The 56,318-nt window shown below is 73.4% G+C and carries 51 protein-coding genes and 2 pseudogenes (2 of these 53 cut by a window edge); 35 read left to right on the top strand and 18 right to left on the bottom strand.

Annotated elements, in window-relative coordinates; translation table 11 throughout:
• From IE258_RS16885 to IE258_RS16875, 3 genes are all read left to right on the top strand, one after another.
• Window positions 1-358, top strand: partial view of an acyltransferase gene (locus IE258_RS16885; protein WP_189744271.1) — the 3' end only. Its footprint begins 449 nt before the window's first position; only the last 358 of its 807 coding nucleotides appear in the window; its start codon lies beyond the left edge, outside the window; it ends in the stop codon at window positions 356-358.
• A gap of 183 nt (window positions 359-541) precedes the next feature.
• Window positions 542-1,114 (top strand): helix-turn-helix domain-containing protein, encoded by a 573-nt coding sequence (locus IE258_RS16880; protein WP_189744269.1) that lies wholly within the window; start codon window positions 542-544, stop codon window positions 1,112-1,114.
• 43 nt (window positions 1,115-1,157) lie between these two features.
• Complete coding sequence (locus IE258_RS16875) at window positions 1,158-1,715, top strand: YbaK/EbsC family protein (protein WP_189744267.1); 558 nt, start codon at window positions 1,158-1,160, stop codon at window positions 1,713-1,715.
• Between the two features lie 4 nt (window positions 1,716-1,719).
• Here the strand turns inward: IE258_RS16875 and IE258_RS16870 are convergent.
• Window positions 1,720-2,776, bottom strand: a pseudogene (locus IE258_RS16870) (cation diffusion facilitator family transporter).
• Window positions 2,777-2,962: 186 nt separating this feature from the next.
• Here IE258_RS16870 and IE258_RS16865 point away from each other — a divergent pair.
• A complete protein-coding gene (locus tag IE258_RS16865) occupies window positions 2,963-3,322 on the top strand; it encodes an ArsR/SmtB family transcription factor (RefSeq protein ID WP_159324775.1) in 360 nt (119 codons plus the stop codon).
• Window positions 3,323-3,375: 53 nt separating this feature from the next.
• Here IE258_RS16865 and IE258_RS16860 read toward each other — a convergent pair whose 3' ends face one another.
• Window positions 3,376-4,599, bottom strand: coding sequence for a 4-hydroxybenzoate 3-monooxygenase (locus IE258_RS16860; RefSeq protein WP_189744265.1), 1,224 nt, complete (start codon window positions 4,597-4,599; stop codon window positions 3,376-3,378).
• A gap of 161 nt (window positions 4,600-4,760) precedes the next feature.
• On the opposite strand from IE258_RS16860, the gene IE258_RS16855 reads away from it, so the two are divergent.
• The 3 genes from IE258_RS16855 to IE258_RS16845 all read left to right on the top strand — a co-directional run bounded on the left by IE258_RS16855 (window position 4,761) and on the right by IE258_RS16845 (window position 8,839).
• Window positions 4,761-6,167 (top strand): hypothetical protein, encoded by a 1,407-nt coding sequence (locus IE258_RS16855; protein ID WP_189744264.1) that lies wholly within the window; start codon window positions 4,761-4,763, stop codon window positions 6,165-6,167.
• 81 nt (window positions 6,168-6,248) lie between these two features.
• The gene (locus IE258_RS16850) at window positions 6,249-7,493 is read left to right on the top strand and encodes an AAA family ATPase (protein WP_189744262.1); all 1,245 of its coding nucleotides are present in this window, start codon (window positions 6,249-6,251) and stop codon (window positions 7,491-7,493) included.
• Window positions 7,490-8,839, top strand: a complete 1,350-nt coding sequence (locus tag IE258_RS16845; protein WP_229892146.1) for a vWA domain-containing protein — start codon at window positions 7,490-7,492, stop codon at window positions 8,837-8,839. The genes IE258_RS16850 and IE258_RS16845 overlap by 4 nt, the downstream gene beginning before the upstream one ends.
• A gap of 12 nt (window positions 8,840-8,851) precedes the next feature.
• Here the strand turns inward: IE258_RS16845 and IE258_RS16840 are convergent, their stop codons facing one another.
• A complete protein-coding gene (locus IE258_RS16840; protein WP_127894112.1) occupies window positions 8,852-9,259 on the bottom strand; it encodes a CoA-binding protein in 408 nt (135 codons plus the stop codon).
• Between the two features lie 150 nt (window positions 9,260-9,409).
• On the opposite strand from IE258_RS16840, the gene IE258_RS16835 reads away from it, so the two are divergent.
• From IE258_RS16835 to IE258_RS16820, 4 genes are all read left to right on the top strand, one after another.
• Window positions 9,410-10,204, top strand: a complete 795-nt coding sequence (locus tag IE258_RS16835) for a hypothetical protein (RefSeq protein ID WP_189744260.1) — start codon at window positions 9,410-9,412, stop codon at window positions 10,202-10,204.
• 71 nt (window positions 10,205-10,275) lie between these two features.
• The gene (locus IE258_RS16830) at window positions 10,276-10,902 is read left to right on the top strand and encodes a YigZ family protein (protein WP_189744258.1); all 627 of its coding nucleotides are present in this window, start codon (window positions 10,276-10,278) and stop codon (window positions 10,900-10,902) included.
• Between the two features lie 105 nt (window positions 10,903-11,007).
• The gene (locus IE258_RS16825) at window positions 11,008-12,171 is read left to right on the top strand and encodes an exonuclease SbcCD subunit D (protein WP_189744256.1); all 1,164 of its coding nucleotides are present in this window, start codon (window positions 11,008-11,010) and stop codon (window positions 12,169-12,171) included.
• On the top strand, window positions 12,168-15,164 hold the full coding sequence (locus IE258_RS16820; protein ID WP_189744254.1) for an AAA family ATPase: 2,997 nt from the start codon (window positions 12,168-12,170) through the stop codon (window positions 15,162-15,164). Before IE258_RS16825 ends, IE258_RS16820 begins: the two co-directional genes overlap by 4 nt.
• Window positions 15,165-15,181: 17 nt before the next feature.
• On the opposite strand, the gene IE258_RS16815 is transcribed toward IE258_RS16820, so the two are convergent.
• The gene (locus IE258_RS16815) at window positions 15,182-15,628 is read right to left on the bottom strand and encodes an Lrp/AsnC family transcriptional regulator (protein ID WP_087810552.1); all 447 of its coding nucleotides are present in this window, start codon (window positions 15,626-15,628) and stop codon (window positions 15,182-15,184) included.
• Window positions 15,629-15,797: 169 nt separating this feature from the next.
• Between IE258_RS16815 and IE258_RS16810 the strand changes: the two genes are divergently transcribed.
• From IE258_RS16810 to IE258_RS16800, 3 genes and pseudogenes are all read left to right on the top strand, one after another.
• Complete coding sequence (locus IE258_RS16810) at window positions 15,798-16,289, top strand: rhodanese-like domain-containing protein (RefSeq protein WP_189744252.1); 492 nt, start codon at window positions 15,798-15,800, stop codon at window positions 16,287-16,289.
• A gap of 21 nt (window positions 16,290-16,310) precedes the next feature.
• Window positions 16,311-16,406 (top strand): annotated as a pseudogene (locus IE258_RS42035) (Imm21 family immunity protein); the annotation flags it as partial.
• A 41-nt stretch (window positions 16,407-16,447) separates the two neighbouring features.
• Entirely contained in the window at window positions 16,448-17,098 is a 651-nt protein-coding gene (locus tag IE258_RS16800) for an SDR family oxidoreductase (protein WP_189744437.1), read from the top strand.
• Window positions 17,099-17,120: 22 nt separating this feature from the next.
• Here the strand turns inward: IE258_RS16800 and IE258_RS16795 are convergent, their stop codons facing one another.
• Together IE258_RS16795 and IE258_RS16790 are read right to left on the bottom strand one after the other, a co-directional pair.
• Window positions 17,121-18,809 carry a DUF885 domain-containing protein gene (locus IE258_RS16795; RefSeq protein ID WP_189744250.1) on the bottom strand — a complete coding sequence of 563 codons (1,689 nt, stop codon included), beginning with the start codon at window positions 18,807-18,809 and terminating at the stop codon, window positions 17,121-17,123.
• 78 nt (window positions 18,810-18,887) lie between these two features.
• A complete protein-coding gene (locus IE258_RS16790; RefSeq protein WP_159324763.1) occupies window positions 18,888-19,406 on the bottom strand; it encodes an Lrp/AsnC family transcriptional regulator in 519 nt (172 codons plus the stop codon).
• A gap of 60 nt (window positions 19,407-19,466) precedes the next feature.
• Between IE258_RS16790 and IE258_RS16785 the strand changes: the two genes are divergently transcribed.
• The gene (locus IE258_RS16785; protein WP_189744249.1) at window positions 19,467-20,690 is read left to right on the top strand and encodes a trans-sulfuration enzyme family protein; all 1,224 of its coding nucleotides are present in this window, start codon (window positions 19,467-19,469) and stop codon (window positions 20,688-20,690) included.
• 31 nt (window positions 20,691-20,721) lie between these two features.
• Here IE258_RS16785 and IE258_RS16780 read toward each other — a convergent pair whose 3' ends face one another.
• From IE258_RS16780 to pdxR, 5 genes are all read right to left on the bottom strand, one after another.
• Window positions 20,722-22,080 carry a GNAT family N-acetyltransferase gene (locus tag IE258_RS16780; RefSeq protein ID WP_189744435.1) on the bottom strand — a complete coding sequence of 453 codons (1,359 nt, stop codon included), beginning with the start codon at window positions 22,078-22,080 and terminating at the stop codon, window positions 20,722-20,724.
• A gap of 116 nt (window positions 22,081-22,196) precedes the next feature.
• Complete coding sequence (locus IE258_RS16775) at window positions 22,197-24,938, bottom strand: DUF7824 domain-containing protein (RefSeq protein WP_189744247.1); 2,742 nt, start codon at window positions 24,936-24,938, stop codon at window positions 22,197-22,199.
• Window positions 24,935-26,338: an SWIM zinc finger family protein gene (locus IE258_RS16770; RefSeq protein WP_189744245.1), complete on the bottom strand. Its 1,404-nt coding sequence runs from the start codon at window positions 26,336-26,338 to the stop codon at window positions 24,935-24,937. Before IE258_RS16770 ends, IE258_RS16775 begins: the two co-directional genes overlap by 4 nt.
• 165 nt (window positions 26,339-26,503) lie before the next feature.
• On the bottom strand, window positions 26,504-28,090 hold the full coding sequence (locus IE258_RS16765) for an alkaline phosphatase D family protein (RefSeq protein WP_189744243.1): 1,587 nt from the start codon (window positions 28,088-28,090) through the stop codon (window positions 26,504-26,506).
• 215 nt (window positions 28,091-28,305) lie between these two features.
• The gene (gene pdxR / locus IE258_RS16760) at window positions 28,306-29,811 is read right to left on the bottom strand and encodes a MocR-like pyridoxine biosynthesis transcription factor PdxR (RefSeq protein ID WP_189744241.1); all 1,506 of its coding nucleotides are present in this window, start codon (window positions 29,809-29,811) and stop codon (window positions 28,306-28,308) included.
• 161 nt (window positions 29,812-29,972) lie between these two features.
• Here pdxR and IE258_RS16755 point away from each other — a divergent pair, with 161 nt between their 5' ends.
• From IE258_RS16755 to IE258_RS16715, 9 genes are all read left to right on the top strand, one after another.
• Window positions 29,973-30,479 carry a hypothetical protein gene (locus IE258_RS16755; protein WP_189744240.1) on the top strand — a complete coding sequence of 169 codons (507 nt, stop codon included), beginning with the start codon at window positions 29,973-29,975 and terminating at the stop codon, window positions 30,477-30,479.
• Window positions 30,463-31,425, top strand: coding sequence for a bifunctional lysylphosphatidylglycerol flippase/synthetase MprF (locus IE258_RS16750; RefSeq protein ID WP_189744238.1), 963 nt, complete (start codon window positions 30,463-30,465; stop codon window positions 31,423-31,425). Before IE258_RS16755 ends, IE258_RS16750 begins: the two co-directional genes overlap by 17 nt.
• Before the next feature lie 72 nt (window positions 31,426-31,497).
• On the top strand, window positions 31,498-32,631 hold the full coding sequence (locus tag IE258_RS16745) for an acyl-CoA dehydrogenase family protein (protein WP_189744235.1): 1,134 nt from the start codon (window positions 31,498-31,500) through the stop codon (window positions 32,629-32,631).
• A gap of 56 nt (window positions 32,632-32,687) precedes the next feature.
• Entirely contained in the window at window positions 32,688-33,809 is a 1,122-nt protein-coding gene (locus IE258_RS16740) for an SDR family oxidoreductase (protein ID WP_189744233.1), read from the top strand.
• A complete protein-coding gene (locus IE258_RS16735; protein WP_189744231.1) occupies window positions 33,806-35,152 on the top strand; it encodes an aspartate aminotransferase family protein in 1,347 nt (448 codons plus the stop codon). Before IE258_RS16740 ends, IE258_RS16735 begins: the two co-directional genes overlap by 4 nt.
• A 94-nt stretch (window positions 35,153-35,246) precedes the next feature.
• Window positions 35,247-35,714, top strand: coding sequence for an aromatase/cyclase (locus IE258_RS16730; RefSeq protein ID WP_189744229.1), 468 nt, complete (start codon window positions 35,247-35,249; stop codon window positions 35,712-35,714).
• Window positions 35,686-36,285: a flavin reductase family protein gene (locus IE258_RS16725; RefSeq protein WP_174855018.1), complete on the top strand. Its 600-nt coding sequence runs from the start codon at window positions 35,686-35,688 to the stop codon at window positions 36,283-36,285. The genes IE258_RS16730 and IE258_RS16725 overlap by 29 nt, the downstream gene beginning before the upstream one ends.
• Window positions 36,282-37,604 carry an NAD(P)/FAD-dependent oxidoreductase gene (locus IE258_RS16720; RefSeq protein WP_189744227.1) on the top strand — a complete coding sequence of 441 codons (1,323 nt, stop codon included), beginning with the start codon at window positions 36,282-36,284 and terminating at the stop codon, window positions 37,602-37,604. Before IE258_RS16725 ends, IE258_RS16720 begins: the two co-directional genes overlap by 4 nt.
• Before the next feature lie 95 nt (window positions 37,605-37,699).
• Window positions 37,700-38,941, top strand: a complete 1,242-nt coding sequence (locus tag IE258_RS16715) for a wax ester/triacylglycerol synthase domain-containing protein (protein ID WP_189744225.1) — start codon at window positions 37,700-37,702, stop codon at window positions 38,939-38,941.
• A gap of 58 nt (window positions 38,942-38,999) precedes the next feature.
• Here the strand turns inward: IE258_RS16715 and IE258_RS16710 are convergent, their stop codons facing one another.
• From IE258_RS16710 to IE258_RS16685, 6 genes are all read right to left on the bottom strand, one after another.
• Window positions 39,000-39,878 carry an SAM-dependent methyltransferase gene (locus tag IE258_RS16710; protein ID WP_189744223.1) on the bottom strand — a complete coding sequence of 293 codons (879 nt, stop codon included), beginning with the start codon at window positions 39,876-39,878 and terminating at the stop codon, window positions 39,000-39,002.
• 42 nt (window positions 39,879-39,920) lie between these two features.
• Window positions 39,921-41,498: an ABC1 kinase family protein gene (locus IE258_RS16705; protein WP_189744221.1), complete on the bottom strand. Its 1,578-nt coding sequence runs from the start codon at window positions 41,496-41,498 to the stop codon at window positions 39,921-39,923.
• Between the two features lie 92 nt (window positions 41,499-41,590).
• Window positions 41,591-42,289, bottom strand: coding sequence for a hypothetical protein (locus IE258_RS16700; RefSeq protein WP_189744219.1), 699 nt, complete (start codon window positions 42,287-42,289; stop codon window positions 41,591-41,593).
• Between the two features lie 53 nt (window positions 42,290-42,342).
• The gene (locus IE258_RS16695; protein ID WP_189744217.1) at window positions 42,343-42,927 is read right to left on the bottom strand and encodes an RNA polymerase sigma factor; all 585 of its coding nucleotides are present in this window, start codon (window positions 42,925-42,927) and stop codon (window positions 42,343-42,345) included.
• 90 nt (window positions 42,928-43,017) lie between these two features.
• Window positions 43,018-44,775, bottom strand: coding sequence for an NAD(P)/FAD-dependent oxidoreductase (locus IE258_RS16690; RefSeq protein WP_189744214.1), 1,758 nt, complete (start codon window positions 44,773-44,775; stop codon window positions 43,018-43,020).
• A 49-nt stretch (window positions 44,776-44,824) separates the two neighbouring features.
• Window positions 44,825-45,406 carry an HD domain-containing protein gene (locus IE258_RS16685; protein WP_229892157.1) on the bottom strand — a complete coding sequence of 194 codons (582 nt, stop codon included), beginning with the start codon at window positions 45,404-45,406 and terminating at the stop codon, window positions 44,825-44,827.
• Between the two features lie 446 nt (window positions 45,407-45,852).
• Here IE258_RS16685 and IE258_RS16680 point away from each other — a divergent pair, with 446 nt between their 5' ends.
• The 9 genes from IE258_RS16680 (at window position 45,853) to IE258_RS16640 (ending at window position 53,910) form a co-directional block, all read left to right on the top strand.
• Window positions 45,853-46,971, top strand: a complete 1,119-nt coding sequence (locus IE258_RS16680) for an SDR family oxidoreductase (protein WP_189744210.1) — start codon at window positions 45,853-45,855, stop codon at window positions 46,969-46,971.
• A 70-nt stretch (window positions 46,972-47,041) separates the two neighbouring features.
• Entirely contained in the window at window positions 47,042-47,314 is a 273-nt protein-coding gene (locus IE258_RS16675) for an acyl carrier protein (protein WP_127893855.1), read from the top strand.
• Entirely contained in the window at window positions 47,314-48,276 is a 963-nt protein-coding gene (locus IE258_RS16670) for a ketoacyl-ACP synthase III (RefSeq protein WP_189744208.1), read from the top strand. Before IE258_RS16675 ends, IE258_RS16670 begins: the two co-directional genes overlap by 1 nt.
• Window positions 48,277-48,286: 10 nt before the next feature.
• Window positions 48,287-49,258, top strand: coding sequence for a thiamine pyrophosphate-dependent dehydrogenase E1 component subunit alpha (locus tag IE258_RS16665; protein WP_189744207.1), 972 nt, complete (start codon window positions 48,287-48,289; stop codon window positions 49,256-49,258).
• Window positions 49,255-50,268: an alpha-ketoacid dehydrogenase subunit beta gene (locus IE258_RS16660; RefSeq protein ID WP_189744205.1), complete on the top strand. Its 1,014-nt coding sequence runs from the start codon at window positions 49,255-49,257 to the stop codon at window positions 50,266-50,268. The genes IE258_RS16665 and IE258_RS16660 overlap by 4 nt, the downstream gene beginning before the upstream one ends.
• Complete coding sequence (locus tag IE258_RS16655; protein ID WP_189744203.1) at window positions 50,265-51,383, top strand: 2-oxo acid dehydrogenase subunit E2; 1,119 nt, start codon at window positions 50,265-50,267, stop codon at window positions 51,381-51,383. The genes IE258_RS16660 and IE258_RS16655 overlap by 4 nt, the downstream gene beginning before the upstream one ends.
• 117 nt (window positions 51,384-51,500) lie before the next feature.
• Window positions 51,501-51,758, top strand: coding sequence for an acyl carrier protein (locus IE258_RS16650; protein WP_159324739.1), 258 nt, complete (start codon window positions 51,501-51,503; stop codon window positions 51,756-51,758).
• Window positions 51,755-53,044 (top strand): beta-ketoacyl-[acyl-carrier-protein] synthase family protein, encoded by a 1,290-nt coding sequence (locus IE258_RS16645; RefSeq protein ID WP_189744201.1) that lies wholly within the window; start codon window positions 51,755-51,757, stop codon window positions 53,042-53,044. The genes IE258_RS16650 and IE258_RS16645 overlap by 4 nt, the downstream gene beginning before the upstream one ends.
• Window positions 53,041-53,910 (top strand): esterase/lipase family protein, encoded by an 870-nt coding sequence (locus tag IE258_RS16640; RefSeq protein ID WP_189744199.1) that lies wholly within the window; start codon window positions 53,041-53,043, stop codon window positions 53,908-53,910. The genes IE258_RS16645 and IE258_RS16640 overlap by 4 nt, the downstream gene beginning before the upstream one ends.
• On the opposite strand, the gene IE258_RS16635 is transcribed toward IE258_RS16640, so the two are convergent.
• A complete protein-coding gene (locus IE258_RS16635; RefSeq protein ID WP_189744197.1) occupies window positions 53,862-54,740 on the bottom strand; it encodes an alpha/beta fold hydrolase in 879 nt (292 codons plus the stop codon). The two genes, IE258_RS16640 and IE258_RS16635, sit on opposite strands and share 49 nt — an antisense overlap.
• Before the next feature lie 153 nt (window positions 54,741-54,893).
• On the opposite strand from IE258_RS16635, the gene IE258_RS16630 reads away from it, so the two are divergent.
• Window positions 54,894-55,781, top strand: a complete 888-nt coding sequence (locus tag IE258_RS16630; protein ID WP_189744195.1) for an RNA polymerase sigma-70 factor — start codon at window positions 54,894-54,896, stop codon at window positions 55,779-55,781.
• Between the two features lie 183 nt (window positions 55,782-55,964).
• Window positions 55,965-56,318, top strand: the start of a protein-coding gene (locus IE258_RS16625; RefSeq protein ID WP_189744193.1) for a GntR family transcriptional regulator. Its footprint extends 408 nt past the window's final position; 354 of the gene's 762 nt are visible here — the first part of the coding sequence; the start codon lies at window positions 55,965-55,967; its stop codon lies off the right edge, out of view.

The raw sequence follows: 56,318 nt of genomic DNA, 5'->3' as shown, positions 1-56,318 counted from the left end.
GGACCCGGTGGAGATCGGCCCCGGCTGCTGGATCGGCACCGGCGCGGTGATCCTGCCCGGCGCGAGGATCGGGCGCAACGTGGTCGTGGCCGCCGGTGCCGTGGTCCGGGGCACGGTCCCCGACCACGCCGTGGTGGCGGGCGCCCCGGCCCGCGTCGTACGCCGCTGGACACCCGCCGAGGGCTGGCAGCCGCCGCTGCGGACCCCGGCCCCGGTGCCGATCCCCGACGGGATCACACCGGGACAGCTGCGGGAGCTGTCGAAGCTGGACGCCGAGGCGGTGGCCCGCCTCGCCGAGCTGGACGAGGACCCGGAGCGCGCGCCGGGCAGACTCGCGGAACCGGCCGCGGAGGGCTGACGGAACGACCTGGGGGGCGACCACCGGGAGCGCTGCCGTGCTCCGGTCGCCCCGCAGTACAGTTCGGTGGACCTTCGGGTGCAGCAGACCGTAGTCGAGTCTGCCGCACCACGTCATTCACACCCATGTACTAGCTGTTCACACCCATGTACCAGCTGTACGAGTACCAGTCCTGGACGGAACGTGGCGGACCTCGACCTCCTGACCCAGTCCCTGGCGCGCAACGTCAAGCGCTGGCGCACCGAGCGCGGCTTCACCCTGGAGGCGCTCGCGGCGCGCGCCGGGGTCAGCCGCGGCATGCTCATCCAGATCGAGCAGGCGCGCACCAACCCCAGCCTCGGGACCGTCGTGAAGATCGGCGACGCCCTCGGTATCAGCATCACCACCCTGCTCGACTGGGAACAGGGCCCCACGGTCCGCGTCGTCCCCGCCGACCGGGCCGTCCGTCTCTGGCACACCGACGCCGGCAGCTTCAGCCGGCTCCTCGCCGGAGTGGAGGCGCCCGGCCCGCTGGAGATGTGGGAGTGGCGGCTGATGCCGGGCGAGCACAGCCTCTCCGACCCGCACCCCGGTGGCACGGTCGAGCTGGTGCACGTCACCTCGGGCGAACTCGCCCTCACCGTCGACGGGGTGACCCACCGCGTGCCGACCGGCGCGAGCGCCTCCTTCGAGTCCGACACCCCGCACACGTACGGCAACGAGGGCGACGTCCCGATGGAGATGATCATGGCGGTCTCGGTGCCGCCCGTTCGCTGAGACGCCCGTTCTCGGGGGCCCCGGCGGTTGTTAGCGTGCCGCCATGCACGCACCCATCGGGAACTTCGACAGCGCCACGCCTGCCCCGGACTGCCTCGACCGACTGACCCGCCCGGTCGCCGACGCCGTACGCCACTGGAGCGGCACCGTACCCGCCGACCAGATCCTCTACGTCGACACCGAGCCGGACTGGGCCGACACGGCCACCTTCGTCGAGCACTACGGCCGTGAGCTGCTGGAACAGTCCGCCAACTGCGTGGTGGTCTCCGGCAAGCGCGGCGGTGGCACGACGCTCGCCGCCTGCGTGGTCCTCTCCACCACCCGCGTCGACGTCAACGGCGTCGTACGCCGTCATCTCGGTGCGCGCAAGGCGTCCTTCGCCCCGATGGACACGGCCACGGGGGAGACCGGCATGGAGTACGGCGGCATCACCCCGGTCGGTCTGCCCGGTGACTGGCCGGTGCTGGTGGACTCGGCCGTCGTCGACCTGCCGTACGTCCTCGTCGGCAGCGGACGCCGGCGCGGCAAACTGCTCGTGCCGGGCAAGGCATTCACGGAGCTGCCCGGGGCCGAGGTCCTGGAGGGGCTGGGCGTCGCCTGACCCGTCACGCGGCGGCGTGGTGGGCGAGCGCCAGATGCGGATCCGCCTCGCCCGGGGAGGGCGCCGGATCCGCGTGGACCAGGGCGGCGGTGAGCCGCGGCACCGCGTGCAGCAGGGCGTGCTCGGCCGCCACGGCGATGCGGTGGGCCTCCCGGACCGTCGCCTCGCCGTCCACCACCAGCGCGACCTCGGCGCGCAGCCGGTGCCCGATCCAGCGCAGCCGCAGTTCGCCCACCCCGCGCACGCCGGGGACCTCGTCCAGGACCCGCTCGGCCCGGTCCACCAGGGCCGGGTCGACCGCGTCCATCAGCCGCCGGAACACCTCGCGCGCCGCGTCCCGCAGGACCAGGACGATCGCGGCCGTGATCGCCAGCCCCACGATCGGGTCGGCGAGCCGCCACCCCAGCGCCGCGCCCCCGGCGCCCAGCAGCACGGCCAGCGAGGTGTAGCCGTCGGTGCGGGCGTGCAGTCCGTCGGGCGACCAGCGCGGCGGACCCGATCTCGCGGCCCACGCGGATCCGGTGGCGGGCCACCCACTCGTTGCCGGCGAAGCCGACCAGGGCCGCGACGGCGACCGCCGGGACGTGCGCGACGGGGCGGGGGTCGAGCAGCCGGTCCACCGCCGTCCACGCCGCGAGCACGGCGGATGCGGTGATCGTCAGGACGACCACGACACCGGCCAGGTCCTCCGCCCGCCCGTAGCCGTAGGTGAAGCGCCGGGTGGCCGCGCGCCGACCCAGGACGAAGGCGATGCCCAGCGGTACGGCGGTCAGCGCGTCCGCCGTGTTGTGCACCGTGTCGCCGAGCAGCGCCACCGACCCGGAGACGACCACCACGGCCGCCTGGACCAGCGCCGTCGCGCCCAGCACCGCCAGTGACACCCACAGCGCGCGCAGGCCGCGGGCCGAGGACTCCAGGGCCGGGTCCAGCTTGTCGGCGCTCTCGTGGGAATGCGGGGTGAGCCGGTGCGCGAGGCGGTGCGCCCACCTGCGCCGCCGGGTGGCGGGGGAGCGGTCGGGGTGCGGGACTTCGTGGTGGTGGTGCCGGTGCGGGTCGCTCATGGGTGCCCCTTCCGGTGCGTGCCGCGGTGCTCCGGTCGTCTGTGCCGGGTGTGGTGTGCTCCGGTCGTCCGTGCCCGGGTGTGCTGTGCTCCGGTCGTCCGTGCGCGGGTGCGGTGCGGTGCGGTGCGTGGGCGTGGGCCGGGGCGGTGGGTGGACGTGTGCCGTCCACGACGCCATTATGTGCGTATGAGCGCACGCACGCACCTGTCGACTGCGGACGATGCGCACCCGCGCACACCGGGCGAGGAGCAGTTCGCGCTCGCCGCCGAGGTCCTCGCCCTGCTCGGCGACCGGACCCGTCTGACCCTGCTGCACGCCCTGACCGGGGGCGAGGCCGACGTCACGACCCTCACCGAGGCATGCGGGGCGGCCCGTCCGGCGGTCAGCCAGCATCTGGCCCGGCTGCGCCTGGCTGGGCTGGTCGACACCCGCAAGGAGGGCCGCCGGGTCGTGTACTCACTGCGCGACGGGCATCTGCGCCGCCTGGTCGACGAGGCACTGAACGTGGCCGACCACCGGCTCGGCGGCCGGCCGCTGCACGACTGAACCACTGCCGTCCCCGACCGCAGCGCACGGTGGGGGCGGCGCGCCGGGGCGCCTCAGCCGGTGGTCCGCACGCCGAGGTACCGCTCGGCGAACTCCGTCGCCGCGACCGGCGAGTCGAACAGGCGGCGCAGCCGGGCCAGCGCGGCACCCGCACGGTACGGATCGCCCGACGCCGTGCCGTGGTACATCTCCGCGAGCCACTGGGAGAACTCCTGGTAGTCCCACACCCGCGTGAGACATGCGGCCGAGTAGCCGGACAGTCCGGAGTGGTCGCCCCGCGTCAGGGACGCCACCAATCCGTCACCGAGCAGGAAGGCGTCGTGCAGGGCGAGGTTCAGGCCCTTGGCGGCGATGGGCGCGGTCAGGTGCGCGGCGTCCCCGGCCAGGAAGAGCCGCCCGAAGGCCATCGGCTCGACCACGTAACCGTGCATGTCGAGCACGCGCTTCTCGATCAGCCGCCCCTCCCTGAGCGGCGGTGCGCCGGCCGCGCCCAGCCGTTCCCTCAGCTCTGCCCAGACGCGCTCGTGCGGCCAGTTCGCCGGGTCGTCGCCCGGCGGGCACTGGAGGTAGTAGCGGGTCACCTCCGGGCTGCGTGCCATGTGCCCGGCGAAACCCCGCGGATGCATGCCGAACACCACGCAGTCCGAGGACGGCGGCGCCTCGGCCAGCAGTGCCAGCCAGCCGACGCCGTAGTCGTGACGGGCGAGGCGGGCCCGCCCGGGAGGCAGCGACGCCCGGGTCACCCCGCGCGCACCGTCGCAGCCCGCGACGAAGTCCGCCGTCACGAACCGGCGTTCACCGGAGTCCGGGCACAGGTACGACACCGACGGCCGCCCGGACTCGAGGCCGTGCAGGCGTACGTCCCGGACGCCGAACCGGATCTCGCCGCCCCGCGCGTCCGCGTACTGGCGCAGCAGGTCCGTCACCAGGAACTGCTGCGGGTAGATGAAGTGGTGTCGCCCCGTCAGCTCGGTGTACGCGAAGCGGTAGCGCTCCCCGGCGAACCGGAACTCGCACTCGGTGTGCGCCTGTGCCCGCTCCAGCAGGGTCCGTGCCAGCCCGCGCCGTTCCAGTCCGCGCACGGCCCACTCCTCGATGACCCCGGCCCGCGGCCGGTGTTCGACGAACTCGCGGGTCTCCGTCTCCAGCACCAGACAGTCGACACCCGCGGCGCGCAGGATGTTGCCGACGGTCAGCCCGGCGGGCCCCGCGCCCACCACGACGACGGAACAGCCGTGAGAACTACCGGAGTTGGCGCTGAGAGAGGGTGCGGTCACCCGGACATTATGTCGGCGGCGCGCGGACCGCGGGAACGCTCGCGACGGCCCTCCCCGCGACAAAACACCTGGCGGGTCCGCATCGGTGAAGCTAGGCTCCCCGCGATGACTACTCCTCCTGTCGGCAGATTGGGGGACCCGTCCGCGCAAGGTGAGTGCTGATGGCCACTCACCTCGTGAACGGGGACTCCGAATCCCGCCTCTCCCTCTGGCAGCGCGTGCGTCGCTTCGCCGTGCCGCCCGCCATGATCGAGACCGCGACCGCCCGCCGTCGTGCCGGGGACTGGGCCGGCGCGTGCGCCGCCGCTGCCTTCGACGTCGACCTCGACCTGCGTCGGCTCGCGCGCACCCATGGCCACGCCCTCGCCTCCCGGATCCGCGCCGACCTGCGCCACCTCGCTCCCGACCTGCTGCGCTGGCACATGCCGAGAATCGCCCCGGACGGGCTGCTGCGACCGGGGCTGACGCTCACCCTGGCCCGGTACGACACCGAGGGGCGCGACGGCATACGTCCGGTGCACCTCGTCGTGCGTACCCCGCCCGCCTGGGCGGACGGCGGCCAGCGCATCAGCCTCGCGCTGTGGGACGGTTCGGGCCAGGACCCCGGTAGCGCACGGCATCCGCATCCCCGGCCCAGCCGGCGCTTCCGGCTCGACCTGCACCGTCACCTGTGGGACGCGCGCAGGACCGGTGAGCTGCGCGTCCGCTCGGGCGCCGACCTGCCGCCGCCGGGCGCGGCGCCGCCCGGACTCGGGAGCGCCGGGGTGACGGTGCCGTACGGGAGGCGGTGCGCCCTGGACCGGTGGGACGCCGAGGCGCGCATCCTGCTCCGGGCCGAGGACGGCGGTACGGGAGCGGTCGTCGTACGGGTCGGAGCCGGGCGGCGGCTGGTCCTGGAACCGGCCGCGGTCGGCACCCGTCCGTCCGCCCCGCGGATCCTCGCGGCGCCCACGGGCGGTGCCCCGTCCGCGCTGCCGGTGCTCCCCGACGCCGCCACCTGGGTGCTGCCCGACCTGGAACTGGTCCGCGCCGGTGCGATCGAGGCCGACCGGCTGCACCCGCTGGTGGCCCCCGCACTGGTGCCGGACCACGTCCCGGCCGCCCCGCTCCGGACACCGGATGCGGCGACGGGCCCGCGGATCGTGGACTGCCGGGGAACCAGGCACCGGATCGGCTTCGTCGACGGGGCGCTGGCCGCCCTGGACCACGATCCGGCCGAGGTCCGCCGGGAGGAACTGCTCGCCGCGCTGACCGGTACACCGTTGCCCTGCTTCCAGGTGATCGACGCGGCGCACCGGAGCCCGGAGAGCCTCCCCGACATCCGTGAGCGCCTGAACCACGGGGACACCGCCGGTGCCCTCGCCGCCGTGGAGAGCCTGCTGGGCCCCGCCGCACGTCTGCGGGACGGCGCCCTGCGGGACGACCTGGAGGCCGCCGCGCTGCGGCGGGTCGCCCACGGCATGTTCCGCGCGGGACTCGACGAGCCCCCTGCGGGACGACGTCTCCGCCCGGACCGGCACCGCCCCCGCACGGGTCGCTCCCGCCCCCGCCACGCCACCTTCGACTGACCTCGGGCACGGCGGGTGTCCCGCCCGCGCCGAACCCCCTGCGTTGATTCCTTTCCACGACCGACCCTCAGGTGATGACACATGACCACATGCGCCCCCGCAGTGCCCTCCCAGCTCGACGTCGCAGGTGAACTGCTGACGCTCCTGCGCGACACGACCACCGAACCGCGCCCCGACATCCAGCTGGAGGCCCTCACCCTCGCCGTCGCCGCCGACCTCCCCGTACTGCTGTGGGGCGAGCCCGGGATCGGCAAGACCGCGGCACTCACCCAGCTCGCCACCGCCCTGGACCTCCCGCTGACCACCGTCATCGCGAGCGTGCACGAACCGTCCGACTTCTCCGGGCTCCCCGTCGTGGGCGACGACCCCGCGGAACAGGGCGTTCCGATGGCCCCGCCGGACTGGGCCGTGCGCCTGGCGCGGGCCGGCCGGGGGCTGCTGTTCCTCGACGAGCTGTCCACCGCGCCGCCCGCCGTGCAGGCGGCGCTGCTCCGGCTCGTCCTCGAACGGCGGATCGGCGCGCTGCGGCTGCCGCCCGGCGTCCGGATCGTGGCCGCCGCCAACCCGCGGTCCTCGGCGGCCGACGGCTGGGAGTTGAGCCCGCCGCTCGCCAACCGGTTCGTCCATCTCCAGTGGACCCACGACCAGGACGTCGTCGTACGCGGCCTCGGCGGGACCTGGCCCCGGGCGACCCTGCCCAGCCTCGACCCGGCCCGGCTGGAGGAGGCGGTGCGCCATGCGCGCCGGGCGGTGTGCGAGTTCCTCACCGCCCGCCCCGCACTCGTGCACCGGCTGCCCAGCGGCGAGACGCGCCGGGGCGGCGCCTGGCCGTCGCCCCGGAGCTGGGAGATGACCCTGTGCCTGATCGCCTTCGCGACCGCGGCCGGTTCGTCCGGGGAGGTGCTCTCCCTGCTGGTGCGCGGAACCGTGGGGGACGGGCCCGGCCTCGAACTGATGGCGAGCCTGGACCGGATGGACCTCCCGGACCCCGAGACCCTGCTCGCCGACCCGGCGGGCGCCGTGCTGCCCGAACGGGGCGACCTCCGCCAGGCCGTGCTGGACGGGGTGGTCGCCGCGGTGCGCAAGCGGCCGGAGAAGTCCCGGTGGGACGCGGCGTGGGCGCTGCTGGCCCGGGCGATGGAGACCGGCGCGCCGGACGTCGTGGTCGTTCCGGCGACGACGCTCGCCGCACTGCGGCGGCAGGACTGGGACGTCCCGGCCACGATCGACCGGCTCGCCGGGGCCATGTCCCTCTCCCGGCGAGCGGACCACGCGGCCGACCGTGCCGCGGCACGGATCGCGGGCACCGCGCGGGCGGGCCGATGAAGCAGACCCAGCAGATGGCGAAGCAGCAGACGCGGCAGCAGGCGAAGCGGCAGACACGGCAGCAGGCGCAGCAGCAGACGCGGCAGCTGACGCGGCTCCGGGTGCGGATCGACCTCGACAAGCTCTACGCCGCCCGGCTGCACGCCGCCCGGGCCCGGCCCTACCTGGCCACGGCCCTGTTCGCCCTGCACGTCGTCCCGTCGCGCGGGGTGCCGACCATGGCCGTCGACCGGTACTGGCGGTGCTACGCCTCACCGGTCTTCGTGGACCGCACGCCCGTGGAGGAACTGGCCGGGGTGTGGGTGCACGAGGTCTCGCACCTGCTGCGCGACCACCACGGGCGCAGCGACCGGGTGGCACGCGAGCGCGGGCTGACCGGCCCGGCGGAACGGCTGCGGATGAACATCGCCGCGGACTGCGAGATCAACGACGACGTGTTCGGCGACGGACTGGTCCGCCCCGAGGGCGCGGTGGACCCGGGGTTCCTGCACCTGCCCGAGGGGCAGCTCATGGAGGACTACCTGCGCCAGTTCCGGCTGGGGCGGCTCACCGAGAGCCTGGCCTGGCTGGACTGCGGCAGCGGGGCCGACGGCCTCGAAAGGGAGTGGGACCTCGGTCCGGACGGCGCGGACGGACTCAGCGAGCAGGAACGGGACGCGGTGCGCTTCCGGGTGGCGCGGGGCATCAACGCCGCCCCGGGAAAGGCCCCGAAGGGCTGGCGGCGGTGGGCCGAGAAGGTGTTCCACCCTCCGCAGCCCTGGCGCGAGTTGCTGGGGGCCGCGGTCCGCTCGGCGACCTCCTCGGGCGGCGCGGGCGAGGACTACACGTACGGCCGGCCGTCGCGCCGCTCGGCCGGCACACCCGGTGTGGTCCTGCCCAGCCTGCGACGCAGACCGCCCCGGGTCGCCGTGGTCATCGACACCTCGGGATCGGTCAGCGACGCCGAACTGGGCAGCGCGCTCCTGGAGGTCGCCGCGATCGCCCGCGCCGTCGGCGGCCGACGCGACCTGGTCAGCGTGGTGCCGTGCGACGCGGCGGCCCGCCTCGCGCACTCCCTGTGCCGGGAGGAGGGGATCCCGCTGGTGGGCGGCGGCGGCACGGACCTGCGCACCGGCTTCGCGAAGGCGCTCGGGGCGCGTCCCGCGCCGGACGCCGTCGTGGTGCTGACCGACGGGCAGACGCCCTGGCCGGACACGCGGCCGCCGTGCCGGACGGTGGTCGGCCTGTTCCCCCGGGAGCGGACGGGCGGCTCCTGGGACGAGGACGACCCGGAGTACGTCCCCGACGGACCGCCCGACTGGGCCCGCGTGGTGGTCATCGAGTCCGGTCCCGGTACGGGCGGGTGAGCGCCGCCCCGTTCAGCCCAGCCGCGGGATCTCGATCGCCGGGCAGCGGTCCATCACCATCTCCAGGCCGGCGTCCCTGGTCCGCCCGTACGCCGCCTCGTCGACCACGCCGAGCTGGAACCAGACCGCGTCGGCGCCCTTGGCGACCGCCGCGTCGGCGACCGGTCCGGCCAGGTCGCTGTTGACGAAGACGTCGACGACGTCCACGTCGAAGGGGATGTCCGCGAGCGAGGCGTAACCCTGCTCCCCGTGCACCGTCTCCGCCTTCGGGTGCACCGGCACGACACGCTTGCCGAACCGCTGCAGCACCTCGGCGACGCCGTACGCCGCGCGCTGCCGGTTGTTCGACAGGCCCACCACGGCCCAGGTGTCACCCAGCTCGGTGAGGATCTTTCGGACGGTTGCCTCGTCGCCGTACACCGGCGGCCTCCTCGTGCTCCAGGGCGGCCCGCGGATCGGACCTCCCGGTCCGGACAACGGACGGCGACGTGCCGGGATTCCCTTGCGCTGGGCGGGCTGCGGCGAGCGCGCCCCGGTGCGCCGCCGCGCGCTCCCGCCTACGCTCGCCCCGTGCTGCGCATCATCGACGCCCGTACCGGAGAACCCGCCCCCGCCGCGCCCGCCCGCCGGGCGCCGACCCGTGTCGAGGCGCACGTACGGGGGCGTGATGCCGGCGCCCTGCGCGTGCTGTTGGTCGCGGACCTCCTGATGCGCGCCCTGGAACTCGGCGGCACACCCGCGTGGGCCGTGCTGACCGGTACGGCGGAGCCGGACCGGCTGCGCAAGGACGCCGCCGCCCTCGGCATCCGGCCCTTCGAGGACGGCGCCGCCACGGGACACGGACCGGCCGTCGGACAGGGCGTGCGCGTCGTGGCCGAAGCCACGGCTGCGGGCGCGGCCGAACCCGTGGCCGAAGAGGAGGACGAGGGCGGGGCCGAGGGCGGCGACGAGGACGCCCGCGACGCGACGACGGTCGCCGTCGCACCCGTGCGACCGGCCGCTCTCGACCTCGATTCCGACCTCGCCGACCCCGACGCCGTGCGCCTCGCCCTGCTGGAGCGCCACCACCACGCGCGCGTGGAGCTCGACGCCGCCGTGCTGGACGAGGCCCGGGACACCCTGGCGCGCCTGCGCCGCGCGGTCGCCGACTGGGCCCGGCACCCCTCGCGCCCCGTCCCGGGCGAGGTGCGCGACCGGCTGAGGGCCGCCTGGGAGGACGACCTGGACGCCCCCGGGGTACTGCGCCTGCTGCGCCGCGTGGAGACCGACCCGGACCTCGCCGACGGCGTCCGGTTCGAGATCTGCGCCTACGCCGACCGCTTCCTCGGCCTCCACCTCACCCGGGACGTCGGCTCCCCGCCGTGACCGCGGTCGCCGCCGGGGGCCGCGACGACGCCCCCGAGGGGCCCGGCAGGGCGAACGCATAGGCTGGCCGGATGCAGGACGAGTACCGCACGGTCGCCCGCGCGGGCGTGCACGAAACCGAGATCAACCGCTCGCGCTTCCTGTGCGCCCTCGCCCCGGCCGCCACCGAACAGGACGCCCAGGCTTTCGTCGCCGCCGTGCGCAAGGAGCACGCCGACGCCACCCACAACTGCTGGGCGTACGTCATCGGCGCCGACGCCGCCGTCCAGAAGGCGAGCGACGACGGCGAGCCGGGAGGCACCGCGGGCGTCCCGATGCTCCAGATGCTGCTGCGCCGCGACATGCGGTACGTCGTCGCCGTCGTCACCCGCTACTACGGGGGCGTCAAGCTCGGCGCGGGCGGCCTCATCCGCGCCTACGGCGGCGCGGTCGGCGAAGCCCTGGACGACCTCGGCACCCTCACCCGGCGCCGGTTCCGCCTGGCCACGGTGACCGTCGACCACCAGCGGGCCGGGAAGCTCCAGAACGACCTGCGCACCGCCGGCCGAGCGGTGCGCGACGTGCGGTACGGCGAGGCCGTCACCATCGAGGTCGGTCTGCCGGAGGCCGAGGTGGACACCTTCCGCTCCTGGCTCGCGGACGCCACCGCGGGCTCGGCCGGGTTCGAACTGGGCGGAGAGGCCTACGGCGACGCCTAGACAAGGCGGACAACAGGGGCGTAGCCGTTCTTAACGGCGCCGCGGTCGGTGCGAAACGGGAGTTACCGCCCGGGCTGTCGGACCCTGCCGTTAGTCTCGGGGATCATGCGACTGCTGCACACTTCCGACTGGCACCTCGGCCGGGCGTTCCACCGGGTGAACATGCTCGGCGCCCAGGCGGGGTTCGTCGGCCACCTCGTCGAGACCGTGCGTGAGCGCGCCGTCGACGCCGTGGTCGTGTCGGGGGACGTGTACGACCGGGCGGTACCGCCACTCGCGGCCGTCGAGCTGTTCGACGACGCGCTGCACCGCCTCGCCGACCTCGGCGTGCCCACGGTGATGATCTCCGGGAACCACGACTCGGCCCGCCGTCTCGGGGTCGGCGCCGGGCTCATCGACCGGGCCGGCATCCACCTGCGCACCGACCCGGCGGGCTGTGACACGCCCGTGGTGCTGTCCGACGCCCACGGGGACGTGGCCTTCTACGGGCTGCCGTATCTCGAACCGGCACTCGTCAGGGACGAGTTCGGGGTCGAGAAGGCGGGGCACGAGGCCGTGCTCGCCGCCGCCATGGACCGGGTGCGCGCCGACCTCGCCACGCGCGCGCGAGGCACCCGCTCCGTCGTCCTCGCGCACGCCTTCGTCACCGGCGGCGAGCAGAGCGACAGCGAGCGGGACATCACCGTCGGCGGGGTCGCCGCCGTGCCCTCCGGCGTCTTCGACGGCGTCGACTACGTGGCGCTGGGGCACCTGCACGGCTGCCAGACCCTCACCGAGCGCGTCCGCTACTCCGGCTCCCCGCTGCCGTACTCCTTCTCCGAGCACCGGCACCGCAAGAGCATGTGGCTCGTCGACCTGGACGCGGCGGGTGCGGTCACCGCCGAGCGCGTCGACTGCCCGGTGCCGCGCCCGCTGGCCCGGCTGCGCGGCCGGCTGGAGGACCTGCTCGCCGACCCGGAGCTGGCCGCGCACGAGGACGCGTGGGTCGAGGCGACCCTCACCGACCCGGTCCGCCCGGACGAGCCCATGGCCCGGATCGCGGAGCGGTTCCCGCACACGCTGAGCCTCGTCTTCGACCCCGAGCGCGCCCCCGACGAGCCCGGCGTGTCCTACGCCCGGCGCCTCGCCGACCGCAGCGACCAGCAGATCGCGGAGGACTTCGTGACCCATGTGCGCGGCGCCGGGCCCGACGACCGCGAGCGGAGCGTGCTGCGGGACGCCTTCGACGCCGTACGCGCGGACGAGACCGTGCGGGAGGTGGCCCGGTGAGGCTGCACCGGCTGGACATCACCGCCTTCGGACCCTTCGGCGCCTCGCAGAGCGTCGACTTCGACGACCTGTCCGCCGCCGGGCTGTTCCTGCTGCACGGTCCCACCGGCGCCGGCAAGACCTCCGTACTCGACGCCGTCTGCTACGCCCTGTACGGATCCGTGCCGGGCGCCCGGCAGGGCAGCGGTCAGGGAATGACGCTGCGCAGCGACCACGCGGCCCCCGGCACCCGCACCGAGGTGCGCCTGGAACTGACCGTGGCCGGACGCCGGTTGGAGATCACCCGGCAGCCGCCCTGGGAGCGCTTGAAGCTCCGCGGCAAGGGCACCACCGTCGACAAGGCGCAGACCTGGCTGCGCGAGTACGACCCGACGACCCGCGCCTGGAAGGACCTCAGCCGCTCCCACCAGGAGATCGGCGAGGAGATCACCCAGCTGCTCGGCATGAGCCGCGAGCAGTTCTGCCAGGTGGTGCTGCTGCCCCAGGGCGACTTCGCCCGCTTCCTGCGCGCCGACGCGGAAGCGCGCGGCAAGCTCCTCGGCCGGCTCTTCGACACCCGGAGGTTCGCCGAGGTCGAGAAACGCCTCGCCGAACGGCGCCGCGCCACCGAGGCCCAGGTCCGCGAGGGCGACGCTGCCCTGCTGGCCGACGCCCACCGGATGCAGCAGGCCGCCGGTGACACCATGGAGCTGCCGGAGTTGGCACCGGGTGAACCGGGACTGGCCGAGGCGGTCCTCGAAGCCGCCGCCGTCGCCCGCGCCACCGCCCGCGAGCTGCTCACGATCGCCGACCGCCGGCTCACCGCCGCCGAGTCCGCCGGGGCCGCCACCGGCCGCGAGCTGGCCGACGCCCGCGAACTCGACCGGCTGCAACGCCGGTTCGCCGAGGCACGGGAGCGGGCCGCACGGCTGGCGGAGCGGTCCGACGCCCACCGGGCCGCCCAGGAGCGCATGGAGCGGGCCCGCAAGGCCGAGGCGGTGGCCCCCGCCCTGGAGCTGCGGGACGTCGCCGACAGCGAGCACCGCAGGGCGGCGGCCGCGGAGGCACGCGCCCGTGCCCTGCTGCCGCAGGCCCTGGCCGACGCGGGTGCCGCCCCACTGGCCGCCGCCGCCCGCCGGGCCGCCGAGGAACTGGGCGGCCTCGAGTCCGCCAGACGCGCCGAACGCCGCCTCGCCGCACTGGTCGAGGAGCGGGCCGGTCTCGACCGCCAGGAACGCGCCGACGAGGAGGTCCGGCAGGAGGCGGAGACCTGGCTCGCCGACTGGGAGACCGTCCGCGCCGGGCTCCAGAGCCGCGTCGACTCCGCACAGGAGGCCACCACCCGCGCCGAACAGCTCGCCGTACAGCGCGATCCGGCGCGGCGCAGGCTGACGGCCGCCCGGCAACGGGACCGGCTCACCGACGACACCGAAGCGGCCCGGCAGCGGGCGCTCGCCGCCGCGGAGGACGCCGTCGAGGCCCGCGCCCACTGGCTCGACCTCAAGGAACAGCGCCTGCACGGCATCGCCGCCGAGCTCGCCTCGAACCTCACGGACGGCACACCCTGCGCGGTGTGCGGCGCCACCCAGCACCCCGCGCCCGCCCGCAAGACCGCCGGGCACGTCGACCGCGAGGCCGAGGAGCGCGCCCTCACCGCCTACCAGACCGCCGACGAGCTGCGCGCGCAGGCCGAGCGTCACCTGGGCACCGTACGGGAGGCGCTCGCCGCCGCCACGGCGGAAGCCGGGGACACGCCCACCGCCCAACTTGCCGAAGAGGCCGAGGAACTGGACGGGGCGTACACGCGGGCGCGGGCGGCCGCCTCCGGCCTGCACGCCGCGCAGGAGGAGCTGCGGCGGGCCGAAGGCGAACGCGAGCAGCGTGTCGCCGCCCAGCAGCAGGCCGCCGTCCGGTCCGCCTCCCGGGTTGCGGGCCGGGACCGGCTGGAGCGCGAACAGGCCCTACTGGAAGAGGAGTTGACGCTAGCCCGGGGCGCCGCCGAGAGCGTGACGGCGCGGGCGGCACAGCTGGAGCGCCGGGCCGCGCTGCTCACGGACGCCGCGGACACCGCCCGCGCCGCCGAGGACACCGCCCAGCGGCTCAAGGACGCCGACGCCCGGCTCGCCGACGCCGCCTTCCGGGCCGGTTTCGACACCCCGGCGGACGCGGCCGCCGCCCTGCTCGACGACACCGCCCACCGCGAGCTGCAACGGCGGCTCGACGCCTGGCAGACGGAGGACGCCGCCGTCCGCGCGGTCCTCGCCGAGGCCGACACCGCCGACGCGGCCCGCCGACCGCCGGCCGACCTCACGGCGGCGGAACAGGCGGCCGCCGACGCGGACCGACGCCTGCGCGAGGCGTCCTCGGCCCGCGACGCCGCCGACCGGTGCCGCGCCGAACTGGACCGGCTGTCCGCGCACGCCAGCGCCTCGGTGCGCCGGCTCGCCCCGCTGCGCGAGGAGCACACCCGCGTCGCCCGCCTCGCCTCCCTCGCCGCGGGCACCTCGGCGGACAACGAACGCCGGATGCGCCTGGAGTCGTACGTACTGGCCGCCCGCCTCGAACAGGTCGCCGCCGCGGCCACCGCCCGTCTGCTGCGCATGTCCTCCGGCCGCTACACCCTCGTCCACTCCGACGATCGCAGCGGCCGCGGCCGCAGCGGCCTCGGCCTGCACGTCGTCGATGCCTGGACCGGCCGCGAACGCGACACGGCCACGCTGTCCGGCGGCGAGACGTTCTTCGCCTCGCTCGCCCTCGCGCTCGGCCTCGCCGACGTGGTCACCGACGAGGCCGGCGGGGTCCGCCTGGACACCCTCTTCATCGACGAGGGCTTCGGCAGCCTCGACGACCAGACCCTCGACGAAGTCCTCGACGTCCTGGACGCACTGCGCGAGCGGGACCGCAGCGTCGGCATCGTCAGCCACGTCCCCGACCTGCGCCGCCGCATCCACGCCCAACTGGAGGTCGTGAAGGGGCGGTCGGGGTCGGTACTGCGGCAGCGGGGCGCCGGCTGAGCGCGTCGGGGCCGGTGTCAGCGGCCCAACGGGCGGCGGGGGAGCGGTGAGGAGTAGACCACGCTCGTGGTGACCGAGCCCAGGGCGCTGATCCGGCCGGACACTTCCTCCAGGTGCCGCATCGAACGGGCCGCCACCTTGATCACGAAGCAGTCGTCCCCCGTGACGTGGTGCGCCTCCAGGATCTCCGGCGTGACCGCGACCAGGTCGTGGAACGGCTTGTAGTTGGCGACCGGGTAGCGCAGCCGCACGAACGCCAGGATCGGCAACCCCAGCCGCTCGGGGTCGACGACCGCCGCGTACCCCTGGATGATCCCCGCCTCCTCCAGCCGCCGCACGCGCTCCGTCACCGCGCTCGCGGACATCGACACGGCCCGGGCCAGTTCGGCGAAGCTGGCCCGGCCGTCCCGCTGGAGTGCGTCGAGGATGCGCCAGTCGGTGGCGTCCGGGGAATACTCGGTCATCCGGGATGGATAGCAGGGATTTCCCGGTCGGGCAAGGTATGGGCCGGTGAATCCCCCTTCAGGCGTGACGGTGCGGGCCATAGATTTCTGGCTGGAAGATCCACTGAGGAGAAGCCGGACCATGCCACCGAGGAGAAGCCGAACCATGCCACCGAGGAGAGGCCGAACCATGAGCGTCACCACCATCCCCGTCGGACACGTCAACCCCGTTCTGCGGACCGCCCCCGCACTGCCCGCCGAGGCCGCCGCGTACTTCCGGGCGAGCCTCGCCTTCCACACCGACGTCTCCGACGTCGCCGACGCGCTCGCCGCCGGCGGCGACCCGGGGTTCGTGCTCGTCGACTGCCGCTCCACCGAGTCCTGGGACCAGGGCCACGTGCCGGGCGCCGTCCACCTCCCCACCGCCCTCGTCCCCGAGCGGGCGGAGGAACTCCTCGACCCCGCCGTGCCGGTGGTGACCTACTGCTGGGGACCCGCGTGCAACGGCGCGACGCGCGCCGCCCTCGCCCTCGCCGAACTCGGGTACCCGGTCAAGGAGATGCTCGGCGGCTTCGAGTACTGGGTGCGCGAGGGCTTCGAGTTCGAGACCTGGCAGGGTGCCGAGCGCCGCGCCGCCGACCCCCTGACCGTTCCGGTGGACGCGGCCGACTGCGGTTGCTGAGCGGCGTGTAGGTTCTGCCGCATGGTGCGATACGCGGAGCCGGGCGCGGTGGAGTGGGTCGAGTCGGGCGGAGGTCCGCTGATCGCGGTCCCGGAGACGGTCCTGCCGTTCTGGACCGGCGCCGACGGCGAGGAGACGGACTCCGACTACGACCGGGCCTGCGAGGTCGACGGCGGGTGGCCGCCTCCGTACGGGCCGCGCTCGGCGACCCGGCCGCCGCCGTGCACGCGGGCCCCGGCGACCTCACCCGGCCCGACGCCCCCGGCGAACTCGTCGCCACCGCCGCCGCGGCGCTCGGCGGACGGCTGGACATCCTCGTCGCCAACCACGCGCTCAGCGGGTCCGACGGCACCCTCGACACCGTGGACGCGGCGATGCTCGACGCCCACTGGCAGGTCGACACCCGCTCGGTGCTGCTGCTGGTCCAGGCCCACGCCCGCCGCCGCGCCGCGCTGCCGCCGCGCACCCCCGGCGGACGCGTCGTGATGATGACCTCCGGCCAGGACATCGCGGGCGGCATGCCCGGCGAGATCGCGTACGCCCTCCAGAAGGGCGCGCTCGCCTCCGTCACGCGCTCCCTGGCGACGACCCTCGCCGAGCACGCCGTCACCGTGAACGCGGTCAACCCCGGACCCGTGGACACCGATTACCTGACCGGCGACGACTACGACGCCGTCGCCGCGCGGTTCCCCGGCGGACGCTGGGGCATGCCCGACGACCCGGCCCGCCTCATCGCGTGGCTGGCCACGGACGAGGCGGAGTGGGTCACCGGTCAGGTCATCGACTCGGAGGGCGGCTTCAGACGGTGAGGCGACCGGGCCGCCGCGGGCGTCACAGCCGCGACAGTTCGTCCACCAGGTCGTCCAGGCCCAGCGAGCCCTGGGAGAGGGCCGCCATGTGCCACGCCTTGAGGTCGAAGGAGTCGCCGTGCCGCTCACCGGCCTTCTCCCGGCCCAGCAGCCACGCCCGCTCGCCGAGCTTGTAGCCGATCGCCTGGCCCGGGATCGTCAGGTACCGGGTCAGCTCGCTCTCCACGAAGTCCGCCGGGCGGCTGCTGTGCGCCCCGAAGAACTCCTGCGCCAGCTTCGGCGTCCAGCGCTCACCCGGGTGGAACGGCGAGTCCGCCGGGATCTCCAGCTCCAGGTGCATGCCGATGTCCACGATGACGCGGGCGGCCCGCATCATCTGCGCGTCCAGGTAGCCCAGGCGCTGCTCCGCGTCGGTGAGGTAACCCAACTCGTCCATCAGCCGCTCCGCGTACAGCGCCCAGCCCTCGGCGTTGGCGCTGACCATGCCGACCGAAGCCTGGTAGCGGGAGAGGTCGTCCGCCACGTGCGTCCACTGGGCGAGCTGGAGGTGGTGGCCCGGGACGCCCTCGTGGTACCAGGTCGACACCAGGTCGTACACCGGGAACCGGGTCTGGCCCATCGTCGGCAGCCAGGTGCGGCCGGGACGCGAGAAGTCCTCCGACGGCGAGGTGTAGTACGGCGCCGCCGCGCTGCCGGGCGGCGCGATGCGGGACTCCACCCGCCGTACCCGCTCGGCGAGTTCGAAGTGCGTGCCGTCCAACTGCTCGATGGCCTGGTCCATCAGGCCCTGCAGCCAGTCGCGGACCTCGTCGACGCCCTCGATGTGCTTGCCGTGCTCGTCCAGGTGCGCCAGGGCCACCCACGGCGTCTCGGCGCCCGGAAGGATCTTCTCGGCCTCCGTCTTCATCTCGGCCAGCAGGCGGTGGTACTCGGACCAGCCGTAGGCGTACGCCTCGTCCAGGTCCAGGTCCGTACCGTTGTAGTAGCGCGACCAGCGGGCGTAGCGCTCCCGGCCGACCGTGTTCGGGGCGCCCTCGATGGCCGGGGCGTACACGTTGCGCATCCAGTCGCGCAGTTCCGCCACGGCGGCGGTCGCACCCCGGGCGGCCTCGTCCAGCTCCGCACGCAGCGCCTCGGGGCCGTCGGCGGCGAAGTCCTCGAACCAGCCGCGTCCCTCGCCGGTGTCCGCCCACTCGCCGAGCTGCTCGATGAACGTCGCGGTCGGCCGCGGCGCAGCGAACAGCTCGCGCTCCAGACCCAGGGACAGGGACGCGCGGTAGCCCGCGAACGCCGCCGGCACCGCCCGCAGCCGCTCGGCGATCCGGCCCCAGTCCTCGTCGGTGCCGGTCGGGGTGAGGGTGAAGACCTCGCGCACCGAATGGGCGGCGGTGCCCATGTTGCCGACCGAACGCAGACCCTCGTCGGCCTCGTGCACCGCCAGTTCCGCGGTGAGCCGCTCACGCAGCAGCCGGGCGCAACGCCGCTCCACGTCGCTGTCCCCGCCCGGCCGGCGCTCCGCCTCGTCCAGCCGGGCGAGGGTGGTGCGGGCCAGCTCCGCGAGGGCCTCCTGCCCGGCGGGTGAGAGGTCGGGCAGACGGCTGGAACTCTCCGCGACGCCGAGATAGGTACCGGTGACGGGGTCGAGGGCGATGAGCTCGTCGACGTAGGCGTCGGCGACCTCGCGGGGCAGCGGGCTCTTGGTCTCTGACATGCGGACATCCTCATACGGATACCGGTGCCGCGTCAGCCCGGTGGACCGTGCCCGAACGCGCGGGCGGCCGGATTTCGCTCAGGGCGTGGCCGGGGGAGGAGCGCCTGCCGATGTCGTCGCGGGTGCGGCCGGGGGCAGCAGGGGGCCGCACTCCCACTGCTGGAAGATCAGCCGGGTCTCGACCCGGGCCACCTCCCGCCGGGACGTGAACTCGTCCAGGACCAGCCGCTGCAGATCCGTCATGTCCGCGACCGCGACATGCACGAGGTAGTCGTCCGGGCCGGTGAGGTGGAAGACGGTGCGCGACTCGGGCAGCGCCCGGATCCGCTCCACGAACGGTCCGACCAGCTCCCGCCGGTGCGGGCGCACCTGCACCAGCAGCAACGCCTGGAGGCCGCGCCCCAGCTTCGCCGGGTCCAGCTCCAGCCGGTGGCCGAGGATCACCCCGGCCCGCCGCAACCGGGCCACCCGGTCCAGACAGGTCGACGGGGCGACTCCCACCTGGGCGGCGAGATCGCGGTAGGTGGTCCGGGCGTCGTTCTGCAGCAGCCGCAGCAGATGGAGATCCACCGGATCCAGTACGACGGAGTCGGCCATGGCCCGAACGTAGCACGGAGTACGGCCGCGTCGACCCGTTCGGTGTTCACCCTTCCGGCCATGGACTCAGCGCGCACGCACACGTCACCACCCGACGACGTACGCACCACCGCACCCACGGGCAGGGCACTGGCCACCGAAGCCGTGCACGCCGGCCGTGACGACCTCGCCGCCCAGGGACTGCACGCCCCGCCCATCGACCTGTCCACGACCTACCCGTCGTACGACAGCCGAGGCGAGGCCGCCCGCATCGACGCGTTCGCCGCCGACGGCGCCGAGCCGGACGGGCCGCCGGTCTACGGCCGCCTCGGCAACCCGACCGTCGCCCGCTTCGAGACGGCGCTGGCCCGGCTGGAGGGGACCGAGGCCGCCGTCGCCTTCGCCAGCGGCATGGCCGCCCTGAGCGCGGTCCTGCTGGTCCGCGGCTCGATGGGGCTGCGGCACGTCGTCGCCGTACGGCCCCTGTACGGCTGCAGCGACCACCTGCTGACCGCCGGGCTGCTCGGGTCCGAGGTCACCTGGACCGACCCGGCGGGCGTCGCGGACGCGCTGCGCCCGGACACCGGCCTGGTCCTCGTGGAGTCGCCCGCCAACCCGACGCTGGCCGAGGTCGACCTGCGGGCCGTCGCCCACGCCTGCGGGTCGGTGCCGCTGCTCGTGGACAACACCTTCGCCACACCCGTGCTCCAGCGCCCCGCCGAACACGGCGCCCGGCTGGTGCTGCACAGCGCCACCAAGTACCTCGGCGGGCACGGGGACGTGCTGGCCGGTGTGGTCGCCTGCGACGAGGAGTTCGCCGGGCGGCTGCGGCAGGTCCGCTTCGCCACCGGCGGAGTGCTGCACCCGCTGGCCGGATATCTGCTGCTGCGGGGACTGTCCACGCTGCCGGTCCGGGTACGGGCCGCCTCCGCCAACGCCGCCGAGCTGGCCGGGCGGCTGGCCGCCGACCCGCGGGTGGCCCGCGTCCACTATCCGCGCATCGGCGGCGCGATGGTCTCCTTCGAGGTCCACGGCGACCCGCACGAGGTCATCGGCGGGGTCCGGCTGATCACCCCGGCGGTGAGCCTCGGCAGCGTCGACACGCTCATCCAGCATCCGGCGTCCATCAGCCACCGCATCGTGGACGCGGACGACCGGCGGCAGGCCGGGGTCGGTGACCGGCTGCTGCGGCTGTCGGTCGGCCTGGAGGACGTCGACGACCTGTGGGCCGACCTGGACCGGGCCCTGGGGGAGCGGGCGGCCGGGGCCGTCCCGCTGGGGGAGGCGTTGGCGCGGACCGAGTGACCGGCGACCGGCGCACCACGCCCGCCGCCCTTCACTCCCGGCCGATCCGCTCCCCGTGCGGCAGCGGCGCCCCGGACCGGGCGACCGGGTCGAGTCGCGCCGTGACGACCAGGGTCCCCTCCTCGATCTGGTAGTCGAGGGGGAGGCCCAGGCCGCGCATCGCGGCGACCATGCCGGTGTTGGACGCCTGGGTGACCGCGTACACGCTCTCGCAACCGGTCTCCGCCGCCATCGCCACGAGCCGGCCGAGGAGTTCGCCGCCGATGCCCCGGCGCTGCCAGCCGTCCTCGACCAGCAGCGCGACCTCCGTCTCGTCCCCGTCCCACAGCAGATGGCCGAGCGCGACGATCCGCCCCGACGCGGTCTGCGCGGCGAGGGTGCGGCCGAAGCGGGGGCTGAGCAGGTGGTTGAGATACCGGTCGGCGTCCCCGACCGGACCGTGGTACCGCAGCCCGAGCGTGCGCGCCGAGCAGCGCTCGTGCATCGCCTTCGCCGCCGGAACGTCACGCGTGTCGACCCGGCGGACCGTGATGTCGCTCCCCTCGGTCAGGGTCAGCACGTCCCGGGCGTGCGGGATACGGGGACCGAGCCGGGCGTCCAGCTCGACCAGCGCCCTCGCCCTGGCGAACTCGGCCGGGGTGAACGGCAGATGGGGGCGCTCCACGCTGATCACCCCGCCCTCCGGGGCGCGCAGCCGCAGCACCGTGTCCTCGAGCGTGCCCTCCGGCGGTACCTCCTGTGCCGCCCGCGCCCCGGTCCGTGCCCCGCCGGTCGCGGGCAGCGACCTGATGGTGCACCTGCCCAGCAACTGCCGCAGTGCCAACGGTAGTTCCGCAGCGTCCAGGGCCGTACGCGCGGCCAGGGCCAGCACCCGGGTCGGCGCGTCCACCAGGTCGTGGGCGTCCGCCCGCTCGGTCCAGGTCCGGGCACCGCCCGCCGCCGTCACCAGGTCGGCCAGCTCGGTCCCGCTCAGCTCACCCGGGGCGCGGAGCAGGAACTCGTCCACCGTGCCCTCGGCCAACGGGTGCGTCTGCAGGCTCAGGATGTCGATCCGCCGCTCGGCGAGGGCCGCGCAGAGCACGGCCAGTGATCCCGGCGCGTCCCGCACCGTCGTCCGCATCCGCCACAGCGCGCTCTCACCGCCGTGCTCGGACCCGCCCGGCTCGGATCCGGTCGTCTCGCGCCCGGTCGGTCCGGTCCCGGCCGTCCGCTCGGTGGTCGGTGGCCGGGCGCCGGTATCGTCCGCAGGCGGTGCCTGCCCGTGGCGTCGTGACCACCGGGTGCGGAAACCCGCCGTGGCGATCAGTGCCGCCAGCGAGGCCAGCACCAGGGCGGGCACCGCCGTGCCGTGCTCGGCGAAGTGCGCCACGGCATCCGTCACATCAGACATGTCTCGACTCATGCACCCACTGTGAAGGAACGGTGTTGCGTGATCACGAACGCTCTGTGACCGATGGGTAAAGAAGGCTTCTAGGGTGCTTTGTGTCCTTTCGGGTCGGTGTGCCGTCAGGCGGCGGCTGCCGCCGCCAGCGCGTCCCGCAGCCGCCGCGCCTGCGTCACCAGCCGTGACGTGCCGCGCCGGTCCGCCACCGACGACAGGTGCGGCAGCACACCCCGTGCGCCCGTCCGCTCGGCGCACTCGGCCGCCACCGCCAGCAGCTCACCGAGGCCCCGGGTCGAGGGCGTCGACGCGCCGGTGGCGAGGTCCGCCAGCAGCACGGGCAGCACGTGACGGAGGACCGCCCACACGGTGGCGTTCGCACCCGTCGCCGCGGAGGTGCGCACCGCGTCGGCGAGCCGGGCCGGCCTGACCGCGCCGCGCCGCACCAACTGGCCGAGGTCGGCGCCCAGCCGGTCGGCGCGGAGCCGGCCCCGGGCCGCCAGTATCAGCAGGGCGTCCACCGCGGCGAGCCGGTCCTCGGCGTGCCGCGCGCCCAACCCGTACGCCACGCACAGATGCACGGCCTCGCCCGCCTCACCGTCCGCGTCGGCGAGCCGGGGCAGCACCGCGGCGGCGGCGCCCCGCTGGTCGTTCACGGCCACCTCGGACACGTCCCGCAGCAGCCGTGCGGCCACCAGCTCCGGCCGCTCGGGCAGCAGGGCGAACCAGTGCGAGCGCATCCCGCCGCCCCAGTGGCTGCAGTACCAGTGGCTCGAGCCCGGGCTCACCGGACGCCCCAACAGTCGCAGGGCGGCGGGGAGCTCCTCGGTCTGGAGGTCGGGCACCTCACCCAGTTCCACCAGGATCCGGGCGTCCGCCGTCCACCGGGTGGCGCAAGGGTCGGTCCGCTCGGCGGTCAACCGGCGCGCGAGCCGATCCCCCTCCTCGGTCCCCAGCGCCGCCGCCCGTTCCGCCGCCGCGAGCGCCGCCGTGCGGTCGTCCCGCCGCACCCGCAGCAACGCCTGGCCGAAGTCGACCGCCGCGACCCGGGCGCCCGCGCGGCGGTAGGCGTCCAGGCGGTCCACCAACGTGTCCGGATCGAGCAGGCCCGTGCCCCAGCTGGGCGTGGCCAGCAGGAACGGCTGGGGGTCGGTGCGCAGCCGGTGGGCCACCTCCCACACGCGGGCCTCGAAGGCGCGGGCCAGGGAGTTGTGCGCACAGCCGGAGTTCGTCAACCCGTCGTGGACCACCCGGTGCAAGGTGTCCGTCCGGACCTTCCCGCACAAGGTCGCGAGGAGGAGGTCGAAGGCGCGCGCGCCGTCGAACAGCTCGTGACGGCGAGCGAAGAAGTCGTCCGACGGGTGGCCGTACCGCAGCTCCGCTTCGGCCCACCAGCGGCGGGCGACCACCGGTTCGAGAGCCTCCAGCAGGGCATCCCGGTCCCGGTGGGCATGCCGGACCAGCCCGTCCAGGGCGCGCTCGAACGCGGGCACGTCACTGCCGGAGGCCAGCAACGCGCTGATCTCCTCGGCGGCTTCGACCACCGACGCGGCAGCGGGGGCCAGGCGCACCGACTGCGGCGGGGGAGGCAGCACTTCCTCGTGGGACACGGTCCGGACGTCCGTCGGCGTCGCACCCAGGGTGCGCACCGCCCGGGCGCGCAGCGCCGGGATCAACTGCTCCGCAGCACCGGCGAGTTCCTCCCGGATCTCCGCCGCGGTGACCTTGCCGACGTGCCGCTCGACCAGCTTCAGTGCCCGCTCCTGCGCGTCGGAGTCCTCGTGCCCGAACGCCCGGGCAGCCGCCGGCAGCAACTCGTCGGCCGCGGCCGGGTCTTTGGCGAGTACCTTGCCGAGCAGTATGAGCTGGGCCCGCACGAGCTTCTTCTCCGTGCGGAACAGCACCGCGTCGGTCGCCTCCGCCAACTGCCGCGGCGGGAGCTCTCCGGCCAGGGCCAGGGCGCCCAGCACCGACTGGGCGTGGGAGGCCACCGTCGGTATCGCGTCCGAGGCGAGCGCCGTCCAGTCGGCCGTCCGCCCGCGCTCCTCCTCGCGGGAGAGCGCCAGATCGCGCAGCAGGCGCAGGAACACCCGGAGTTCGGCCGGTGCGCCCCCGCGCAGCAGCCGTGCCACGCACGCGTCGATCATGGCCCGGCGGTCGAGCGCGCCCTCGGTGGTCAGCCGTGCCAGGGCACTGGTCCAGCTCTCGGGTCCGTCGCCGGACAGCCATCCCAGCTGAGCGCCGACGCCCTCGGTCCGGAAGAGGGCGGCGACCAGCTCCGCGAGGTGCGGGTCCTGGCGCAGACGGTCGCAGACCGTGCCGGCCCGCTGCCAGCTCCCGCCGATGTGGAGCAGCCAGCCCCGGACGTAGGCATCCGTCGTGGGCACCGGGCAGCCGGACAGCCGCACCAGGCCGGCCATCAGCTCGTACGACACGTTGGACGTGGCCGGTCGCTGGGCGAGCCGGTGCACCACGTCGGCCAGCCACCCGCGATCGCGGTCGCCCAGCACGTGCAGCAGGACGGCCGGTGACGCCTGCGACCAGCGCATGTCGACGGCCGCGAGCCAGTTCGCCACGGCCGCGGCGCCGGTCTGGCACGCCGCCCCGGCCGCGTGCAGCGCGGGGTGGGCACGGCGGGACTCCGCGGACCAGCGGGCCGTCCTCAGCTCCTGGCGGACGGCCTTCAACTCGGGGAAACAGGAGCGCCGCTGTGCGTCGGTCATGCCGTCGAGCAGCGCCACGACCTCCGCCGTCCGACCCGCGCGCACCGCGCCCACCAGCAGCCCCGTCGTGTCCGCAGTCGCGGTCGCGGTCCCAGTTGCAGCCGCAGCCGCAGCCGCGGTCGCAGTCGTCACCGTCGCCGTCATCGCGCACCCCCGTCGATCCGAACCGTCTCCCGCGCCTCGCCGGCGCCCCGCCGCACCATCCGTACCGCCAGCGCGTGCTTGCACGGACCGCGCCCGCCCCGGTACCTGGCCCACCACAGGCAGCTGCACGAGAGCACCCCCGCCTCCTCGCGCACCCGGTGCACATGGCCGTCCTCGGCCGTGACCGTCCCGATCGCCCCGTCCAGGGCGACCGCGCCCGCCGCAACCAGCGCGCGGGCCGAACGCAACCGCGCATTGTGACGCTCCACCCGCTCGGCGTCGTACGGCAGCTCCCGGTGGAAGTAGGCCGCCTCCGCGGTGTCGTACCCGACCCGCCCCGACGTGCCGAGCCGGACCAGGGCCGCACGCACCCGCTCCGCGGTCAGGCCCGAGGCCGCGGCCAGGTCGGCGATGTCGATCCGCGGCTCCCAGGCGAGGAGCACCGAGACCAACTCGGCGTCCTCGGCGGCCTCGTCGGTGGCGAGCGCGTCGAGCACCCCGCCCTCTCCGGAGAACCCTCGCGAGGCGTCGGGGGACAGGGTGAGGGTGAGGCGCATGCCGGGCAGGAGCACCTCCCAGGCGGAGGCCGTGGCGGCGGCTCCCGGAGCGAGGGCCGGACCGTAGACCCGCAGGGCCGTGGCGTGCCGCAGCACGCGTTGCAGCGCGACCAGCCGCTCCGGTCCTGGCAGGCACACCGCGCCGGGCACCGCACGCGTCGTCGGCCGCAGCGAACGCCCGGACGGCACCACCCACCGGAGTCCCGGCGCCCCGCTCCGGCCGCCGCGGGGCAACGCACGCAGGAAGCGCACCGCCTCGGCGGCGTCCAGTTCGGCCCGCAGGTCGAAGCCGGCCGCTATGACCTGGGCCTCGGCGAAGCCGCGCAGCCACCGGTCCGGCAGCGGCACCTTCTTCTCCACCACCGGCCCGTCCAGCGTGGTCACGGCCAGCTCCTCGGGGCCGACCCGCAGGTGCAGCGGGTCGTCGGCGCCGATCCGGGACAGGGCCTCGCGCAAGGGGTTGTTGACGTCGACGTTCGTCGTGCCGTGCCCGACCTCGCCTCCGTCGAGACCGGACTCCAGCACGTCCATGCGGGCGTAGACCCCGCCGCAGCCGGAGAAGGACTCGAAACGGAGCCGGTCGCCGCCGGCCGTCACCACCGGGTCCAGCGAGGCCCGCAACTGCGGCTGGAAGTACCGTGCGGCGGCCACGTCGGCCACCGCGAGCAGCGCCGCGGACGCCTTCTGGGGCGACGTCAGGAAACCCGCGAAGAACCGCGGATGCGCCACGGCACCGGCGGGTGTCGCACCCCGGGAGGTCTCCAGCCCCAGGCGCTGCCCGCTCGCCGCGGATTCCAGCACGGAGGGTCGTCGATAGGCCACGGCCTGCAAAGATCGCGTCATGGAAAAACCGTAGAGGCGCCCACTGACAATCGCTCCGACCTGCGGAAACAGCCACGGAGACCAGGAAGTTGGATCAGGCGACGCCCCACGAGGACGCGGGGCCGCGCACCGGGGGATGACGCCGGCGCGCGGCACTCCCGACAGGCTACGGGACCGGCTACTGGGCTACTGGCCCACCCGACCCGGCCGCAGCACCTTCGTGAACAGCACCGTGCCGTCCTGCTCGCGCAGCCGCACCGTCATCTCGGCGCTGTCGCCGTCGATGTCGACCTCGCCGAAGAACTGGTAGCCGCCCGCGGGCGAGACGTTCGAGGCGGTCGGCGCCTTCACGAAGACCCGCTCGGGACCGAAGGTGCCGTCCAGCGCGCTGGCCGGGAACGCGCCCGCGTTGAGCGGCCCGGACACGAACTCCCAGAACGGCTCGAAGTCGTCGAACGCGGCCCGCGAGGGCTGGTAGTGCTGGGCCGAGGTGTGGTGCACGTCCGCCGTCAGCCACACCGTGCCGGTGATCCGGCGGTGCTTGACGAAGCGCAGCAGCTCGGCGATCTGCAGCTCGCGCCCCAGGGGTGCGCCGGGGTCGCCCTGCGCGATCGCCTCGATGTTGGGCGCGCCCTCGGTGGCGTCCGGCACGACGAGCCCGATCGGCATGTCCGCCGCGATGACCTTCCACACCGCACGCGACCGCGCCAGCTCCCGCTTGAGCCACTCCAACTGCTCGCGGCCCAGGATGCCCTGCGGGTCCACGGTCTGTTCGCCGGGGGAGTTGGCGTTGCGGTACGTCCGCATGTCCAGCACGAACACGTCGAGCAGCGGGCCCTGGCGCAGCACCCGGTGCACACGCCCCTCGCGCGCGCCGGGGCGCAGGGTGGAGATCGGGAAGTACTCGCTGAACGCGCGCCGGGCGCGGGCGGCCAGGACGTCGACGCTCTTCTCCGTGTACCGGTCGTCCGTGTCCGCGACCACCTGGCCCGGGTACCAGTTGTTGCGGACCTCGTGGTCGTCCCACTGGATGATCGACGGAACCCGCGCGTTGAAGCGCCGCAGGTTCTCGTCGAGCAGGTTGTAGCGGAAGTTGCCGCGGAACTCGGCGAGGGTCTCGGCGACCTTGGACTTCTCCTCGGTCGTGATGTTCCGCCAGGTGCCGCCGTCCGGCAGGGCGGCCGTCTCGGTGATGGGGCCGTCGGCGTAGATGTTGTCGCCGCTGCACAGGAAGAAGTCCGGGTCCAGGGCACCCATGGCGTCGTAGATGCGGTAGCCGCCGAGGTCCGGGTTGATGCCCCAGCCCTGCCCGGCGAGATCGCCGGACCACACGAAACGCACGCCCTCGCGGCGGCGGACCGGCACGGTGCGGAAGGTGCCGGTGACCGGCTCGCCCGTGCGGCGCGGGTCGTCCGGGTCGGCGAGGAGCACGCGGTAGTGGATCTGCTCGCCGGGCGGCAGGCCGCGCAGCCGGGTGGTGCCGGTGAAGTCGGTGTCGCTGCCGAGCAGCGGGCCGTGCCACCGGTGCGGGTGGCGGAACGACTCGGTCGCCGACGTCTCGACGATCATCCGGGCCGGCCGGTCGGACCGCACCCAGACCAGGCCGGAGTGGGAGGTCACGTCTCCCGTCTGCACGCCCCAGCCGGCCCCCGGCCGCCCCGATCGGGCGAACGCCGGCGCCGCCCCCAGGGCGGTGGGCAGGGTCAGGGCGGCCGACGCGGCGAGCGAACCGCGCAGCACGCTGCGGCGGCCGGGCAACGGACGGTGTGACATGGATACGCCTCCAGGGACGGGATCCGGCCGGTGTTCGGGCCAGGGTTCGAGCCAGTGTGCAGAGCCAGACCTACTGGCACCGCGCGGCGCCCACGGAAATTGCGGGTGAACAACCCGGACGCCCCGGGGGCCCGGACACCCTGGGGGCCCGGGGCGCCCCGCGCAGTCCGTCGCCCGCCCGCGGCGGGTGCCACGTCACACGGCCCCGTGCCGCCTCACACGGCCCGTGCCATCCGCGCGACCCCCGCCCGGATCCGTCCCGGTGTCAGATGCGCGTAGCCCAGCACCAGCCGCACCTCCTTCCCTGCCACCGGACCGTCGCCCACCGGACCGTCGCCCACCGGTCCACCGCCCACCGGTCCGCCCCCGGCACCACCGTGCGCGTATGCCGTCAACGGGCGAACCGCGACGCCCGCCTCCGTCACGCGCGCGAGGAACCCCTCCTCGGGCCCGTACCGCTCGGGAAGCGTGGCGATGGCGTGCAGGCCGGCGGCGATGCCGGTGACCCGTGAGCCGGGGAAGTGCTCGGTCAGCGCGGCCACCAGGGTGTCGCGCCGCTCACGGTAGGCGCGCTGACAGACGCGCAGTTGGCGGTCGTAGTCGCCGCGCTCCACGAAGCGGGCGAAGAGTGCCTGGTCGAGCGTCGGATGCCCGAGATCCGTGGTGCGCTTGCGCTCGACGACGGCGTCGGCCAGCCAGTCGGGCACCAGCAGCCAGCCCAGCCGCAGCCCCGGCGCCAGGGACTTGCTCACCGAGCCCGTGTAGGCGACGCGTTCCGGATCGAGCCCCTGGAGCGCGCCCACGGGAGCACGGTCGTAGCGGAAGTCGCCGTCGTAGTCGTCCTCCAGGACGAGGCCGTCCACGGACCGTGCCCAGTCGAGCAGTTCGGCGCGCCGCCGCGCCGAGTAGGCGATCCCCGTGGGGAACTGGTGGGCCGGTGTCGTCACCACGAGCCGGACGCCCGACGCGTACAGCGGGCCCATGGCGAGGCCCTCGTCGTCCAGGGGGAGGGGCGCGGTGCCGAGGCCCGCCGCGGCGTACAGGGCGTGGTGCTGGGGGCTGCCGGGGTCCTCGACACCGGCGGTGCGCGTCCCGCGCGCGTGGAGGACGCTCGCCAGCAGCGAGGTGGCCTGCGCCACGCCGGAGACCACCATGATCCGTTCCGGGTCGGCCACCACGCCCCGGCGCCGCGCGAGCAACTCGGCCAGGGCGGTCCGCAGCCGGGGCAGCCCGCGCGGGTCGGGGTAGCCGAGGCTCTCGTGCGGCAGCTCCGTCAGCACGCCCCGCTGCGCGGCGGCCCACGCCGAGCGCGGGAAGAGCGACAGATCCGGTGTCCCCGGCACGAAGTCGACACGGTCGGCGGGGGAGCGCGGGGCGAGATCACGCGCGCGCGGACGGGCGGCCCGTACGGCGTCCCCCACCCACGTCCCCGCGCCCCGCCCGCTGCGCAGATAGCCCTCGGCCGTCAGCTGCTCGTATGCCTCCGTCACCAGCCCCCGCGACACCTTGAGGTCGGCCGCCAAATCCCGGCTGGACGGGAGACGGGTGCCCGGCGCGAGCCGGCCCGAGCGGACCGCGTCCCGCAGCGCCCCCTGCAACGCCCGGCCACGCGCGCGTGCCGGTGCCGAGGCGGCGGGCAGCAGCAACTCCCAGGCCGCGCTGCCGGCGGCGGAGCCAGGAGGGCCGCCAGGAGGGCCGCCCGGGCCGGTCGACGGCGTCATCAAAGAAGCCCCCCGAACATCACGTCTGCACCACGTCTTCTCAATCGCCTCCACTTTACGAGGGGTTGGACCCGCTGGTGCGTAAACAGGAGTGACAGACCACAGCGAGGGGGCAGGCCGAGGCCACGCCCCGGAATCGTACGCGCAATCCAGGAGCGCCCGTGGACGCCAAGAACCGTTTCGAGACGAAGACCACCTTCGCTCTCTCCCGACTCGAATGGCTGGGCTTTCTCGCCGTATCGCTCGTGCTCGCATTCCAGCACCTCACGGAAATCCGCTGGGCCGTCTTCGTGCTGCTGTTCGCGGTGATCGACGTCGTCGGATACCTGCCCGGCGCGATCGCCTTCCGGCGCAGCCCGGACGGACACGTTCCGCGAGGCTTCTACGTGGCCTACAACACGATGCACAGCCTGGTCACGGCGGGTCTCCTGGCCGGGGCGTGGGCGCTGTTCGTCCGGCCGGAATGGGCCCTGCTGGCCCTCCCGATCCACCTCATGGTCGACCGGGCCCTCTTCGGGAACTCCCTCAAACCCTTCGGTGTCGCCTTCGAGCCGGAAACCACCCCGGAGTTCCGCAGGTTCGAGCAGCGGTACCACTCGGCGGCGGATTCCGGTGAAAGCGCCGCCGTGCGGACTTCCGTGGAGGACGCCGATGCCCTCCGTGCTTGACACACTCGCCGCGCACAGCGACAACCCCAGTTCCTTTCTCGCCCTCAACAGCGGGAACGCGTACTTCCACGACGGCGGGTTCGACGGCGCCTGCGCCTATCGCACCTCGGGCCGCTACGTACTGCAATTCGGCGGCCCGTTCACCGCGCCGGAACACCGTGCCCGCCTGCTGGACGCGTTCGCCGCCCACGCCGGCCGCCGTCTGGTCGCCGTGCAACTGCAGCGGGCGGACGCCGAGCTGTACGCGGCGCACGGCTTCACGGTCAACCAGCTCGGAGCGTCGTACGCGGTCGACCTGAGCCGTTTCACGCTGCGCGGCTCACGCTTCGTCCGGCTGCGGAACAAGATCTCGCGCGCCCGGCGGGCGGGCCTGGAGGTCGCCGAGGTCATGGCCGGCGACGACTGCGCCGAACTGGACCGGATCGACCAGTACTGGCTGCGGGACAAGGGCCGGCACGTCAAGGAGCTGCGCTTCCTCGTCGGCCAGCGAGACGGGAGCCTGCAGCGGCACCGCCGGCTGTTCGTCGGCCGGATCGACGGCGAGACGGCCGGCTACATCAACTACTCGCCGGTCTACGGCAGCCGCTCCGGCTGGCTGCACGACCTGAGCCGGCGCCGCCCCGACGCTCCGCCCGGCGTGATGGAGGCGCTCAACGCCACCGTCATGGAACGGCTGACCGCCGAAGGAGCGGGCTGGCTGCACTTCGGCTTCACCCCGTTCACCGGGCTCGACCCGGAGCACGAACTACCCGGTGCCAGCCGTATGTTCACTCGGCTCGCCCGCCTCCTGGCGGAGCGCGGCGACGTGATCTACCCGGCGGCCTCCCAGCTCGAGTACAAGCAGAAGTGGGCCCCGCACGTGGTCCTGCCGGAGTACATCGCCTTCCGCGGCAGGCCCCGCCCCGGCGCGGTCTGGCAGCTGCTGCGCGCCACCAACGCCCTCTGAGCCACCGCGTCCACGGCCGCGCTAGTGCCGCGCCGATTCCGTATGCATCCCACCCTGGAGGACCGCACGCCCATGAGATTCCTAGAGCGTGAACGCGCCACCCTCGCGAAGCTGCTGCCCGAACTGGACCCCGCCCTGCGCGAGACCCCGCTGATGGAACTGGAGCGGCCGGGCAGCCAGGGCATCCGGCACTTCCGGGACAGCGGCGGTCCAGGACTGCTCGTCCCCGAGGCCCACCAGGGCCGGGGCGCCACCGCGCTCGACGCCCTGCGCGTGCAGCGGGCCATCGGCAGCCGCTCGCCGTCGCTGGCCGTGGCCACCACCATGCATCACTTCTCGATGGCCACCCTTGTCGCGATCGGCGGCCTCGGCGACGGCTTGGAGTGGATGCTGATCGAGGGCGTGGCCTCGTCCAACCGCTTGATCGCCTCCGGCTTCGCCGAGGGCCGCAGCGGCGCGGGCATCCTCGACCCGTCGATGACCGCCACGGTGACCGCGGACGGAGTCCGGATCAACGGCGTCAAACGGCCGTGCAGCCTGGCCCACTCCATGGACGTGCTCACCGCCAGCGTGCTGATCCCGCGCGAGGACGGTCAGGGCGACGAACTCGCCGTAGCCGTCGTGCCCGCGGAGAGCGAGGGGATGAGCGTCAGCGGCTTCTGGTCCAGCGCCTTCCTCGCCGGGGCCGAGAGCGAACAGGTCACGCTCACCGACGTCCTCGTCCCGCCGGAACTCCTGCTGCGCACCGGGACGACCTCCGGTGAACAGCTCGACGAACTTCAGACGGCCGGTCTCATCTGGTTCCAGACGCTGATGACGGGCAGCTACCTCGGCGCCGCGAGCGCGCTGGTGGAGCGGGTGCTGCTGAACGACCGCATCCCCGAGCACGAGCGGGTACGCCTCTTCGTCGAGACCGAGGCCGCCATGGCCACCGCCGAGGGCGTCGCCCGGCGCATCGACGCCGGTGACCTCGACGAGTCGGCGCTCGCACAGGCGTTGTACGTGCGCTACGGCGTCCAGGACGCCATCGCCCGAGTCGTCCCGCGCGCGGTCGAGCTCCTCGGCGGCCTCAACTTCATGACGTCCGACGAGGTGGGCCACCTGGCCGCCTGCGCCAACGGGCTCTCCCTGCACCCGCCGTCGCGCTCCCGGATGACCGCCCCGTTCTCCGCGTACCTGGCGGACCGGCCGCTCGCCATCGCCTGACCGCGCCCCCCACCGTCCATCGGTGGGCCGAGACCCGTTGGGAGAACACATCCCCCATGCCGTCAGACAACCAGCGTCTCGCCCTCCTGCCCGTCGGCCGTACGGAACGGCTCGACCGCCCCTCCCTGCTGCTCACCGGCGGTTCCGGAGTGCTCGGACGTGCCCTGATCGACGAGCTGTCACCCGACTTCGACCTGCTGTGCCTGCGCCGCAACACACCGTTGCGCGATCCGCGGGTGCGCGAGCTCCAGGGCGACCTGGTCGCTCCCAGGCTCGGCCTGAGCCCACTGGCCTGGCACGAACTGGCCCTTGAGGTGGACGTGGTGCTGCACTGCGGCGCCGAGACCAACTGGCGGACCCCGCCACAGGACATCACGCGCACCAATCTGCGCGGTGCCGACACCATGCTCGACCTGGCGGCCCGGGCCGACGCCCCGCTGTACCTGGTGAGTACCGCGTTCGTCGCCAACACCCCCACGGAGGAGGACCGCCGGCGCTTCCCGGGTGCAGCCGCCTACCTCGACTCCAAGGCCGGGGCCGAACAGATGACACGCGAGGCGGGCGTGCCCGGCGCCATCGTCCGGCCCTCGGTCGTCATGGGTGACTCCGTCAGCGGGCGGACCGCCGGTCAGCGGGGGCTGATCAAGACGATCGGCTCGATGGTCCTGGGGCAGGCCCCGGTGCTGCCCGGAGCCCCCGAGATCCGGATCGACATGGTGCCCCGGGACTACGTCTCGCGGGCCATCGGCGACCTGGTCCGGGGTGGTGTGGCCGACGGGGAGTACTGGCTGACGGCCGGCAAGGAGGCCATCGGCCTGCGGGAGTTCGCCGACGTCTGCGCGGACGTCGCCGTACGCCACGGCCTGCCCCGGCCCCAGCGCCCCCGGTTCATCCCCGTCGATGCCGTTCACCGGCTGCTCCTGCCCATGTCGGCGGGCACCTCGCTGCCCGCGTCCCTCCGGCGGCGCCTGGAGTACTACGCGGAACTGCTGCTGGTGTTCCAGCGGGACCTGCCGTTCGACACCTCCCTCGGCGAACCCGACTGCGGCACCCGCCTGACCCGGACCGACATCCGGGCCGCGCTCGTGCGCAACGCCGAGAGCTGGGCCGGGGACAGGGCCGGCCTGCTCGGCCGGTACCGATCCGCCGCGACCGCCCCCATGGAGGTGGCTTCATGACCATGTCACCCCCGTCCACCGGGACCACCGCCCCGTCCTCCGGCCTCGGGAATACCGGGTCCGACTCCGAGTCCTCCACCCCGCGTGCCGGGACCGCCGCGCCGACCGACCGGCCCGGCATCGTGGACCTCTACCTCAAGCACATCGGCTCCGGCCGTGCCGTGATGGGCCGTGTCATGGGCGGCATGGCCGAGGTCCGCTCCGAGGGCGTCTGGATCCACACCGACGACGGCCGCCGCTTCCTGGACTTCGGCGGCTTCGGCGTCTTCATCATGGGCCACCGCCACCCGGCCGTCGTCGAAGCGGTGCACCGGCAGATCGACACCCACCCGCTGGCCAGCCGCGTCCTCCTCGAACCCGTCGCCGCTCTGGCCGCCGAGGCCCTGGCCGCCCACACCCCGCCCGGCCTCGACTACGTCCACTTCGTCAACTCCGGTGCCGAGGCCACCGAGGCGGCCCTGAAACTGGCCCGCGCCCACGGACTCACCTCGGTGATCACCACCCGCAGCGGCTTCCACGGCAAGACCCTCGGCGCGCTGAGCGTCACCGCCAACGCCACGTACCAGACGCCGTTCCAGCCCCTGCTCCCCGACGTCACCCAGGTGGCCTACGACGACCCGGCCGACCTCGAACAGGCGCTGGCCGCCCACCGCGACCGGGCCTGCGTCATCGTCGAACCCGTCCAGGGCGAGGGCGGCGTACGCATCCCTCGCCCCGGCTACCTCAGCCAGGTGCGGGCGCTGTGCCAGGCGTACGGCGCCCTGCTGGTCGTCGACGAGATCCAGACCGGCATGGGACGGCTCGGCACCTGGTGGGGCGTCGACGCCGAGGACGTGTGTCCGGACGTGCTGCTCGTCGGCAAGGGACTCAGCGGCGGTGTCGTACCGGTCGCCGCGATGGTCGCCACCGCGGAGGCATACGCCCCCTTCAGCCGCGACCCCTACCTGCACACCTCCACGTTCGGCGCCTCGCCGATCGCCTGCGCCGCCGCCCTCGCCACCGTACGGGCCATGGAGGAGGAGGACACCGTGGCCCGGGCCGCCGCGCTCGGCCCGCGCATCCTCACCGCCGTACGGGAGGTGTGCGCGCCGTACCAGGGCGGACTGGTCCGAGAAGTGCGCGGCCGGGGTCTGCTGATCGGCATCGAGTTCGCCGAAGAACAGGCGGTCGGCGAACTCCTGCTGGAACTGATCTCCCGCGGTGTGCTCGTCAACAACTCCCTCAACTCCACCCGGGTGCTGCGGCTGACCCCGCCGGCCCTGGTCGAGGACTCCGCGCTCGACCTGTTCCTCACCACCCTCGGCGCGGCCCTGCGCGGCACCGCCGACCGTATGACCGGCTGACACCGGCTCCTGGCGCCGGCGCCAGCCAACAGCTCCGGACACCAGCTCCGGACACCAGCGTCCAAAAGACCTCCGGGAAGGAACCGAACGACCCATGCGCCACGTGGTCCTGCACGCCCTCGCCGACGGACTGGCACCCGCCGACGTCTACGCCCGCATCAGCGACTTCCGCCGCTATCCCGAGCACAGCGACACCTTCCGCGAGGTGCACGTCGAGCCTCCGCTGCCCGACGGCTCCGCGGTCTCGGACTGGACCGTCGAGTTCCGGGGTGGCCTGATGCGGTGGCGGGAACGCGACACCTACGCGCCCGAGACGTACTCCATCGCCTTCGAACAGCTCAGCGGCGACTTCCAGGCCTTCGAGGGGAGCTGGCGCTGCGAAGCGCGGGACGGCGGCACGCTCGTCGTCTACACCGCGGCCTTCGACCTCGGCATCCCGTCCATGGCCGAGATCCTCGACCCGGTGGCCGAGTCGACCCTGCGGACCAACATCGCCCGCGTGCTGCGGGGCCTTGCGGGCGCGGAGGTGATCGATGAGCGCGCGGCTGCGGCTGGTGACTGACCGGGCGGCCGTCGCGGGCGCCCCGCCGCCGGTCGCCGACCCGCCGCGCGCGGAGCCGCTGCACGAGGAACCGGGACCCGGCGCCGCCCGTTGCCTCGGGATGTACGCCAAGCTGGCCGCCGGCGTGACCGTCGTGACCGCCCGCGGCGAGGACGGCCCGCTGGGTATGACGGTGTCAGCCGTCACCTCGCTCTCCGCCCGCCCGCCGCTGCTCCTTGCCTGTCTGCGCGACGGCTCCCGCACCCTCGCCGCAGTCCGCGCCCGCCGGGCCTTCGCCGTGCACCTGCTGCGCGAGGAACAGCAGGAGCTCGCGGGCCGGTTCGCGTCCCCCACCACGACCGCGGCGGAGCGGTTCGCCGGGACCGACACCCGACAGGTGCTGGGTGTTCCCGTGCTGGCCGGCGCGCTCGCCTGGTCGGTGTGCCTGACCGAGGACGTACGCCGCTACGGCGACCACCACCTCGTCGTCGGCCGGGTGGCCGCCGTGCACGTGGGCGGTGGACGCCCGCTGCTGTGGCACGACCGCCGGTTCGGTGTGCTGACCGAGCCGGTGCCGGACGCCGCAGGATGACCAGGCTGCCGGCCGGAACGCCGTACTGGGACCCCGCGGAACTGCCGACGCAGCCCCAGTTGCACGGCGTGGTCACCGCGGACGTGGCCGTCGTCGGGGCCGGGCTGGCCGGGCTGTCCTGCGCCTACCACCTGGCGGAGCGTGCCCCCGGGCTCGACATCGCGGTGGTGGACGCCGAGCACCCGGCCGCCGGCGCCAGCGGCCGGGGCACCGGTCTGCTGGGCCCCCGGGCCGGCCCCGCGGTCGACCACGCGGTGCGCCGCTTCGGCCCGCAGACGGCGCGCAGGATGCACCGGGCCAGTGAGCGGGCGGTGCGGGACGTCCTCGCCCTGTGCGCCCGGCTCGACGTGCCCTGCGGGCTGCGGTCCGGCGAGCAGTTGATGGCCACGCGGTCGTCCGCGGGCCTGGTGGCACTCGCCCGCCAGGCCCGCGCCTGCCGCGAACTCGGTCTGGACGTCCCGGTCCTCTCCCCAGCCGGCATCCGCGACCGGGTCGGCGTGCCCTACCGGGCGGCGCTCCTGCACCGCCCCGCCGCGACCCTCGACCCGGCCGCCCTGACCTGCGCCCTCGCCCGTGCCTGCGCCGACAAGGGCGTGCGGTTCTACGGCCGCAGCCCGCTGCTGGCCCTGCGCCCCGGCGATCTGGTCGGCCCCGAGCTGGTCCTCCCGCACGGCAGGCTCTACGCCGGTCAGGCGGTGCTGGCCGTCAACTCGGCCGCGCAGGCACTGGACCTGCCGGTCGGCACCGTCCTGCCGCTCGAGGTCTACGCCGTCGCCACCGAACCGCTGAGCGCCCCGGCCTACGAGTCCCTGGGCGGCCGCGCCGGGCACTCCGTCGTCGACGCCGTCCCGATGGCGCCGTACTTCCGGCTGCTCCCGGACCGGGGCCTGGTGGCGGGCGGCGGTACCGCCACGGTCCCGGCGGGTATGGGCGCTCCCCGTCTCCAGGCCGTCAGGGAGCGTGCCTGGACCTGGCTGGAGAGGTGGCTGCGGTCCCTGCATCCGGACCTCGCCCGGGTACGGGTCACCCACCGCTGGTCCGGCCGCATCGGCATGACGGGCGACGACCTGCCGGTGGTGGGGCCGGTGCCGGGCTTCGACGACGTCTGGTACATCGGCGGCTGCTGCGGGCACGGACTCGCCCTGTCCGTGGCGCACGGCGCGCACGTGGCCGCGGCCCTGCTGGGTGAGCCGGAACCCGGCGAACCGCTCCCGTGGCACCGTTCCCGGGCCCCGCGCCTGCCCGCACGCGGACCCGCGGGGCCCCTGCTGCGGGCGTACGTGGACACACTGGGGCGAATCGCACGGCACACGTGCTGACGGCGGGCGCGGTCCCGCATCCGTACCCCAGCTCCGCAGGCCCCGGCCGCGCAGCCCGACAGACCACCCTCATAACCCGACCAGGAGGTTCCACAATGCGACCCGACTTCGGTACGGACGGCCGCCTGCCGTCGGCCCTGTCCATGGGAACCGTGGATGTCGCCTTCCACCTCGCGACGGGCGGCAACCCCGTGCCCCTCGCGTTCACATTCGGGTTCGAAGGCCGTGCCCCCACCCTGGACTCCGTACGCGCGCGGGTCGCCGAACGCGCCCACCGCGTCCCGACGTTGCGCTACCGCATCGCACGGGATCGCGGGAAATTCCGGCGAGTGGACCGGATCGCGGTGGACCGGCACGTGCACGAGGCGTGGCTGCCCGAGGACACCGACGGGTCGGCGACCAGCCGCCTGATGCTGTCCCGGCCGATGAGCACGGACGACGGGCCGCCCTGGGACGTGTGGCTGGTCCACGGCCCGGCGGACCGCCACACCCTGGTCTACCGAACCGACCACACCTTCCAGGACGGCATGGGCGCCGCCTACACCGCCCGCGCCCTCCTCGGAGACCACCCCGAGGGCGCACCGGCCCCACAGCGTCCCGCCCGGCCCACCGGACACGGCCTCGCGGACGCCCTGGGCGAGGTGGTGGCCGCCTTCCGCGCGCCCACCCCGAAACCCGCGTTCGACGGAGAATCCACGGGCCGCGTCGACGTCTGCCACGCCGACACCCCGCTGGCCCGGCTGCGCGCCATCGCCCGCGCGCACGGCGGCACGGTCACGGACGTCTATCTCGCGGCCCTGTCCCACGCCGTCCGCACCTGGTACCTGAAGGACACCGGCTCGGCCCATCCGCCGTTGCCCGTGTCGATCCCGATGTCGGTCCGGGCCCCGGGGGAGGAGTACGCCCCGGGCAACCGCATGGTCACCGCCCGGCTCCTGCTGCCCTGCGACGAGGAGTCGCCCCAGCGGGCCCTGGCCCGGGTCGTCGCCCGCACGGGCCGGCTGCGGGAGAGCCGGCGGCGCGACGCCATGCGCCTGCTGCTGTCCGCCTCCCCGCGGTCGCTCGGCGCCACCGTCGGCACCCGCCTGGTCCGCGGGGCGTTCGTGGCCGGCCCGGTGAGCAGCGTGAACTTCGGCACGGCCCTGGTCCACCAGGGGGTCGCGGCCCGCCGCGCGGCCGTCTTCGCCGGCGTCGCGTCGGGCATCCGGTGTGTGACGACGCTGACGAGCCAGCACGACACCGCGTGCTTGACCGTCGTTCACGACGAGGCGCTGGCGACCGCGGACGAACTCCCCGACCTGTGGCTCGCGGCGCTGCTGGAGCTGGAGCGGCCGTAGCCACGGCATCACGCGCGGGCCCCGGACGGTGCGTCCGAGGCCCGTGCGTGATGCCGTGTCAGGGTGTGCCGCGCAGCGTGCCGGTGGTGAGGAAGACGCTCTCCGCGGCGGACGTGCCGATCAGCGGCAGATACGGGGTGAGGCGCTCGACCGCGTACGGCAGCGTGTACAGGTCGGCGGCCGCCGCATCCCAGCCGCGCTCGGCCCACCAGCGCCCCGGATCGGCGATCTGCCAGTTCCAGGCCAGTCCGATCGTCGACAGGGCGTCCATGAAGGGCGCGACGAACGGGGACGACATGGTCGCGGAGTTCACGCACTCGGCGCCGAACGTGCTCCCGGGGGCGGAGAGTTCGGTCATCACGGTGACGACAGCCTCCGCCTCCGGGGGCTGAAGGAAGTACAGGGGTGCCTCGCAGAGCCATGCGGTGGGCCTGCCGGGATCGAATCCCGCCGTCTTGAGCTCCTCTTGCCAGGATGCCGCGCCGTCGGCTTCGACGACGGTGCGGCGTCCGCAGGAGAGCCGGCTCCAGTCCAGTACGTACTCCTTGAAGGCATGTACGGCCGCGTCCTCCACCTCGAAGACGTGCACCCCGGTCGGCCAGTCGAGCCGGAAGGCACGGGTGTCGAGACCGGCGCCGAGCAGCACCACCTGGCGGCAGCCCGAACGGGCCGCGGCGAGAAGGTAGTCGTCGAAGAAGCGGGTGCGTACCACCTGATAGTCGGGCAGCATGCGCTGCAGCGGTCCGTCACCGGGCGGGCCCCCGTCGAACCCGGCCGCGTGGAGGAAGTCGGCGGCCCACGGGTCGCGGACGAGCGGCGCGGGCCGGAGGTGCTCCGCCGCGTGTGCGGCGGCCGTCCAGAGCGCCGCGCGGGAAATGCCGTGCGGGGTTGCGGCGGCCGGCGCGAACGGTGACTGCGGACGTGTGGATTCCGGCATGGATCTCCTTGAGGTGGGGCGGGGCGGCTGTGCGGACCCGGATCATCCGGAGCGGCGACGGCCCAGCAGGAAGGCCGCGGCACCCAGCGCGAGCAGGCTTTTGGAGGGGCGGGCGGGCCGCTGGCCGCCCATCGCGGCGGGGGTGCGCGGCTCGTGGATGTTCAGTGCGAACTGACGGTTGGCCACGTCGGAGAGGACGCCCCGGACCTGTTCGGGACTGGTGACGGCGGCCAGCAGAAGCTCCATGGAGTTCCGGGCGAACTGGTTGCGGCCGAGGAAATCGCGGCCCAGTGCGAAAAGGATCTTCGGCACCTCCGCCTGGAACACCTCGGGCAGTGTGATCTCGGGAGCCAGGCACCGCACCGAACCGTCCAGGTTCGCGAAGGACTTGCCCAGCAGCGAGACGGCCGGCGGCGAACCGATGCCGCGTTTGGTCGCCTTGGCCAGCACGGTGGTGAGCGCGACGCCGAAGTTCATGTCCTCCAGTGAGAGATGGGAGACCGTGGGCACGAACGCGGCCATGTCGGCGGCGAACGCGGGCATGTTGGCCCACGGCGTCAGCCGGCCCATCTCCGCCCAGTGCTGCGCCAGCCCGGCCCCGTCGTTCTGCGCCATGGCCATGAACAGCGGCAGCAGCTGAAGACTGGTCCTGCGGTCCAGGCGGCCGACCATGCCCCAGTCGATCAGCGTCGCGGGTCCGCCGGGAGCGGCGAAGACGTTGCCGGCGTGCGGGTCGGCGTGGAAGAAGCGATGGACGAAGTACCCGTGGTACATGAACCGCAGCAGGTCCTTGCCGATCTCCACGCGCTCGTCGTCCGTGAAGTGGGCGCGGTCGACGTGCCGCACCGACTTCCCGTCGGCCAGCGACTGGACCAGGACCCGGGGGCTGGCGTGCAGGACCCGGGGCACCTCCAGCGAACGGAACGACCGGACCTGCCCGCGGGCCTCGTCCATGTTGCGGGCCTCGCCGGTGAAGTCCAGCTCCGGCTCCATGGCGTCGAAGACCGAGCCGAGCATCGCCTCGACGTCGATGACCTCGTTGAACCGGGGAGCGACACGGGCCACGATCTTCGACGCCCGGCGCATCAGGGCCATGTCCGCGAGTACGCCCTCGCGGATGCCGGGTCGCTGGATCTTCACCACGGCCGCGCGCCCGCCGGGCAGCGTCACGCGGTAGACCTGGGCGAGGGACGCCGCCCCCAGCGGGGCGACGGTCTCGATGTCGTCGAAGCGCAGCTTCCAGTTCGGCCCGAGGTCCCGGGCCAGTACCGGCTCGAACTCCGAGAACGGCTGGACGTCGACCTCGTCGTGCAGGTTCTGCAGTTCGTCCCGGATGGACTGGGGGACCATGTCGGGCCGGGTGGAGAGGACCTGGCCGAGTTTCACATAGAAGGGACCGAGGCTCTCCAGGGCATGCCGTACCGCCTTGGCGCGGCGCTGCTCCGCCCCGGCGGTGGCCTCGGCAGCGGACCCGGCGGAGCCGACGAGGCCCTCCGCCGGGGACCGCGTGTCCCGTTTCGTACGCCTCCGCAGCCCGGTCGCCTGTCCCACCTCGTCGGCCACGAGGCTGCCCAGGACCCTGACCACGAGACGCAGCCGATCGCCGACGACGGACGTCATCGTGTGTGATCCTCCTCAGATCGGGATCCGGGTACGGCACGGCGGTCGGCGTGCACCACGGAGACGGCCGGACGGGACGGTGGCACGGCCGGTCAGCTCGAGGACTGTCCGCCCTGGGACGGCTTACCGCCCGGCCCCTGCTGACCGGTCAGGCCCTGCAGGGCCGCCAGCCCTTGCTGCCCGGCCTGGGCCGGCAGGTTGGTCAGGTTCTGCAGGCCCTGGACCGCCTCGAGGAGCTTGGGCAGCACCTGGAGCAGCTGGGTGAGCTGGGACGGGAGCGCCATCAGGTCGCCCGCCCCGCTCGCCGCGTGTCCGAGGCCACCGGCCAGCTGACCGAGCCCGCCGAGCGCGCCGGCCGCGCCGCCGACCGCGGCGAGCGGATTGGCCGCCCCGCCCAGCGCGGCCAGGGGGTTGCCCGCCCCGCCCAGCGCGGCCGCGAGCGGGTTGCCGCCGCCCCCGGCACCGGTGAGCGCGGCCAGGGGGTTCTGCGCCGCGAGGCCGGCGAGCGGGTTGCCGGCCGCGCCGGCCCCGCCGAGGGCGGCCAGCGGATTGGTGACACCCGCGAGCGCGGTCGCCGGGTTGACGGCCCCGGCCAGCGCGGCGAGGGCGTTCGGGGGCAGCCCGGCCAGTGTGTCGACGGCGTTGCCGGAGCGGCGCGACGATCCCGAGCCGCGCGACGACCCTGAGTCGTCGTCCCGGTTCAGGAGGTCGTCGAAGGCATCCTTCCAGCTGTCGGTCATATCACCGACCAAATCCTTGAAGATGTCCTGGACGTTCTTGCTGTTGCCCATGAGTGGGGTCCCTTTCCGTTTCTCTGCGATGGGAGAGGTGCGGTTTTCGGGTGTTATCGGGCGCAGCCTTCCAAGGCTTTCGCGCAGACGTTCTTCAATCGTGCGCGGCCCCTGGTGAAGGCGGCTTCGGCCGCCTTGACGGAGATGTTGTGTATGCGGGCGAATTCCGCAGTGGAAATGCCCTTGGCGCGGGCGAGTATGACCTCCTGCTCCCGCCCCCGCAGGTGTTGTACTTGACCCAGAAGCCATCTGCCGAAGTCCTCGTCGCAGACGTCCTCCTCGGTCGTGCCCGGGGTTTCCGCGAGCGCCGCACGCTGGAGCAGTCTGCTGCGACGGTCCATGTCGCGGTAGAAGTCGATGCAGAGGCGAAGCGCCACGGACGTCAGAAAGGCACCGAGTCGATTCCTGTCCAACGTGGCGTGGGCGGCTGCCCGGGCCATGGTTTCCTGGACGCAGTCCTCGGCGTCCTGAAAACTCGGTAGTCTTCGCCGAACCAGCCGCATGAGGCGGTCCTGATGCTGGAAGATTTCTTCCCAGGAGCATTCAGCGGGCGATTGGCAGGTGGAATGTCGCACCATCGTGGATTGCAGCCCGTTGTCTCTCGGATTGAGCGGGGAGAACCGCGGCCGACTTTCCATTTGTCGGCCATGTGGTTTTCCTACCCGAGGCCCTGGAGCGGCAAACCGGAATATGCGCCTCCGTCAGTCGGCAGAAATGTTTTTCCGTGCTCATTTCCGCGGTGCGGGCCGCCGCGCCCAGTCGCGGTTCCAGTTGCGCCACATGTCCCGTGCGATCTGGTGCACTTGGGAGCTGCCGGCGCGCAGCTCGGTGGTGTACGCCTGGACCGCCTCCTTGCCCACCAGCCGCGCTCCGCCGGTGAAGTAGGAGCCCCGGACGTGCTGCGGCGAGCGGTACTTGCCCCACAGCAGGATCTTCATCAGCGGCCAGAGGGTGAACACCCCGGACGGGCACCGGTCTTCGGGGTCCAGGGTGCCCCACACCGACGGGACCAGTCCGCTCTCGCCCAGCAGCTCGTAGATGCGTGCGATCGTCTGCTCCTTCGTCAACTCGCCCGCACGATAGGCGAGTACGGCGTCCCGCGACTGGTCGAACATCCGCTCCACCCAGGGGTTGTCCATACCCTGGAGACCTCGGTACGGCGGCTGCTCCAGCATGTCGAAACAGGCCGGGTCGTGCGTCTTGTCGAACGTCACGGCGGCCTGGTTCTGGGCGTTCGTGCCGTACAGCGTGGTGATGGTCCACACGCGGTTCCAGGCGTTCCACAGGTCGAAGTCGTCGAACGCGATGTAGCTGCAGGACACCAGGTCGTCGTAGAACCGGAACATGCGCTTGGTCCAGTGGTCCAGGTACGCGAACCGGGCGGTGTCGAAGTCGTTCTGGCGCACCGCGTCGATCAGCCGGTGGCCCAGGGCGTTGAGCGCCATCACGGTGACGGCGAGTCCACTGGAGAAGAGCGGGTCGATGAAGTCACTGGCGTGCGGCAGCAGGCACCACCGGTCGCCGACGACCTTCTGCGAGGCGAACTGGGTGCGGTCGGTGGACACGTACGGCCGGACCGCCCGCGCCCGCTCGAACTGCCGGGCCACACTGGGGAACCGGCGCACGTACTGCCAGAACTCCTCTTCCGCCGAGATGCCCTCCGGCCGGGGGTGCTGGTCGAGATCGAGGTTGAGGCCGACACTGCACAACTGGTTCGTGCCGGCCGTCTGGTTGTCGAACGGGATGACCCAGAACCATCCGCCCGGGAACATGTGGTGGAGCGTTCCCTGGCTGAACGGGCTGGGCATGCCGTGCTGCGCACGCGAAGGCGCCACGGCGTCGAACGGGCGCACATCCACCATGTGCGTGAAGATCGTGCGCGACCTCGTGCGGTAGGGCGGTTCCTGCCGCAGCCCGAGGCGCTCGGGCAGGACCGCCCGCATGCCGCCGGCGTCGACCACGTACGAGGCCCGGAAGGTGCCCCGGTCCCGGGTGACGAGAGTGGCGCCGTCCTCCTCGAACTTCACGTCGTCGACCATGGTGTGGGTGTACGCGGTCACGCCGTAGGACACGGCGACGTGGAACATGTACGCGTCCACGTCCTGCCGGAAGTAGTGCGAGTCGGGACCGAGCGGAGGTCCCCAGGTGGGGTACTGGGTGCACTCGTCGGGCCGGGTGGGCTCACCTTCCCGGTGGTAGATGAAGCTGAAGTTTCGCTTGACCCCGCTGTTCGACGACACGTGGCGGCGCAGTGCCGCGTTGGTCGCCAGGTGATCGAGCTCAGGGACGTCGTAGCGGCCGGCCAGGACCCGGAGCCCGAACGTGGTCTCGGGGACGGTGGACTCTCCGATGGCGAACCGGGGGTGGCCGCTGCCTTCGAGCAGCAGCACTCGCACGCCGTGACGTGCGAGTACGGTCCCCAGCATCGTCCCGCCGATGCCGCCTCCGACGATGGCGACATCGAAAACACGCTGGTCTTCTTGCATGTCTGCGGTTCCTTTCGCGACGGGAAGAGCGAGTCGCCGGGCTCCCCGGTCACCGGTGGGCGACCGGGGAGCCCGGCAGCACCCGGCGCAGCCCGCAGGCCACCAACCGGGCGGAGAAGGACACGGCGAAGCAGGGGGTGGGCGCCAGTTGGGCCAACCTGCGGCGGTCACCGGGCACTTGCCGCTCGCCGCGCCCGGTGACGTCCAGCCACACGCCGAAGTGCAGCAGCCGCGCCTCGGGTCCGGCGTCGCGAGCGGGAAACGGCCGCATGTGCTCGCGCACCGCACGCGTGAGGGTCGTGCGCCGCACCGTGCCCACCTGCTGCCGGGCCAGGAAGCGGTCGAGCAACTGGGCGGAGCGGCGCGGGAATCCACCGCGACCGAGCGGAGTGCGCCCTACCAGCCCGGCGTCGTGGAACGCCGCGGCGGCCAGCAGGCCGACCCGGTCGTAGGCGGTCCCGTGGGTCCGCGCACAGGCGTCGGCCAGCAGGAACGTCCGCAGGGAGTGCACGGCGACGCGGGGTGGCAGGAGCCGGCACATCTCCTCCAGCGCGGCGCCCGCGAGGGGGTGCCCGAGCAGCTCCGCGAGGGCGGGGCGGTCGAGCAGAGGCTGCCATGCCTCGGGCAACACCTTCGATGGACCGGAGTGTGAACTCGCCCCGCTCCCACCGGGATCGGGGTCCTCCGGCATCTTCGGCCCTGAGGCCATGGCCCAACCCCCCTTGTCTCGCGACCCATTGGCTGTGTCCGTCTCACCTGTCTTTACGCTCGGGCCGCTCCCGCCCCCCGCCCCCCGTTTCGCAACGCTCCGTCCGTGTAAGCGCGTTGGTGTGCAACCGACGGCGCGCGATATCGGTAACGCGCTCCGGGCGTACGTTCCGGCCGTCCATTCGGAGCCGTGGTCTGTTCGAATGAATGAGCCCTACTCACCCGTGATAGTGGTGCGGGAGCGGGTGACGGCCGGGAGGATGCGCCCTGCGCTCCCACTGGTGGAAGATTTCTGTAGTAGACCTCGTGAGGTGCGGGGAGTGTTCAGGGCAGGACCGAATCTCGCCTGTGCTGAAATGCGGTGTTGGTATGGCCAGTTTCCCGATCAGCGACGATCTGCGACTTCCGGCGGAAATCGATGCGTCGGCTCTGCCGGATGTTTCCGAAGAGTCGCCCGAGAGAATTCTGCTGACGGGCGCCACGGGATTCCTCGGCGGTTTCCTGCTCGCCGACCTGCTGGATGCCACCGACGCTCGAATCCATTGCCTGGTGAGAGCGGAGTCGGCCGCTCAGGCCCGGGAGCGGATCGCCGGTCAGTTGCGCGCCCGGGATGTGCCCGAGCACCACATGTCCCGGGTCGACGTCGTGCCCGGCAGCCTGGCGAAGCCGCGGTTCGGCCTGACCGACGAGGAGTTCACGGGCCTCTCGCGCGGCATCGACGTCATTTACCACTGCGGTGCCTGGGTCAACCTTCTGGCGAGTTACCCGATCCTGCGCGGCTGCAATGTGTCGGGGACCCTGGAAATCCTGAGACTGGCGACCCGGACCCGCCGCATTCCCGTGCACTACATCTCGACGATGGGGGTGATCCCGGCGGCCCGGGAGGCCGGGACCGGCGTCTCCGGTTACTGCGCCACCAAATGGGTCGCCGAGCAGTTGGTCGCGCAGGCCGCGGACCGCGGATCGCCCACGATGGTGCACCGGCCCGGTGTGATCCTGGCGGACTCGCGCACCGGCCTGGTGGGGAAGGCGGACTGGTTCGTCCACCTGACGACGGCGAGCATCCGCGCCGGCTGCGCCCCCGACCACCCCGGTCTCCTGCCGGTGGGCACGGTCGACTTCACCAGCCGCGCCATCGTCGACCTGTCCCTGAGCCGACGTGCCCGAGGACAGGTGTTCCACGTGATCGATCCCGAACCGCTGCCCTTCCGGTCGTACTTCCAGGGCTTCGCGGACGCGGGTGTCGACCTTCCGCTCGTTCCGTTCGACACCTGGCTGGAGCGGCTTCGCGACCTGGGCGACAAGGTCCCCCGCAGCACCCTGCGGCTGGCCGGCGAGACCCTCCGGCAGATGATCCCGGCCCCGGGTCAGGACACAGCCGGTACCACCGCGGTGTCCGCGCACCGGGCCCCGCCCGTGCTCGACTCCGACTACTTCCGCAGGATGCTCGCCTTCCTGAGCCGCGACGCCCTGCTGCCCGCCCAGTGACCCACGCACGGTCCTCTCCTCCCGTGCCTCACGTCACCCTCCCCGCATCTCAACAGCTGGAGTTTCCGCAATGTCCCCTTTCACCCTGGAAGACCTGACGGCGATGGTGGCCGAGATCGCCGGCGCCGAAGCGGCCCGGGCGCTCTCGGAGCAGCCGGCCGACGCGCCCTTCACATCGCTGGGTTTCGACTCGATGGCCGTCATCGAACTGGCCGAGCGGATCCAGGAGCGCTACGGCGTTCCCATCCCGGACGAGGCGGTGCACGACCTGCGCACCGTCCGACGGACCCTCGACTACGTGAACGGCCAGGCGGCCGTCGCCGCGGCGGACGGAGCCCGCTGATGGCCCGGGGCGCGGGACGGCTGACCGGCATCGGCGTCTACCGCCCCGGTGGCCTGCTCACCAGCGCCGAACTCGACACCAGGTTCGGTCACGAGGACGGCTATATCGAGCAGATCACCGGGATCCGGACCAGGCTGAAGGCCGACCCCGACGACACCTTCGTCGAGATGGCCGCGCAGGCGGCGGACAAGGCCCTGGCCCACGCGGGCGTGCTCGCCCAGGACCTGGACTGTGTCCTGTTCTCCTCCGCCAGCAGCGTCGGCCAGGCATCGTGCCGGGCCGCCAGTCTCACCCACCGCATCGGCGCCGGCCGGGCCGGCGGGTTCGACGTCAACGGCGGGTGCGCCGGGTTCGGTTACGGGCTGAGCCTGGCCTCCGGACTCATCGCCGCACAGCAGGCGCGTCAGATCCTGGTCGTCGCCGCCGAGCGGCTGAGCGACATCACCGACCCCGACGACTGCGCGACCGTCATGGTCTTCGGCGATGCCGCCGGGGCCGCGGTGGTCAGCGCCGCGGAGCACCCCGGGATCGGACCGGCGGTGTGGGGCACCCACGGCCCCGGTGAGCCCTGGATGACCAGCGCCCCGCCCAAACCCGGTGCCGCCCGCCCGTACATGCACATGGACGGCACCCGGGTGGTCCGCTGGTTCGGTTCGCACATGCCGCAAGTGGCCCAGGAGGCACTCGACGCGGCCGGGCTCACCTGGGACGACATCGGCGCCTTCGTGCCGCACCAGTGCAACGGGCGGCTGATCGACGCGATGGTGCGCCGACTGCGCCCGCCCGAGCACGTGGCGATCGCCCGCAGCATCGTCACCGACGGCAACACCAGTTCGGCGTCCATCCCGCTGGCTCTGGAGTCGCTGCTCGCCTCGGCCACCGTGCGGCCCGGCGACAAGGCGCTGCTGCTGGGCTTCGGCGCCGGGCTGACCTGGTGCGCCCAGGTGGTCGAACTTCCTTAAGGAGCACCTCATGAACGTCACGTCCGCGTCCCCCGCGGTCGACCTCAGGGCCGTCGGCGCACCCGAAGCCGGTGCCGTGGCCCGTCCCCTGTCCCGTCTGTCCGACGCCGATCTCGGCACCCTGCTGATGATCCGCCACTTCGAACTGGCCGTCCTTGAGCTGTTCTCCCAGGGCCGGCTGCACGGCACCACGCACACCTGCCTCGGCCAGGAGTACATCCCCGTCGCGCTCTACCCGCTGCTGGACGACGGCGACTACGTCTTCAGCAACCACCGCGGGCACGGCCACTACCTGGCCCGCTTCCACGACCCGCACGGTCTGCTCGCGGAGATCATGGGACGGGCCGGTGCCGTCTGCCACGGCGTGGGCGGCAGCCAGCACATCTACCGAGACCGCTACCTGTCGACCGGCGTACAGGGCCAGAGCCTGCCCGTCGCCGTGGGAGTCGGCCTGCACCTGAAGCAGGCCGAGCCGGGCCGGATCGCGGTGGTCCACATCGGCGACGGCACCTGGGGCGAGGGCGCCGTGTACGAGGCGCTCAACATGGCGCAGCTGTGGCAGGCCCCGGTGCTCGTCGTGGTGGAGCACAACGGGATCGCCCAGTCGACACCGACCGAGCGGCAGATGTCCGGCACCGTCGCGGCCCGGGCGGCGGCCTTCGGCGTCGGCCACCTGCGGATCGACTCCGTGGACGTCACCGACGTACGCGCCGCCCTCGCCCCCGTGGTCGAGCAGGTCCGCGACCGGCACCGGCCGTACGTGGTCGAGTGCGTCACCCACCGCGTGGGCCCGCACAGCAAGGGGGACGACACCCGCGCGGCCGAGGTCCGTGAGCGAGCGGCCCGGCACGACTGGTACCGCCGCTACCGACAGGACCATCCCGCGCAGTTCGCCGCCGCCGACCAGGCACAGGCTCAGGCCGTCGCCGCCGTCGTACGAGAGGTCGGCGCGCGTCCGGCGTCCCGATGGGAGGCCCGATGACCAGGCGCCAGCGTGTGGCCGAGAACCTCAACAGCGCACTGCACCACCTCCTCGGCGCCCACCCCGGCACGTATCTGATCGGTGAGGACGTCGCCGACCCCTACGGCGGGGCGTTCAAGGTGACCCGGGGGCTCTCCGACCGCTTCCCCGACCGGGTGCTGTCCTCACCGCTGAGTGAGGGCGGCATCGCCGGCGTGGGCGCGGGCCTGGCCCTGGCGGGCAACCGGTCCGTGGTCGAGATGATGTTCTCGGACTTCGCCGCACTGGCCTTCGACCCGCTGCTGAACTTCGCCGCCAAGTCCGTGTCGATGTACGGCCGCAGGGTCCCGATGAGCATGGTCGTCCGCTGCCCCACCGGCGGCAACCGGGGGTACGGCCCGACGCACAGCCAGAGCCTGCAGAAGCACTTCCTCGGCATTCCCTCGCTGCACCTGCGGGAAGTCTCCCCGTTCCACGACAACCAGCGCGTACTGACCGCGATGCTCGACCGCGAGGAGCCCGGTGTGCTCTTCGAGGACAAGGTGCTCTACACCCGCGCCATGTACCAGGAGGGGGTCGTGGACGACCTCTTCCGCTACGAGGCGCTGGCCGATCCCAGCGAGACCGCCCGGGTGTTCGCGCCGGACTGCGGGCCCCCCGACTGGATCGTTCTGGCCCCGGGCGGGCTCACCGAACGGGCCGTCACCGCCCTGCGCAGCCTGCTCCTCGAAGAGGAGATCACGTGTGAACTGCTGGTGCCCTCCCAGCTCTACCCCTTCGACAGCAAGGCGCTGCTCCCGGTGCTGTCCCGTGCCGACCGCATCTGTGTCCTGGAGGACTCCACGGCCGACGGGACCTGGGGCGAACTGCTCGCACAGCAACTCCACGAGCAGCTGTGGAGCCGACTGGCCCGCCCGGTACTGCCGCTGAGCGCCGAGCCGAGCATCGTCCCGACCGCGGCGCACCTGGAGCACGACGTGCTGCTCCAGCCGTCCACCATCCACCGCGCGATCATGGAGGCGACGAAGTGATCGGCATCGAGCTGCCCACGCTCAACACGAACGACTCCAGCTACACCCTGGTCGAGTGGCTCGTCCCCGACGGCAACAGCATCGAGGGCGAGGAACCGCTGGCGGTCGTGGAGACCTCCAAGGCCAGTGAGGAGATCGAGAGCACCGGCCCAGGGATCCTGCACGTCCTCGTCGGCGGCGGCCAGGAGTGCCGGCCGGGGCAGACCATCGCCTACCTCTTCGAGTCGGCCGAGGAGCGCGACTCCTACCGGGCGTCGGCCGCGACCCCGGCGGCGACATCCGCACCCCCCGGCGCGGAGCTGAGCATCACCAACGCGGCCCGTGAGCTCGCCGACCGCCACGGCGTGTCCGAGGCCGAGCTGCGCGGTCTCGGGCGCACGGTCATCCGTACGGCCGATGTCGAGGCCCTGGTGCGGCGGGCCGCGTCGGAGCCCGCCTCCGCCGGGCGCCAACTGTCCAAGCGGCAGCGGACGGTGGGTGCGGTGGTGACCGAGTCGATGCGGACCGTCCCGGCCGCGGCCGCCTACGCCAAGGTCGACGTCGGACAGGCGGAGGAACTGGCCCGGCAGCTGTCCGAGCGCACCGGCAGTTTCGTCTCCCTGCCCGTCCTGCTGATCAAGGCGGTGGCACGCAGGCACCCGGCACATCCCCTGATGTTCGCCGCGCTCACCGACGACGGCGCGGTGCGCGAGAGCGAACGGGCCCATGTGGGCGTCACCATGGACGCGGGCCGGGGTCTGTACACCCCGGTGGTGCACGACGCCGCCGAGCTGAGCGGCGACCGGATCGCCGACCTGCTGACCGGCTTCCGGAGCAAGGCGTTCCGCGGCACGTTCCAGGCCGCCGAACTCGCCGGGGCCAACATCATGGTCGCCCCGCACACCACCGAGGGCATGGTCCTGGCCACCCCCATCGTCTTCCCCGGCCAGACCTGCGTGATCTCCGTCGGCGCCGTCGAGGACCAGGTGCTCCTGGACGCGCAGGGCACTCCTCGAACCCACCGGTTCGTCCACCTCGGCCTGGTCTACGACCACCGGGTGGTCAACGGCAGGGACGCCATGGCCCTGCTCAAGGACGTCAAGGAGGAGTTGGAGGCACCGGCCGCGCTCGGCTGACCGCCGACCCGCCACCACGGGACCCCACCCCACGGAACCCACCCGACCGAACCCCGCCCCACGGAACCCCACCACCCCCGGGGTACCGCCCGTCGGATTGCAAAGGACACCCCTGACATGACCACCGACACCACGCCCCACAGCCGCGCCTACGACCTGCTCGCCTCGGTTCTCAGCAACAAGTTCGAAGTGCCCGCCGAGGCCATCGTCCCCACCGCGACCTTCGAGCAGCTGGACCTCGACTCGCTGGCCGTGGTGGAGCTCTTCGTCGTACTCACCGAGGAACTCGGCATCGAAGTACAGGACGGCGAGGCCGACCCGGACCTCACCCTGGCCGGCGTGGCCGACCTCATGGTCGAGGCCGTCAAGTCGTGACCGGCGCCCGTCCCGACGTCGCCGTCACCGGGATCGGCCTGGTCACTCCGGCCGGCACCGGTCGCGAGGCCACCTGGGACGGCGTGTGCGCGGGCCGCCCCACCGCCCGGCACGTCCCCGAACTCAAGGGCCTCCCGGTCGACTTCGCCTGTCTCGTACCGGACTTCTCTCCACGCGGTCACGTCCCGGGCTCACGCCCCTGGCAGTACGACCGCTTCACCCAGTTCGCCCTCTACGCCGCCCTGGAGGCGGTCTCCGACGCCGGCCTGGACCCGGCCGACTGGGACGCGGACCGCGTCGCGGTGGTCTTCGGCAGCTCGGCCGGCGGCACCGGCACCATGCTGGAACAGCACCGCAAACTGCTGGAAGCGGGCACCTCACGCGTCTCACCGCTGCTGCTGCCGATGTTCCTGCCCAACATGGCCACCGGACAGCTCACCATCCACCTGCGGGCCCGGGGGCCGGCGCTGTGCACGGTCACCGCCTGCGCCTCCGGCGCCACCGCCATCGGCACCGCCCTGCAACTCCTGCGCTCCGGGGCCTGCGACATCGCCGTCGCGGGCGCCTCCGACGCGGTCGTACAGCCCTTCTGGGTCACCGGCTTCGACCGGATGGGCGCGCTGTCCCGGCGCTGCGACGACCCGCGGGCCGCCTCCCGGCCCTTCGACGCCGACCGGGACGGCTTCGTCATGGCGGAGGGCGGTGCGGCCCTGGTCCTGGAGCCGGCGAGTGCGGCCAGGGCCCGCGGCCGCTCCGGCTATGCCCTGCTGGCGGGCTACGGGGCATCGTCCGACGCCCACCACCCCGTGGCACCCGACCCCGAGGGCAAGGGCGCCGCCCTCGCCGTGCGGCGGGCCCTCGACGACGCCGGCGCCCGCCCCGCGGACGTTCAGCACATCAACGCGCACGGCACCAGCACGCCGCTCAACGACGCCGCCGAGGCCCGTCTGATTGGTCGCCTCTTCCCCCACCGGCCCTCCGTGACCTCGGTCAAGGGCACCCTCGGCCACCTGCTCGGCGCGGCCGGGGCGGTCGAAGCGGCGATCACCGCACTGTCCGTGGCCCACGGCCGGGTGCCGCCCGTGGCCAACCTCGAGAAACAGGAAGGAGACGCCGAGATCAACGCCGTCACCGGCACCAGCCGGGAGCAGCCCGTCGACCTCGCCCTGAGCCATTCCTTCGGCTTCGGCGGCCACAACGCCGTACTCGCCTTCAGAAGCTGCCCCACCGAACCGGCCCGGGAGCCGGCCGCTCCTGCACCGCGAGCATCCGGGAGAACACCATGAGCCACCTCAACCCCCGCCTCCCCGGCGTCACCTCGGACGACGTCGTCACCGACATCACCGAGGCCCCGCACCGCCTGCGTGCGGTCGCCGAAGCCTGCGGGGCGCAGGTCGTCGCGACCGTCGACGTACAGGCGGGAGAGGACGACTGGAACGTCCCGTCCACCGAGGAGCATCCGCGTCCGGTGGTGCTCGTGCACGGCACCTTCGGCAACCGGGGCTACACCTGGAACACGGCGGCACCGCTGCTGCGACAGCACGGTCACCGGGTCTTCCGGCTCGACTACGGCCAGCACGGCCACCCCGTGATCTTCGGCCTCGGCGACATCAAGCGCTCCGCCCGGCAACTGGCCGACTTCGTCGACGAGGTGCTGCGCCGCACCGGCACCCATCAGGTCGACCTCGTCGGCTTCTCGCAGGGCGGCATGGTGCCGCGCTACTACCTGAACGCCCTGGGCGGAGGACCCAAGGTGCGCAACTTCGTCGGCATCGCGCCCAGCAACCACGGGGTCACGGCACAGGGGCTGATGAACCTCGCCCGCCAGATTTCCGGCGTGGTGGAACTGCTCGAACAGGGCGCCGTCGGGGAGGTCGTGCCGGCCTGGCCGCAACTCCAGCACGACCACCCCTTCCAGCGCGAGCTGGCCGATCTCGGCGAGACGACGGAGGGCGTCCGCCACACCGTCATCGCCACCCGGTACGACGACGTGGTCACTCCGTACACGTCGTGCGCCCTCGCGAAGACCGAGGGCCGCTACGTCAACAACATCGTCCTTCAGGACATCGACCCGGACGACCACACCCCGCACGTGAGCATGCCCTACAACGCGACCGTGCTCAACGAAGTCCTCAAGGCACTGGCCGATTGAGTCCTGCTGCCGTCCAGGAGAACGCGGGCGACCAGCGCCGGGTCGTCGTTCATCGGGACGTGGCCGCAGCCGGGCAGCCGCACCAGGCGGGCCCGCGGAATGGTGCGCTTGGCGCGTATGCCCTGCCGGGGCAGGAGCAGCCGGTCCCGGTCGCCCCACGCCACGGTGACGGGGACGCCGGGCACGTCGTCGGTGAACAGCACGCTCCGTCCGGCCCGGAGCGTCTCGGCGAACCCCTGCGCGTGTGCGAGCGCCAGCGTCTCGGCGACGACCGCCTCGGGGGAGCGGCGGCCGGGGCGGGCGTAGATCGTACTGGTCAGCGCGGTGCGTCCGACCGCGGTGCGGGACAGCCGCTCGACCAGCGGGAGGGGCAGGCTCCGGGCGGTCCGGCGCATCCCCATCAGGACGCCGAAGGCGTAACGCCGCTCGGCCTGCGTCCAGAAGCCGGCCGGGGACAGGGCCGTCACCGACCGCACCAGGTTCTCGCGACCGAGCCCCAGGGCCAGCAGACCGCCCAGCGAGTTGCCGGCCACGTGCGGCCGGTCGAGCCCCAGCGCGGCGCAGAAGGCGCCGAGTACCGCGACCGTCGTCGGCAGATCGTGCGGCAGGCCGTGCGGCAGCGCGGACGACTGCCCGAACCCCGGCAGGTCCACGGCTATCACGTCGCGTTCGGTGGCGAGGATGTCGACCACCGGGTCCCAGGCCTGCCGGTGGTGACCTATGCCGTGCAGCAGGAGCAGCGGCTCGCCGGCGCCCACGCGCGCGTAGGCGAGCGTGATGTCACGCGGACCGTGAGCGGTGGGGGCCGTGAAGGAAAGCGTTGCGGACATGGGGCTCCTTGTCGGGAACGGGTGTTCCGGGAACGCGCGTGCGATGGCGTCGGGTAGACAGCTTGTCAGCAATGGCTACCGACGGGTAGCCCCGGTGCCGGGTACGAGCGATTCCGTCTGGACACCACCGGACGCGTCCGCTGGGATGGTGGGGTGACCACCGACACCGCGACCGACGTCTTCGAAGAGCACCGGCCCGTCCTCCTGGGCGTCGCCTACCGCATGCTGGGCCGCCTGGCCGACGCGGAGGACGTAGTCCAGGAGGCGTGGCTGCGCTGGTCCGGCGCCGACCGCTCCACCGTGCGCGAGCCCCGGGGCTACCTGGTGCGCGTCACCACCCGCCTCGCCGTCGACCGGCTGCGCCAGGTCAAGTCGCGCGGCGAGACGTACGTCGGCCCGTGGCTGCCCGAGCCCTACGTCACCGACTTCGGCGACGCCGTGCCGGACACCGCCGAGCGGGCCGTCCTCGCCGACTCCGTGTCCCTGGCCGTCCTCGTCGTCCTGGAGTCGCTGTCGCCGCTGGAGCGGGCGGTGTTCGTCCTCAGGGAGGCGTTCGGCTACCCGTACGCGGAGATCGCCGCCATGCTGGAGCGCGGCGAGGCCGCGGTGCGCCAGCTCGCCGGACGCGCCCGCAAGCACGTCGACGAGCGGCGCCCCCGCTACGACGTCGACCCGGCCCAGCGCCGCGACCTCACCGAGCGCTTCCTCGCCGCCGCGGCCGAGGGCGACCTGGCCGGTCTGCTGGCGACGCTCGCGCCGGACGTCCGGCTGGTGGGGGACAGCGGCGGCAGGTCCAGGGCGCCGTTGCGGGTCCTGGAGAGCGCCGACAAGGTGGGCCGCTTCCTGTTCGCCGTCGCCCAGCAGGGCATTCCCGACGCCACCTTCCACTTCCTGGAGCTCAACGGCGGCCCCGCCCTGCTGGTCCGCTCCGGCGGCAAGCCCGACTCCGTCCTCCAGGTGGACGTCGCCGAGGGCCGCATCCAGGCCGTTTACATCATCCGCAACCCGGACAAACTGGCATCCCTGGCCGACATCCCCTAGCCAGCCCCCGAGGAGGCTCACGGCCCCGGTACCCGTCCCGCGACGGGGGCCGGGGCCGTTCTGTGCGCGGGATTGGTCTTGACCAAGGGGGTGGCGCGTTTTATGGTCGCAGAGAACTGCAACAACCTTTAATAAACAAGGGCGTCAAAACGCCGCCGGACCACGGCGATTGCGGAGGACAGGGTGGGGACCACGCAGTTGGAATCGGTGCCGGAGCCGAAGTACTGGCACCTCAGGACCGTGCTCAGCGAGGCCCTGGACTCGGAGTTCGAGGTGGGCGAGATCCTGCCCAACGAACGCGACCTCGCCGCCCGCTTCGGCGTCGCCCGCGCGACCCTGCGCCAGGCCCTGGAGCAGCTGGAGCTGGAGGGCCGGCTCCAGCGCCGCCGCGGCGTCGGCACGACCGTGGCCCCGCCGCGCGTCGGCGTGGCCGTCGGCACCCGGGACCACGCCTGGCCCGGAGCGGCCGACGACGCCTGGCAACCGGCCGACTGCCACCTCGCGGCACCCCCCGCCGCCGTGGCCGACGCGCTGGAG

This window comes from Streptomyces tendae (assembly GCF_014650435.1).
GTDB lineage: Bacteria > Actinomycetota > Actinomycetes > Streptomycetales > Streptomycetaceae > Streptomyces > Streptomyces tendae.
The sequence above is the reverse complement of the archived record's forward strand: the minus strand, read 5'-3'. Positions and strand labels throughout refer to the sequence as shown.

Coding starts and splice junctions, on each gene's coding strand:
- IE258_RS16635 (WP_189744197.1), bottom strand. CDS start 54,740: ATGTCCGCAACGCTTTCCTTCACGGCCCCCACCGCTCACGGTCCGCGT.
- IE258_RS16810 (WP_189744252.1), top strand. CDS start 15,798: ATGAGCGTCACCACCATCCCCGTCGGACACGTCAACCCCGTTCTGCGG.
- IE258_RS16715 (WP_189744225.1), top strand. CDS start 37,700: ATGCGACCCGACTTCGGTACGGACGGCCGCCTGCCGTCGGCCCTGTCC.
- IE258_RS16765 (WP_189744243.1), bottom strand. CDS start 28,090: ATGTCACACCGTCCGTTGCCCGGCCGCCGCAGCGTGCTGCGCGGTTCG.
- IE258_RS16785 (WP_189744249.1), top strand. CDS start 19,467: ATGGACTCAGCGCGCACGCACACGTCACCACCCGACGACGTACGCACC.
- pdxR (WP_189744241.1), bottom strand. CDS start 29,811: ATGACGCCGTCGACCGGCCCGGGCGGCCCTCCTGGCGGCCCTCCTGGC.
- IE258_RS16825 (WP_189744256.1), top strand. CDS start 11,008: ATGCGACTGCTGCACACTTCCGACTGGCACCTCGGCCGGGCGTTCCAC.
- IE258_RS16795 (WP_189744250.1), bottom strand. CDS start 18,809: ATGTCAGAGACCAAGAGCCCGCTGCCCCGCGAGGTCGCCGACGCCTAC.
- IE258_RS16660 (WP_189744205.1), top strand. CDS start 49,255: ATGACCAGGCGCCAGCGTGTGGCCGAGAACCTCAACAGCGCACTGCAC.
- IE258_RS16775 (WP_189744247.1), bottom strand. CDS start 24,938: ATGACGGCGACGGTGACGACTGCGACCGCGGCTGCGGCTGCGGCTGCA.
- IE258_RS16710 (WP_189744223.1), bottom strand. CDS start 39,878: ATGCCGGAATCCACACGTCCGCAGTCACCGTTCGCGCCGGCCGCCGCA.
- IE258_RS16640 (WP_189744199.1), top strand. CDS start 53,041: ATGAGCCACCTCAACCCCCGCCTCCCCGGCGTCACCTCGGACGACGTC.
- IE258_RS16650 (WP_159324739.1), top strand. CDS start 51,501: ATGACCACCGACACCACGCCCCACAGCCGCGCCTACGACCTGCTCGCC.
- IE258_RS16830 (WP_189744258.1), top strand. CDS start 10,276: ATGCAGGACGAGTACCGCACGGTCGCCCGCGCGGGCGTGCACGAAACC.
- IE258_RS16690 (WP_189744214.1), bottom strand. CDS start 44,775: ATGCAAGAAGACCAGCGTGTTTTCGATGTCGCCATCGTCGGAGGCGGC.
- IE258_RS16705 (WP_189744221.1), bottom strand. CDS start 41,498: ATGACGTCCGTCGTCGGCGATCGGCTGCGTCTCGTGGTCAGGGTCCTG.
- IE258_RS16680 (WP_189744210.1), top strand. CDS start 45,853: ATGGCCAGTTTCCCGATCAGCGACGATCTGCGACTTCCGGCGGAAATC.
- IE258_RS16735 (WP_189744231.1), top strand. CDS start 33,806: ATGACCATGTCACCCCCGTCCACCGGGACCACCGCCCCGTCCTCCGGC.
- IE258_RS16675 (WP_127893855.1), top strand. CDS start 47,042: ATGTCCCCTTTCACCCTGGAAGACCTGACGGCGATGGTGGCCGAGATC.
- IE258_RS16770 (WP_189744245.1), bottom strand. CDS start 26,338: ATGACGCGATCTTTGCAGGCCGTGGCCTATCGACGACCCTCCGTGCTG.
- IE258_RS16730 (WP_189744229.1), top strand. CDS start 35,247: ATGCGCCACGTGGTCCTGCACGCCCTCGCCGACGGACTGGCACCCGCC.
- IE258_RS16845 (WP_229892146.1), top strand. CDS start 7,490: ATGAAGCAGACCCAGCAGATGGCGAAGCAGCAGACGCGGCAGCAGGCG.
- IE258_RS16665 (WP_189744207.1), top strand. CDS start 48,287: ATGAACGTCACGTCCGCGTCCCCCGCGGTCGACCTCAGGGCCGTCGGC.
- IE258_RS16790 (WP_159324763.1), bottom strand. CDS start 19,406: ATGGCCGACTCCGTCGTACTGGATCCGGTGGATCTCCATCTGCTGCGG.
- IE258_RS16875 (WP_189744267.1), top strand. CDS start 1,158: ATGCACGCACCCATCGGGAACTTCGACAGCGCCACGCCTGCCCCGGAC.
- IE258_RS16745 (WP_189744235.1), top strand. CDS start 31,498: ATGAGATTCCTAGAGCGTGAACGCGCCACCCTCGCGAAGCTGCTGCCC.
- IE258_RS16850 (WP_189744262.1), top strand. CDS start 6,249: ATGACCACATGCGCCCCCGCAGTGCCCTCCCAGCTCGACGTCGCAGGT.
- IE258_RS16720 (WP_189744227.1), top strand. CDS start 36,282: ATGACCAGGCTGCCGGCCGGAACGCCGTACTGGGACCCCGCGGAACTG.
- IE258_RS16670 (WP_189744208.1), top strand. CDS start 47,314: ATGGCCCGGGGCGCGGGACGGCTGACCGGCATCGGCGTCTACCGCCCC.
- IE258_RS16725 (WP_174855018.1), top strand. CDS start 35,686: ATGAGCGCGCGGCTGCGGCTGGTGACTGACCGGGCGGCCGTCGCGGGC.
- IE258_RS16700 (WP_189744219.1), bottom strand. CDS start 42,289: ATGGGCAACAGCAAGAACGTCCAGGACATCTTCAAGGATTTGGTCGGT.
- IE258_RS16855 (WP_189744264.1), top strand. CDS start 4,761: ATGGCCACTCACCTCGTGAACGGGGACTCCGAATCCCGCCTCTCCCTC.
- IE258_RS16695 (WP_189744217.1), bottom strand. CDS start 42,927: ATGGAAAGTCGGCCGCGGTTCTCCCCGCTCAATCCGAGAGACAACGGG.
- IE258_RS16740 (WP_189744233.1), top strand. CDS start 32,688: ATGCCGTCAGACAACCAGCGTCTCGCCCTCCTGCCCGTCGGCCGTACG.
- IE258_RS16780 (WP_189744435.1), bottom strand. CDS start 22,080: ATGTCTGATGTGACGGATGCCGTGGCGCACTTCGCCGAGCACGGCACG.
- IE258_RS16750 (WP_189744238.1), top strand. CDS start 30,463: ATGCCCTCCGTGCTTGACACACTCGCCGCGCACAGCGACAACCCCAGT.
- IE258_RS16815 (WP_087810552.1), bottom strand. CDS start 15,628: ATGACCGAGTATTCCCCGGACGCCACCGACTGGCGCATCCTCGACGCA.
- IE258_RS16865 (WP_159324775.1), top strand. CDS start 2,963: ATGAGCGCACGCACGCACCTGTCGACTGCGGACGATGCGCACCCGCGC.